The sequence below is a fragment of the Phytomonospora endophytica genome (assembly GCF_014202425.1).
Lineage (GTDB): Bacteria > Actinomycetota > Actinomycetes > Mycobacteriales > Micromonosporaceae > Phytomonospora > Phytomonospora endophytica.
Map to the genome: position 1 here is coordinate 57,672 of NZ_JACHGT010000023.1, position 57,165 is coordinate 114,836.

Below are 57,165 nucleotides of genomic sequence, written 5' to 3' on the forward strand. Positions count from 1 at the left end.
GCGCCCCCGAACACGTCCGCTCCGCCCTGGATGCCGTGTGGGCTCACCACGACGCCCTCCGCGCGATCGTGACCGACCGGACCCTTCACCTGCGCGACAACAAGGCCGCCTACGGCTTCGAGCACCACCAGGTGACCGACCCGGCCGAACTGGACCTGGCCGTCAACTCCGTCGCCGACCGTTTGCACGCTTCGATGGATCTGGCGGGCGGGCCGCTGTTCCAGGCGGGCCTCGTGGTCGGCCCGGGCGGTTCGCGGTTGTTCCTGGCCGCCCACCACCTCGTCGTCGACGCCGTCTCCTGGCAGATCATCACCGACGACGTCCTCACCGGCATCCGCGACGCCCAAGCGAACCGCCCCATCAGACTCGCGGAGAAGACCGCCTCCCTCCACGACTGGTCGGCGGCCCTGGACGAGCTGTCCGCGACGCTCGTCCCGGCCGAGCAGGCGTACTGGGACGCCGTCGACGCCGCGGCCGCCGACGCGCACCTGACCGGAGGCGGCGAAGGCGGCATGTCGGTGCGAAAGATCGTGCTCGACCCCGCATCGACCGCTGATCTCGGGCGGGCCGCCACGGCCTATCACGCCTCGATGGAGGACGTCCTGCTCGCCGGTCTTGCGATCAGCGTCCAGGGGCCCGACCGGATCGCGATCCGCCTGGAACGCCACGGCCGGACCGGGCACGACGCGCTGCCGCCGGTGGATCGCACGGTCGGCTGGTTCACCACCATGTTCCCCATCGTCCTGCACCACCACACCGACCCCGCCGAAGCCCTCATCACCACCAAGGAAACCCTGCGAACCGTCCCCCACGACGGCATCGGCTACGGCCTGCGCCCCGGCGGATACGCCAACATCACCGCCTCGGTGACCTTCAACTACCTCGCCGAGCAGGACACCCGCGAGACCGAAGGCTTCGGCGCCACGGTCTTCGCACGCACCGGGACGCCCTCCCACCCCGGCAACCGTCACCTCACCGGCCTCGCCGTCAACGCCATGGTCACAGACGGGCGGCTGGTCATCGTCTTGAGCGCCGAGGCCGCCACCCTCACCGAGGCCGAACTGTCCCGTCTCGCCGACCGCTACCGGCGCGGTCTCCAGACCTTGACCGGCGAAGCGGGCCGCCCGCGCCGCAAGACCCCCTCCGACCACCCGGTCGCCGTCGGCCTCTCCCGCGACGACCTGGCCCGCATCGAGGCCCGCCATCCGCGGCTCGACGAGATCACCGATCTGACGCCTCTCCAGGAGGGGATGCTGTTCCACGGCCTGGAAGACGCCGCGAGCGGCGCCTACGTGGTCCAGCAGGTCTTCGTCGCCGCCGACGAGAACGGACCTTTCGATGTCGACGCCGTCGAGACGGCCCTGCACGCGTTGGGGCGGCAGCATCCGATGTTGCGGACGGCCTTCGTCGCCGAGGGCCTGGACCGTCCACGCCAGGTCGTCCTTCGCGACCGGGAGATCGGCTTCACCACCGTCGACCTACGCCACGACTCCACCACCACCATCGACGACGTGCTCGCCGCAGAAGTCACCCGCGGATTCGACCTCACCCACGACCCACTCCTGCGCGTCACCGCCATCCACTCGGCCGACAACGGTCGCGACGTCCTGCGCCTGGCATGGACCTACCACCACATCATCCTCGACGGCTGGTCACTGTCCACACTCTTCGGCGACTTCCTGCGGCTCTACCGTGCTGCCACCCAAGGACGCGAAGACGCGGGAACCCCGGGCGCGCCCGCCTTCTCCGCCTACGTCGGCCATGTCGCCCGACGCGACACCGCCGCCTTCGACGCCTACTGGTCGCGCCTCCTCGACGGCTACGACACCGGCGCCGGGCTGGCCACGGCCGCACCCGTGGCCGAACGCGAAGGCCGGGGCGTGGGGCGCATAGCCGTGTCGAGCACCGGCGGACTCGCGCGCCGGCTGACCGAGGCCTACGCGCCGCGCGGCGTCACCTTGAGCCACATCACCGAGGCCGCCTGGGGCCTGATCCTGGCGCGGGCATGCGGGACCGATGACGTCGTGTTCGGCAAGGTCGTCTCCGGCCGCGACGCCCCCATCCCCGGCATCGACAAGACCGTCGGGCTGTTCATCAACACCATCCCCGTCCGCGTCCACACCCCACCCGGCACCACCGTCACCGCACTCCTCGAAGCCGTCCGCGACCAGGCACTCGCCTCCGCCGAGCACGACCACGGATCCCTCGCCCGCATCCAGCGCGCGCTACCCGTGGAAGGCCTGATCCAATCCCTCTTCGCCTTCGAGAACTACCACGTCGAAGCGGGCACCATCCATGGCGGCGGCCTCACCTTCGAACGCGGCCGGGAAGAAGAAACGAACTACCCCGTCAACCTCGTCGTCCAGCAAGACAGCGATGAGCTCGCCTTCAGCGTCCTCTACGACCGCCGCGCGCTCGCACGGTCCGATGTGGACCGGGTGCTCGCCCGGATCCTGTACTTCCTCGATGCTGTGGCCGACGGCGCCGACAGGTCGCTGGGCCAGGTCGCGTCCCTACCGCCGACCGAGGAACAGACGGTGCGCGAAGGCTTCAACCAGACCGCGCTGGACTATCGGCCGGAGATGACCGCCGTCAGCCTTTTCCTGGACGGTGTGCGCGCACATCCTGAGCGGACGGCGCTGGTGTGGGGCGAGCGGTCGATGACCTACGCGGAGTTGGCCGGCGCGGCCGCCGCCGTCGCGCGGCGGCTGGTCGCCGACGGCACACCGCGAGGAGCGGCGGTCGGGATCATCGGTGAACGCAGTACGCATGTGATCGTCGGGATCCTGGGTGCGATGCTCGCCGGCTGCCACTTCGTTCCCCTCGACGTCGGCTCTCCCCCGGCTCGCATCGCTCGGATCGTCGCCGACAGTTCGATGGCGGCGCTGCTGACCTACGGGTCACGTGCCGCCGAGACGGCTTCGGCGCTGGGCGAGGCCCTGTCCGGGACGTCCGTGCACGACCTCGCCTCCTTCGGGGCGGCGGCCTGGGATCTCGGGGAGTTCGCCGGGCGGCTCCCCTCCCCCGATGATCCGGCCTACTGCATCTACACCTCGGGTACGACCGGGACTCCCAAGGGCGTGCTGCTCGTTCACCGTGGAGTAGCCAACCTCCGGGCCCACCTCCGCGCGGCATACGGGGTGACGGCCGATGATCGGGTGTTGCAGTTTTCGAACCTGACCTTCGATGCTTCGGTGTGGGAGATCGCGCTGTCGCTGCTCAACGGCGCCGGGCTGGTCATCGTCGACCAGGACACCGTCCACGACACCACCCTCCTCGCCCGCGAATGCCACCGTGCAGGCGTGACACTCGGCCTGTTGCCGCCCCAGTACTACCTGCTCTGTGAAGGCCTGCCCCTGCGGATCGTCACCACCGGAGGAGGCGCCTCCAGCCTCGCCGTCGTCGACAAAGCCCGGCGGGAGAACGTGCCCTACGTCAACGCCTACGGCCCCACCGAAACCACCGTCCTGGCCACCGGCTGGCACGACACCGGTGAAGCCCTGGTCGACCCCGCACGCATCCCCATCGGGGTCCCGGTCGCCAACACCCAAGTGCACATCCTCCACGGCGAACGCCTCTGCGGCATCGGCGAAGCAGGCGAACTCAGCGTCGCCGGCGACGGCCTCTCCACCGGCTACATAGGACTGTCCGAACTCACCACGGAGAAATTCACCCCCAACCCCCACGGACCAGGACGCCTCTACCACACCGGAGACCGCGCCCGACGCCTCAACAACGGCACCATCGAATACCTCGGACGCATCAACGACCAACAAGTCAAGATCCGCGGGTTTCGCATCGAGGTCGGCGATGTCGAGTCGGCGCTGCGCGAGCACCCGGATGTCAGTGACGCCGCCGTCGTCGCCCATCAGGAACGCGACGGCTCGACCGCTTTGGCGGCCTATGTGACACCGAACGGTCACTCCGATGTGGACACCGCCGGGGTGCGCGTCTTTCTCACCGAGCGGCTGCCCGGGTACATGGTCCCCGCCTACCTCGCCGTGATCGCGGCGATCCCGCTGAACCGGTCGGGGAAAGTCGACGCCGCCGCCCTGCCTCCACCGGTTCCCGCCGGCACCGGGACACGCATCGCTGCCGCCGATGAGGTCGAGGCCGCGATCGCGGCGATCTGGGCCGAAGTCCTCGGCCACACCCAGTTCGGGACGGGTGAGAACTTCTTCGAACTGGGCGGGACCTCGCTGACGATCGTGCAGGTCCACGGACGCCTCGGGAAGGCCTATCCGGGAATCCTCACCGTCGGCGACCTGTTCGCGATGCCGACGGTGCGCGCCACCGCCGCCGGGATCCGCGCCCGCCTCACCGAGCGGATCGCGCTGACGCGCGTGGAGCTGCGCCGCCCGGCCGATGCCCGCCCGGGACCGTCCACGGTGGCCTTGGCACGACAGTGGCGCGATGATCAGTCGCCCGAGGCCGTTTACGCCTTCACGCTCGCCCTGGCCTCCATGTCGAAGGCGCCACCGACGACGCTGCTCGTCTGGCACGAAGGCGGCCTCACCGCCGTCGACGTGCCCGACTCCGGCGAGCACGGTGCGCGGCTCGCCCAGCTCCGCCGGGACCTGTCGGCGTCGGTTCCGCTGGCGGCCGAACGGCGGATGCGGGTGACCGGGGCCGGTGTCCTGGCTTCACTGAAGCTTCCGGGCGCCGCCGCGCGGCTGCCTCATCCGGTCCTGCGCGATGTGGACGTGACCGTGGAGCTCTCCTCCACCGAGGCCCGCCGGGTCACGGCGGGCCGCCACCTCGATGCGACGGCGGCGGCGCTGCTCGCGCGTTTCACCGTGCTCTTCGGGCAGTTGACGGCCTGAGCCGCCGGTCAGCCGCAGACCGGAACCGGCGAGCGCGCCGTGCACGGCGGGGAGTGCGGGCGCCCACGCTGTACTGGTACATCAAGAACAAGTCCGGGCTCCTCGACGCCGTCGCCGACGCGATCATGGACGACGCGATCGCCGCGGCGCCCGAGCCGTCGGGAGACGACGGGCGCGTCTGGTTGCTCGACACCCTCACGGCGCTGCGGGCCGCGCTGCTCGCACACCGCGACGGCGCCCGGATCGTCTCAGGCGCGAGGTAGTCACTGCGGCGCGCGGGCGTCTCCGAGCTGGCGATGGCCACCCTCGTCGCCTTTCGCCGCCCCGCCCACGAGGCGCGGCTGCTCGTGCGGGCCCGCTTCCCGGTGATGACGCGAGCGATCGGCGACTACTTCACCGGACCGGCCGCACGCCGGACGCCAGGTGCTGGGGATCGCCGGGACGTGAACGTCGCGGGACGGATCGGATGGACCGAGGGGGGTCGTCCATCCGGTCCGTCCCGCGACGAGGGGATGCCGGCCGGGCGCCGGGTGCCCGGCCGGCTCTCAGGGAAGGTCTTAAGCGCCGGAGAGCTCGCGGGCCTGCGCGATCAGGGCCAGCGCGGTCGCCTGGGCGGCGTCGTAGCGGTCGGGGTAGGCCGAGATCTGGACGGCCTGGGCGACGCGGCCGGCACTCCAGTCGGGGTGGGCGGCGGCGACGTTGATCGCGCGGGTGAAGAAGGAGTTGGACGCATAGGCCACGTCCAGGATCTGAGCGGGCGTGCCCCAGCCCTGCGAGGGGCGCTGCTGGAAGACACCGAGGGAGTCGCGGTCGCCGCAGTTGACGTTGTTCATGCGCGACTCGACCCACCCGGCCTCGAAACCGGCGAGCAGGACGCGGTCGTCGGCGCCCAGGCCGGTGGCGACACGCAGGACGGTGACCAGGACCTGCGGGTCGGCCTGCGGGGGCACCGAGCAGCCGCCGCCGAGCCCGTCGAGGAGGTGCTGCCAGGTCTGCGGTCCGACGGTCCCGTCGGCGGTCAGGCTCTTCGCGGTCTGGAACGCGCGCACGGCCGCGGCGGTGGCCGGGCCGAAGCCGCCGTCGACGGCGAGCCCGTAGTCGTGGGCGTTGAGCGCGGTCTGGGCCGCGGCCACGGCGTCACCACTGGCCCCCTGCCGCAGCGTGACGATCAGGCCACCCCAGGTCTGGGCGCCGACGATCCCGTCGGCGGTGAACCCGCGCGCGGTCTGGAAGGCGACCACGGCGTTCTTCGTCTGCGGCCCGAAGGCCCCGTCGGTGTCGAGGGTGTACCCGTGGGAACGCAGTAAGTACTGGGCGGCCGTCACTCCTGGGCCGCCGTCGCCGTCGGCGAGGACGGGCCAGCTCGCCGCCGCAGCGGAGCCGGGTGCGGCGATCGTGGCCGTCGCGGCCGCCACGAGCACCGCCATGCCGCCGGTCAGCCAATGTCGTCGGGTGAGTGTCACGATGCACGCCTCTCCTCGGCGGTGGCCTGAGGTCACCGGCTCGGTCCCGGCCCGAAGGCCGCCGTCGGCCTCGAACCTAGGGGCGCCGACGCGACACGGCATCGTGTGATCGACCGATGCCGCTCACAGGTCGTCGAGCCGCACCAGCCCGTCCTGGATGGCCCTGGCCACCAGCATCGCCTTCGTCGGTGCTTCACGGCCGCGCATGGCGTACTTGACGCGGATGTGCTCCAGGTGGGAGTTGACGGTGCTCTGGGAGATCCCGAGCCGCTCGGCCACCAGGTGTTTCGACTCCGACTGGAACCACTCCACGAGCACCTCGACTTCGCGTGCGGTCAAGGCGGGGCGCTGGTCGGAGCGGTCCCCGGCGAGCGCACCGGCCAGCGAGGGCGGTGTGTAGGCGCGGCCGTCGGCGGCGGCGCGGGTGGCTTGGAGGAGGTGGTCGGCGCCTTCGGCTTTGGTGAGGTAGCTCAAGGCGCCCAGTTCGAGGCATTGCAGGGCGGTGGCGTCGTCGGCGCGCATGGAGTAGACGACGACGCGGCGTCCTGCCTGGACGAGTCGGCGCAGGTCGCCCATGACGGGGACGGGCCCGCCGAGGTGCAGGTCGAGGATGACCACGTCGGCGTCGGCGCCGTCGTCGAGCCAGGCGACGCGGACGTCGTCGCCGGCCGCGGCGACCCGGATCGGCGGGTCGCCGGATCCGAGCCAGTGGGCCACACCCGCGCGGACGGCGGGATGGTCGTCGACGACCACCGCGCTCAGCTCTGTCGGCGCCACCGGGCCTCCATTCTCGTGTATTGGCCATATGTACCGGACTCGACGTTGACTTCCGGTGAGTTCGCGGGGGTCGCGTGGGCGCCGGCGTCGCTGACGACGGCGACGCGCACTTCGGTGTCGGTGCGCAGGACGCTGACGCGGGCGCGGGTCCCGGCGGTGGCCAGCGCGGCGGCGACGGGCCCGGTGAGGTCGCGGCGGATGTGGTCGGGGACGTCGACGGCGGTGCCGCTGACGGCCAGGGACACATCGACGCCGCGGCGTTCTGCCACGTCGGCGCAGGCGGTGAGTTCGTGGACGAGGGGGTCGGGCACGTCGTCGTTTTCGGCGAACAGGCGCCGCAGCTGGGTGGCGGCCAGGGCCGCGAAGCGCCGGGTGTCGGGCTTGCGGGGGTCGAGGAGCCCGTCGGCGAGGTCGGCGAGGAGGGACAGGGTCGCGCCGAGGTGCCCGGCGAAGGCGGTGCGCTGCCCGCGTTCCCACTGTTCGGCCGACAGCACGCGGGTGGCCAGCCGGTCGCGTTCGGCGGCCAGCGCCATCGCCTCACGGGAGCGGCGGCTGAGCAGGTGGGAGATCACCGCGGCGGCGAGCTGGACGGCGGTGGTGCCGATGACGACGGTCCCGGCGGTGCCGAGTTCGACGCGGTCGGGGACACCGTCGGCGAGGAAGTGCCCGACGGTGACGGCGAAGTGGACGCCCAAGGCGGCGAACAAGACGGGCGCGCGGTCGAGGAGCAGCAGCAGGAGGTGCCAGCCGATGAGGCCGAAGGCCCAGTCGGCGGGGCCGAACTGGTCGGCGGCCGGTGTCGCGGTGGTCGCCGCTACCGAGGCCGCCAAGACGATGGCGGTGCCTGCGGCGACGACCGGTTCGGGTGGGGGGCGCCGGCGCAGCACCCAGGCCGCGGTGGCGGCGGTGACGCAGGCCAGGGCGACGAACGCACCCACCGCCAGGAATCGCGGGTGGTAGTCGTGGCGCAGGAGGTTGCGCAGGCCGAGCCCGAACTGGAGGACGGCGACGACACAGACGAGTGCGACCCGCACGGTGGCGATGACCTGGTCGGCAGGCGGCCGGGGTTCACTCACCGGTCCACTCCAGCCGCACGATGGTTCCGGCCGTCGGCAGCGAGGTGACCGTCGCGGTCCCGCCGACGCCGGTCATTCGTTCCACGATGGATCCGCGGATCCCGCGACGGGAGGGAGCGACGTCGTCGGGATCGAAGCCGCGTCCTTTGTCGACGATGGTGACGGTGACCCGCCGACGGGCGTGCTCGACGCGGAGCTCGGCGGACCTGACCCCGGCGTGGCGGGCGACGTTGGCCATGGCCTCGCGCACGGCACGGACCAGGGCGAGCGCGACCGAGGCCGGCAGAGGTGGTCCTTGCGTCCAGTGGGTCTCGACGGTGATCGGGGCGCGTTCGACGACGGCGCGCAGGGCGGCGGTGATGTCGACGGGGCTGTCTTGTGTGGTGGCGGTGCCGGTGGCGCCGGTGAGGACGGCGAGGTCGCGGCGCGCGGCGTCGGCGATCTGGCCGGGTGCGGCCTGGTCGCCGTGGGTGGCCGTTAAGAGGAAGGTGGCCGAGGCGGTGTCGTGGAGCAGGGCGAGGTATTCGCGGTCTTGGCGGTGACGGGCCAGGGACAGTGCCTCGGCGCGGGCGAGGGCGGTGCGGCGTTCACGGAGGACGTCCATGCGGCGGCTGGAGCGTCGCAGCAGGACGAACGCGAGCCGCGCCAGAACGCATTCGAGAAGCAGGCGAGGGCCGACCGACCCGGCCTCGGCGATGCCGATGGCGGTGACGTCGACGGCGAACAGGGCCGCCACGACCGGGGCGGTCACCGTCGGCGGCCACTCCCATTGCAGCGTGATGGCCGTGGTGGTCAAGACGTTGAGGGCCCACAGGCTGGGCGCGCCGCCGGTGTGGTCCTGGGTGGCGCAGACGGCCGCCACGCGGGCCACGGCGAGGATCAGCGTGAGCGAAGCCGCGCGTCCGGTCAGGCCGCTCCAGACGTCGACGGCGGCTCCGGCCGCCATCAGCCCGAGCAGCCCGAGTCCGATGTGGAGAGAGCCGGCGGGGACGGCCAGCACACCGAAAACGCTGATGAGCAGAAGCGCCGCACCACGCAGGAGGCCGACGAGCTGGCGGGCGGAGGACAAAAAGCGCGCCTCGACGGCGCCGTGCGCTGCGTTCGAGGCCATCCCACTCACCCGGTCCGTGCGGCCACCGGCCACCGGCCGACCGCTGTCGGCGACAGCCTAGTGCCCGTCGGCTCGGGCGGAAAAGAACGTGGGTCGAACACACGATGCACGCCCACGGCGCGGGTCCTAGGTTCGGGCCGACCGGATCCCCGTGCGTCCTCTATGGACGCACCCGGTCCCTTTGAGGAGGTGTCTCATGACAGGACGACTTCGCCGTTGCCTTGTGCTTTTGGCCGTCGTGGCAGCGGCGGTCTCGGTCATGGTCGTCGCACCCGCGCAGTCGGCTTCGGCGGCCGGCTGGCCGGTCGTGGCGCAGGGAGCGACGGGCTCGACGGTGTCGGTCGTGCAGCGGCTGCTGCGCGCCCGCGGACACGGCGTGGACGTCGATGGCGCGTTCGGCCCGGCGACACGGGGCGCCGTGGTGAACTTCCAGTCCTCGCGCGGGTTCACCGCCGATGGGATCGTCGGTGCCCAGACCTGGGGCGGCTTGATCGTCACCGTTCGGCAGGGCGACAGCGGCGAAGCCGTCGCCGCCGCCCAGACGGCGCTCAACGCCCACGGCTACGGTCTGGCCGTCGACGGGGCCTTCGGGCCCGGCACGGCCTCGGCCGCGCGGTCGTTCCAGTCGGCGCGCGGACTCGGCGTCGACGGCATCGTCGGACCGCAGACCTGGCAGAGCCTCGTCGGCTCGGGTTCGGGCGGCGGCGGGTTCTCCCTGCCGATCCCGCGCGGTGCCCTCGGACGCGGCTACTACGACGACCCGCACCACGACTACCCCGCCCTGGACCTCCCGGTCGGCACCGGAACCCAGGTCTATGCCGTCCGCTCCGGCGTGGCCGGCACCATCAACAACTCCCGCTGCGGCCTGGGCTACGCCCTGACCGGCGACGACGGTGCCACGTACTACTACTGCCACCTGTCGCGGCACAACGTCGGCAACGGCGCACGCGTCGGCCCCGGCACACTGCTCGGCTGGTCGGGCAGCACGGGTAACTCCACCGGCCCCCACCTGCACATCGAGATCTACGCCGGCGCCGGACGCTGCCCGCAACCCTTCCTGCTGGCCATCTACGACGGCGGTTCCCCGCCGGCGGCGAGCAACCTCCCCACCAGCGGCTGCTTCTACTGAACCGAGCTCACCCCCGCCCCGGACCACAGGTCCGGGGCGGGCCACCACAACTACCCGGCCACAGTTGCCTTACGCAGCAGAAACTGCACACCCGTCGAAGCATGCCCACTCATCGTGTTCACCGCGACGTCACGCGTACCGAGCGTCTCGAAAACCCCGAGACATCGACACCGGCGAGCTCGCCGAAACCCTCACCCGCAGGACACGACCGCAGCCGCAGTATCGCGGCGTGCCGGTCGATCCCTTCAAGCCATGGACCGTACAGCGGATGCGTGAAGATCTTGGAGGCCGCCGCACCGTCCCAAAAGGCGACCTGGCACCGACCCCACAAGCCACCCACCCCCAAGCCCCCAAGACTCACCGCGCCCCGACGAGCTCGCCCACCCCGGCCGGGCGCGCCAGCCGCGCCGACCGGAACTCCACCACGTGGATCGCGACCGCGAACCCGAGGTGCCCCACGACCACCCACCCGCCGAAAGTAACCAGCCAGAAGAACAGCCACACCGGCATCACCGCAGCCACCCTGACGCCCGCGACGCCCGAGGCCGCTCTGGAGCTCGCGTCGTTACGGTGTTGCCATGACTGCCGGCCAGTCCCGAGATGACCGTTCATGAACCTCAGCACTTGCGACCGGGAATGTCACCGACCTGTGGCTGACCCAGAACCTCTTGGCGGACGCTACCTGGCCTGGAACTCCGAAAGCGGATGGATCGCACATCAGTGGCTCCAAGGCTCGCTCTAAGCGTGTGTCGGCGGTGGACCTGACCGGGGTTCAGCGGGTTGCGTGCATTGCAGGACTTCGAGCAGCGGTCAGCCGGCGGCGCGTGACCTGAACCCACTCCATGCCAGAACCTGATCCGGACAACTGTCATCCACCGTGGATCTGCGATCGCTCGAAAAACGCTCGATGGAAGCCCGGACGACCCATCAGCAGCCGTCACCACCCAGCATTACCCGCCACGACCGGCTGACGGCCCCAAGCCGTGCCTCCCGTGTGTCGGAACTGGCTTGGGACCAAGAAACGCCAGCACAATAGGATTCTAAGCAAGATATAGGCATGAAACGCTACTCGATACCAGCCCTGCCCGCCCCCAGGTATGCTCATCGGCGCACAACCGGGCCTCTAGCTCAATGGCAGAGCTGCGGACTTTTAACGGGCTCATGGACTCTTAGACCGGCGCCGGTGTGTCGCATGAGGCTGAGGCACAGATTCTGAGACATGCCCGCTGACCTGCGGAATCGTCGAGTCTGCACGGATCGCAGTTGGCATGTGCTCGGTATGAGGCTGCCCTGCTACGCGGCGGGTTGCTCGTGCATTGCTCGATGTTCGGCCAGGCACAGGTACTCAACGATCCCGTTGGGTTCGCGGTGGCGGGTCCATTCGCCGGTGGTTCGGGGCCGTGTCTCGGCACCCCGGCAATGCATCGGCCTTGACGCCGATGAGCAGGTCAAGGCACCCCTGGAACTGCTCCTCCACCCCTACGGTCGCCCTGCCGGCATCCCTTCCTCACCCGGCAGCGGATCCTCTACCGCCTCCACTGGCCGCTGGCCGAGATCGAGGCCCGGCGCGTAACCGGCCTGGAAGGATGTGCCTCATGCTCGACGAGAAGCTCGACGCGCTTTCGCAGATGATGGCCCAGCACATGGCCAGGCCATTTCCGCCCGGCCTTCGTGGCCTGGAGATCGATGATCAGGACTTGGTGATGCTCGATGCGGACGCCTACGGCTGCGTTGCCAGCGTCCGCGAGGGCCCGTTGAGTGAACGACACCGTGCTGGTCTGACGCAGTTGACATCGGTGTTCGAGAGTGTCCTCCCGGCGATCGACGACACCTACGCAACTGAGTACTACGCGCACTTGCACAACATGATCGTGCTGGCGGCCGACATCGAGCGCCTGCGCGGGAAGTAGACATCCGTCTCCGCCGCCACGCCAGTGCCCCATGCCGTCACACCGTGGACACCGGCTCCGCCCAGGACCGCCGATCGGCGCTCACCCGCGACACCTTGGCGCCCAACGCACAGCTAGCCCGGATGCGAGGAGGCTTTCAGCATGGACCTGACAGTCGAATCCCTCCCCAGCGACGAGGACCGATCGCCGGCACCGGTCGTGCTCTTCCGGCTCGGCGTCATTCACCAATTCCGCCAGCTGCTCGCCGACGCTGAGGGCATCGATCTGCCCAGCATGCTCCACCACGGCGGGACGACGACGTGGGACACAATCGCCTCATCCCTGCGGCCGCTGCTCGACTTCGGCTACGTCGACACCGGACGGATTCCGGTTGCGGCTTGCGCGCGGATGCTGCCACGCCTGGCTGAGGTCGCAGGCTTCTGGCGCGAGACCGGCCTCGCGGGATCCGAGTACGCCCAGAGCCCCGAATGGTGGCAGGCACGCCTCCACCAGACCGTCGAGGAGCTCCTGGAGGTGCTGCGCCGGGCCGTCGCCGATGACCGCGATGTAATCCTCGTCGAGTTGTCACCCTGAGATCACGACACCTTCGTCGACGCGCTCCGCCGCCGCCCAGCCGAACCGCCCCGAACGCCTGTTCGACGGCATCCATCGAGTCCAAGCAGAGCGGGACTAACGTGCCCGACGCGGAGTCGCATGCCTCGGCCCGCCGTAGGACAGCACCGACCGGGGTCGAACTTGGCACCTGTGGGCGCCAACGCGGAAGCCTCTGCATCACGAAAATGCCCGCTGCTCTGGACAGGTTGCTCATGATCTCCAGGGCGGTTGAGTCAGTACTTGCTGCTATGGTCCGCGCGTGCGGAGCGACGATGACCTCCTGAACTTCATCCGGCAGGACCGAGGTCTGACCGAACTGTTGTCGCGTGTCTGCGAGTTCGATCTGACGCGCGGGGACCATGGTGAGCCAGTCCGGTTTTCATCCGGGCTCTCCCTGGAGGGCATTGCCGGAGACTTCACCGGTGGAACGATCTTCCTGTGCGGTGATCACGGTCCGACTCGCCCTGTGCTGTACGCCGGTTCTGAGGGGCAGGCCGGTGTTGTTGGCCGGAACCTCGCCGAAGTCCTGGAGGTTCTGGTCGGGCTGCCGTCGTGGTGGGATTGCCTGAAATTCTCCGGTGGCGGGGATCTGGCGGTGATGCAGGTGGCGGCTGAGCATCTGGAGCGTGATGAGCATAGGGACGAGCCGGGCCTTCGATCCCGGCGCGCCCAAGCCGTGTCTGCGCTGTCTTTGGAGACTGCGCCCGTGCCGGAGTTGCTTGCTCGGTTGCGTGATGCGGTGCTCAGTACTGAGCCCGACTATGTGCTCATCGTGGAGACCGGTGAGGAGTACGAGTCGTTGTTCGGCCCGTGGCTGCCGAGTCGTAACCCCATGTGGCGATGAAGACGCCATGACCGTGACCAGGAGCCTGGGCACGTTCGTCACGGCTGATGCGGTCGAGCCGGGTGAGCTTGTCTTCCGCGCCGGACAGGTTGACTGTGAATCCTTCGACCTCACCGAGCCGGCCTTCGCGTTCAGCGTCGTCTATGTGGGCGAGGAGGCTGTCCCAGATCTCCTCCAGACGGGGCGTTGGGCCGGTTCCAGGTGGATGAGCGAGCAACGAACGCGAGCGAGTTCAAGTCGGTGTTGCCCGGCAGCGTCCTCATGCCGTTTCGGCTGATGGTGACCTTGCGGGTCACCGTAGACGCTGCCGGATATGGACTCTGGGGGGAAGCCGCCGGTCGTCGTGGTCAAGGTTGGGCCGGGATGGTTGAAGAAGGTCTGGGCGAACCTGTCGGGCTGGTGGCGATGCAACCGCAAATGGCTGCTGTGGACCTTGGGTCCGCTGTTGGCTCTCGGCGTGGTCGCCACGGTCGCGGTGGTGTTGTGGAGCTGGCTCAGCGACGTGGCTGGCGCCGATCCACGAGCCAGGGTTACCGCCGTGAGTACGCTCGTGTCGGTCATCTTCGGGTTCGGCGGGCTGGTCACCTTGAGCTTGCTGGTACATCGCCAGGTTCTGCAGGCCCGCGCTCAAGACCACGTCGAAGCCGTTGCCGCCGACGCCAAGTACGACGCGAGCGAGAAACGTGCCAATGAGTTGTTCTCCAAGTCCGTCGAGCAACTCGGGCACGACAAGGCCGCCGTCCGGGTCGGCGCCCTGCACGCCCTTGACGCCCTTGGCCAAGAACACGAAGGCCGCCGCCGCGCGGTCATGGACGTCTGGTGCGCCTACCTCCGTATGTCCCCAGCCGCCACGTCCACACCCAAGGTGTTCATCGTTGGCGTCGCACCGGCCGCAGCCACCGAGCCAGGCCCGACATGGCCGGCCGAGGAACTTCACGTCCGCGCCACCGTCCAGCGCCTGATCGCCCACCACCTGCGACCACCCGACAAGCAGCGCAAGAAGAAGAACCCCAAGGCGACTGGGGAATTCTGGGGCCCAATGGCCATCGACCTGACCAATGCCCAGCTCTACGACCTCGACTTTGACCACTGCCGCCTGGGCAGCGCCGATTTCACCGGGGTGGCGTTCGCCGGTGACGCCTGGTTTCGCGGGGCGACATTCGCCGGTGACGCCGAGTTCAACATGGCGGCGTTCGCAGGGGTCGCCTGGTTTCGCGAGGCGACGTTCGCAGGGGACGCCCGGTTCGGTGAGGCGACCTTCTCCGGGGACGTCCGGTTCGGTGACGCGACGTTCTCCGAGGGCGCTTGGTTTCGCGCGGCGACGTTCTCCGAGGGCGCTTGGTTCGGCGGGGCGACGTTCGCAGGGGACGCCAGATTCAACAAGGCGACGTTCTCTAGGAACGTCTGGTTCGAACAGGCGACGTTCACCGGGAACGCCGCGGCGGACTTTGCTGAGGCGCGGGTCCTGCGCCCCGATCGTGGGCACGTGTTGCCGACGGGGTGGCGGGTCGGTGCGACCGACGGCGTGACAGGCCTGCCCCTCGTATGCATCCCGGACCCGCTGGCCACCGAGGTGCAGGAGCCGGGCGGGACCTGACTTGTCCCATTACCACGGTAACGTCCTCATACCGTTTCGGCTGATGGTGACCTTGCAGGTCACAGGGGACGCTGCCGGGTATGGACTCTGGGGGGAACCAGCCTGTCAAGCGGCGATGGCCGCTGTGGGTATTGCTTCTGCTGTTGCTTGTCCCGCTGGTCGTCGGTGTCGGCTTGTGGATCTGGCTCACCGCCGTGCTGTTGAAGCCGCCCGTCGAGGTGTCAACGGAAGGTATGACCCCAGCGGAGATCGCCGCACAGGAGTCCGCCGACCGCGCTGAGGCCTTCAATCAGCAGATCAGGATCCTTCAGGTGGCCGCCGCGGCCGCCGTCGGCGCCGGCGGGCTGCTCACCCTCGGCACGGTCATGCACCGCCAGCACCTCGCCCGCGAAGAACACGTCCGCCAGCTTGCCGACCAAAAGCACCGCATGCAGGTCGCCGCCGACAACCTCACCCACGCCCGCGACACCGCAGCCGACACTAAGCACGACGCGATCCAGAAGCGCGCCCAGGAACTGTTCGTCAAGGCCGTCGACCAGCTCGGCCACGACAAGGCCGCCGTCCGCGTCGGCGCCCTGCACGCCCTCGACGATCTCGGACAGGAACACAAGAGCCGCCGCCGCGCGGTCATGGACGTCTGGTGCGCCTACCTCCGTATGTCCCCAGCCGCCACGTCCACACCCAAGGTGTTCATCGTTGGCGCCGCACCGGCCGCAGCCACCGAGCCAGGCCCGACATGGCCGGCCGAGGAACTTCACGTCCGCGCCACCGTCCAGCGCCTGATCGCCCACCACCTGCGACCACCCGACAAGCAGCGCAAGAAGAAGAACCCCAAGGCGACCGGAGAATTCTGGGGCGTCATGGACATGGACCTCACCGGCGCCCACCTCCACGACTTCCGCCTCACCGGCTGCCACCTCGGCACGGTCCGGTTCGGCGGGGCGACGTTCTCCGGGTACGCCAGGTTCGGCGGGGCGACGTTCGCCGGGGACGCCAGGTTCGGCGGGGCGACGTTCGCCGGGGGCGCCTTGTTCGGTGAGGCGACGTTCGCCGGGGACACCGGGTTCGGTGAGGCGACGTTCACCGGGTACGCCGGGTTTGTCGGGGCGACGTTCGCCGGGGACACCGGGTTTGTCGGGGCGACGTTCACCGGGGGCGCCTGGTTCGGCGGGGCGACGTTCGCCGGGGACACTGGGTTCGGCTGGGCGACGTTCACCGGGGGCGCCGAGGTCAACTTTGAAGGCGCGCGGGTGCTGCGCCCGGATCGTAACCATGCATGGCCGGCGGGGTGGCGGGTCGGTGCCGCCGACGGCGGCGATGGACGGCCCCTCGAACGCATTCCCGACCCGCCGCCGGCCACCACCGAGGCGACGGAGCCGAACGCGGGCTGAGGTGTCTCATGGTCACGGTGAGGTCCAATACCGTGACCATGAAATGTGTCGGGACCTGCGGTTTCGGTTTGCGGGTCTGGTTATCCTCGCTCAGCCGGAGCGGTGCGTCAGGTTCTCCCGCTCCTGTTCCCACAGGGGCTTAAGGACCGCGAGGTCAGCGTTGGTTACTGCGGCGAGGCGCCTGGTGGTTGCCCAGCTGGGCAACACGCCCCCCGAGAGTATGCGGAAGACGTCTAGCAGGCTGAACCCAGCGCGTCTGGCGAGTTGCTCGTTGATCATGCCGACGCTGAGTTGCTGAGTCCGAAGAGCCGCCGCGAATTGCGTGTGTGGGGCGGGTCGGCTACTACGGTGGGTGCGTGCGATGACGTCCGCCATTTGCGACAGGCGGCGGGTGTCGAGGAGGTGCTGAGCTTTGAGCCGGGTGATCTCGCGGACCGCCGCGTCGGCGATTTCGTGGCGAGCCTGCCACTCGTCGATCTCGATCTCGGTCTCGATCTGCTTCTCGGTGTAACCGAGGTTGCGGCCGCAGACCTCGACGAAGACCTTCACCGTCGGCCAGTACGGGAGCCTCTCCCCTCGGGCCGCGCGGGAGAGCGTCGCCATCGAGCACGGAGCGCCGTCGGCGAGTTGCACGAAGCTGAGACCGGTCCGCCCCTTGAGTTCGCGCAGTTGCTGTGCGAACTCGTGGAGCGGACCGGACCCGAGCGGCGTGTAGGGCCGCGCCATGATCGCTGTCCGGGACCTTAGAGGCGACGCCGGCGGCGCATGACCCAGCCAGCCCGCCGACGGCGAGTAGGACCGAGCTGATCAAGCCGCCGATGGCGACCATGTCCTTGTCGACGCTGAGGTTGTAGAACGCGACGGCGAAGCCGAACACGATCAGCACCAGTGCGATGACGGCGAGGTAGAGCCCCATTCGGGCGTAGGACGCCCAGGGTCGTTCAGGTCCACAAAGGACACTCCGTTCGGTGACGGCGGGCCGCCAGCCTTGGCCGGCGGCCCGCTCTTGGTTCGGAACCGACTTCGGCGAAGCGGCCTTCCCTTGGGCTGCAACCCATACCGGGGAGGAACACCTGCACCGCCATCAACTTTGCATGAACGCTGCGCGATCCTGCCGCCGAGCTGGCTCAGAAAAACAGGATCAACCAGGACAACAGTCCACAAAGGAGTTGTGTCAGAAATTCTGCCGAGGATCATCTAGTGTTTATGCAGGTCACGGCGCTTTTCTTGTGAGGCCTTTCGGAAGTTGCGTAACTTCTCTTGGCGATGGTCGTTGTGGAGATGCATGCTTCAGATTGAACCCGCAGACCGCAGCTATCAGGGGCCAAGCCGCAAGCGTGCACCTTGACCTGGCGATAGGTGGTCTGTGGCCTGGCATTCGAGACGCCCGTTCCCTTGGTTCGGAACAGGACTCGGCGGCCGGCCTATCCGCTGCAACGGATGGCCGGCCAACTTCCCTGATCAGCCCACAGACAAACGACCGCTGTCAGCGCCGCCGACGCAAGCGATATCGGCCATCACCACTACCAGCGCCCCGTGCTGACCTCCTCGCGCCCGGCCCTTCCCAAGCGCTCGTTCCATCGGGAAGCGATGCACCTGACCACGCTGCGCGCTGTTGGAGCGCCACCGACACCTTCCTGCCTTCAAGGTGAGCGCTACCCAGCCTGCGCGGCAGGGCCCCTGTGGTCATCTCAGCAGGACCTATCGCCGCCGCCAGGCGCGCCTGGCGGTCCGCCGCGGCATCGCACCGACAGGACTGAACCCCAGGCGCGGCAACGCCACCAGTGGCACGGCAATCGCAAACGAACGCCATTGATGGGCACTGCTGCCATCGCGTTCGACTGGCCAATCGTTGGACGCCCGAACTCCAAGATTTTCGGTGACACAACCTGGGTTCGTTACGCCCGAGCGATGTCCGATATGGAAGTCGCCTCCATGTATGTGGTTAAAGAAGGCCTGCGGTGGCGTTGTCGGTCCACCGGTCGACGGTCTCCAGGTATGCGTCGAGACTGCCGGACTTCTCCGACCAGCCGCCTTGGCGGGCGATGGCGGTGCGGTCGCGGCCGGCGCGGCGTGCCTCGGTTGCGAGCCCGCGCCGGAGGGAGTGGCCGCGGATCCCGTCGGCCGAGGCGAGGTTCGCGCGGCGGGTGACGAGGTCACCGACGGCCTCACCGGTCATCGCGACCCGGTCGAGGCGCCCCCACCGGTCGATCCGCATGAAGGCCGCCTCGCCCGGGGTGAGGCGGGCGGCGTCGCGCCACCGCCGCCACGACCGCACCGGGCACATCTCCCTGTTCGTCCCGTACGGGATCGCCACGTCGCGGATCGCGTGACTGTTCTTCTCCGACCGGATGCTCACGACCAGGCTGTCGTCGTCATCGACGACGTCCCCGACCAGCAGGTGCACCAGCTCCGAGCGGCGCGCGGCTCACGCGAACCTCAGCAGCAGCGCCCGGTCGCCGAGGTCGGCCAGGGGCACGACCGCGAGGTCGGCGTCGACGAGGGCGGCCGGCCGCCCGGCGGTGTCCTCTACGAGGGCGTCGTCGCGCCAGTTCTACATGAACGCAAAGCGAAAAGCTGGTTCAAGGCGGCACAAGCCAGGCACAACCTAGGCACATGATCATCATTCGGTGCGCTGAGGAAGGCTTCCAGGCCGTCGGTCGTTGAGGCGTGATCCGCAGCGCTGCGGCGTCTCAATGTGCGCTGGTACTTTTGCGCTGCCGGGAGCCCACCCGGCCTTCAGCCCACGGGACTAGCCACACATGAACAGACGCCTTCTGGCGGGTGCCCTCGCCTGCGCGATCACCGCCACCGGTGCCATCCTCGCCGCTCAGCCCGCAGCGGCCGATCCGCCCGAGCGTCACGTCGCCCTACCCGGCGGTGTCTACACCGACGTCATGGTCGATGAAGCCCGCGGAAAGGTCTTCCTCGCCAAGACCGGTCCGGACGCTGTCGTGGTCACCGACCTCACTGGGACGGTCCTTCAAACGATCGCCGGCATCACCAACCCGAGCGAACTGTCGCCGAGCGAGGACGGATCGACGATCTACGTCACCGAGCGGGAGACGGCATCCTTTGCCGCCATCGACGCCGAGTCCAATGCCGTGACTCATCACCCGCTGACGGCCGAACATTGTGTGATCTCAGCTGCGTACACCGGTGGAAAGCTCTGGTTCTCCTACCGCGACGGCGACTGCACGACGGGTGGATCGCTCGGTTCCTACGACCCCACGACCGGCGAGGTCGGATCCGCCCTGGCCGAAACCCATGCAAACAGTGTGCTGAGCGCCCTACCCGACCAACCTGACCGTTTGCTCCGCGCCGACACCGGTGAGACGCAAGGGGTATTGCGCGTATACGACGTCACCGGCGACACCCCCACGGTGGTCTCTTCCCGTGGCCCGATGGGTCTTACCCCCTGTTCCCGTCCCACGCTGTTCGCCGATGGCGACAAGGTCGCGATTCCCTGCGGCGCCGCCGGGACCAGGATCTTGAGCACTGCTGACCTTCAACTCATCAGGACATTGCCTGCCTCATCGCCTCCCGCGTCCATGACAGCCACGGCCGCTACCGTCAGCCCGGACGGTCGCTTCATCGCCACTGGCAGCAGGCTGTTGTTCGGGACCACCGCAACGGCATCGATCTGGGACGCTGAGACAGGCGCACGGATCCGTGACGTCACTTCTCCGGCCCTGACGATCGGAGCGGGGGGCCTCGCGCTCACCGATGGCGGCGAACTTTTCGTCGCCTCTTCGGGTGAAAAAGCAACCCTGTCAGTCTTCGAGCTGGCCACCACCTACGCGACCCGACTGAGCCTCAGGGCTCCGGTCTCGGTGCCGCGCAATGGGACCGTGAACGTCACCGGCAACCTGCAATACGGTCCCGGCGTGCCGACGGCTCTCGCGGTGACTCGCTTCGGCGCCAACGGAACCCATAACCTGGGCACCGTCATGACCGACGCTCAAGGTGCCGTGAGCTTCCAGGACACGCCGGGAATCCTAGGCCGGGTCCTGTACCGCTTCTCCTATACCGGCGACGCTGAGCACACCTCCGTCCAGGCGGACGTGCGCGTCGTCATGCGCGGCCTGCCCGGAGATGTCAACGGTGACGGTTACGCCGACACCGTGGTTGGCGCGCCGGGCGAAGACATCGGCGACGACACCGACACCGGCCAGATCCATCTCCTCTACGGTTCGTCCACTGGTGTGACCACTGCGGGAAACAAGGCGATTCACCAGGACACGACCGGCGTCATCGGCGCCAACGAGGATGGTGACCGCTTCGGGCACGCCACAGTCTTCGGTGACTTCAACGGTGACGGTTACGCCGACATCGCGGTCGCCGCGCCAGGCGAGGACATCGGTTCGGTCTCCAACGTCGGCGAGGTCTTCGTCTTCCAGGGCTCGGCTAGCGGGCTGCTCACCACGGGCGTCGCTGGAATCTATCCGTCCTACCACGAGGCGGAGTGGGGATTCGGCAGTTCTCTGGCGGCAGGTGACTTCAACGGTGACGGCCGCGACGATCTCGCCGTGGGCGGGCCGGGCGCCAACTCACTGTATGTGTACAACGGTGGCGACATGGGTCTCAGCTCGCAGTACTCGGGTCTGGGTGACATGTCGCAGAATCACCGGTTCGGGTACTCCCTCGACGCTGGGGACATCAACGGTGACGGCCTCGATGACCTGGCCGTCGGAGCCGTCGACGACTACGACGTCAAGGGCTCGCCGATCGGTTCGGTCACGTTGTTCCTCGGATCGACAAGGGCTCCGCAGAAGGTCGAGCGCCTCACCAAATCGACTGCAGGTGTCCCGGGCTCGCCCGGTTCCTTCAACACATCGAAGGGCGATTCCGCCGACCAGTTCGGCGCGCAGGTCATCCTCGCCGACTTCAACGGTGACGGCAAGGACGACCTCGCCGTCGCCGCGCCCGGAGCACCGGTGACCGGCACCGACGGCAAACGCAAGGCCGATGCCGGAACCGTCACCATCCTGTACTCCGACGGCACCGGCATCGGTACGACAGGCGCGGTCGAGCTCACTCAGAAGTCGTCCGGCCTGCCGGGCAACCCCGGCGCCGAGGACAACTGGGGCGCGACCATCACCGCCGGTGACAGCAGCCGCGACGGTCGCGACGAACTGGTCGTCTACGGCGCCGGCGAGGATTTCATCACCGTGATCCCGGGTGACTCGAACGGTCTCTCCTACGGCGGCGCCCAAGCATGGAGCCAGGACTCACCCGGTGTTCCCGGCGGCAATGAGGCCGGTGACCGGTGGGGTGCTGAGCTCCGCTTCGCCGATACCAAGGGCAATGGCCACCTGTCGCTACTGGTCGGCGCCGCGGGTGAGGATTCCGGTGCGGGCGCGCTCACGGTCCTGTACGGCAACGCCAGCGGCATCACCGGCACCGGCGCGAAGTTCTTCTCACAGGACACCACCGGCATCCCTGGCAGCGAGGAGAAGAACGACGCATTCGGGGCTCTCGCCTAGGACGAGTCGACGCCCCGGTCCGTACCTAGCCAGGCCAGGACCTGAGGTGGTCTCCCTGACCACGGTACGTCCAATACCGCCCCACGGGTCTACTTGTGGATGATCATCGTGTGGAGGAAGGCCACCGCGGCGATGAAGGCGCCACCTCCGGCTGCGACAGCTCCGCGCGGAGAGCCGCTGAGCGGCGTACCCCGTGAGGATGTCGGGTCGTGGGCCGCGCAGGCGCTGGCAGACTGTCCACTTTGGGGGTTTCCTGGCTCCGCGTATGGGGAGGATATGCGGAGCCAGCGACAGAACCGGGGTTCCGCGCGCGTCGGGCTGTTCGGCCGATGGTGATCGAGGCAGCCGGTCGCGCAGGGTCATCGCCATGGCACAAGGGGGGAAGCGCCCGCCGGGACGCGTCCGGCGGGCATGGGTGGTCTTGACGAGCAAGCCGGACGGCACCGGCCGCGACACCGCCCGGCGGGAGACGACTTCGGCGCCGGTGCCCGATCGGGTGCGGCGGCCGCTGCGGTGGAGGCGGTGGATCACCGGAACCGCCGTGCTGTTCACCGTCATCGGCGGGGCGGTGGTGTGGTGGCTGATGGACCTCGCCACAGGTGCCCCGCTCACCGACCGGCTCACTGCCGCGCGGATCGCCTTCTCCATCGTCGCCGGCCTCGGCGGGCTGATCACCCTCGCGCTGTTCACCCGCCGCCAATGGCAGCAGGAACGCGAACACGACCACCGCGTCGACGTCGCCGACGACACTCGCGACGACGCCACCCAAAAACGCATCACCGAGCTGTACATGAAAGCCGTCGACCAGCTCGGCAGCGACAAACCCGCCGTCCGCCTCGGCGGCGTCCACGCCCTCGACCGGCTCGGCCGCGAACACCCCAGACACCGCCAGGTCATCGTCAACCTCTGGTGCTCCTACCTGCGCATGACCAACCCCCAGCCCACCAACCCCGGCCCCGACGACGAACCCGAACCACCCCGCGAAACCACCATCAGCAGCGAAGAACGCCACGTCCAGACCACCATCGCCGAACTTCTTGCCGCCCGCCTACGCGACCCGCGACCACACAGAGAACGCAAGCCCCGGATCACGCCGCCCCCGGTGACGGCCACCTTCTGGGGCCCCCTCGACATCGACCTCAGCAACACCCGCCTACCAGCGATCAACCTCGACGACTGCTGGATCGCCAATGCCACTTTCACCAACACCACATTCAGAGGCCGCGCCCGGTTCGGCGGGGTGGTGTTCACCGGCAGCGCCTGGTTCGGTGAGGCGGTGTTCACTGGCGATCCCTGGTTCGTCGGGGCGGTGTTCACTGGCCGCGCCTGGTTTGACAGGGCGGTGTTCGCCAGCGGCGCCTCGTTCAGCGGGGTGGTGTTCACCAGCGACGCCTGGTTCGGCGAGGCGGTGTTCACCGGCAATGCCTGGTTTGACGGGGCGGTGTTCACCAGTGGCGCCGGGTTCGGCGGGGCGATGTTCACCAGCAGCGCCGAGTTCGGCGGGGCGGTGTTCACAGGAGGTGCCTTCCATATGGTGGTGTTCACCGGCCGCGCCTGGTTCCACCGGGCGGTGTTCACCAGCGGCGCTGGGTTCGTCGGGGCGGTGTTCGCTGGCCGCGCCGGGTTTGGCGAGGCGGTGTTCACCAGTGACGACGACTGGTCCCACGTGACGATATTCGGAAACCGTGCCGGGTTCAGTGATGCGGTGTTCGCCAGCGACGCCGGGTTCAGTGATGCGGTGTTCACTCGCGACGCCTGGTTCGGCGAGGCGGTGTTCACCCGCGACGCCATGACCGATGACCTGATGCTGCTGTGGGAAGGCCCCGAGGACGAAGCCGCCGAGGGCGTCTAAGCCCACAGCCCGGAGCCGACAGACCCGGGCAAGAACCTCGGCCGCACGCCCGAGTCCCCTGCTGCACCGCACTGCGCAGATGCGGAGCCAGCGACGGAACCGGACGCCGGCGTCCGCAAGCACAAATCAGCGATGATCGCATAGTCTGAGAGACTTGCTGATTATACGACTGTCGCAAAGTCTGTTAGAATCGCTGGCATGGTCGATACCGTGAAGCAGATCGCGCTCCTTCTCCACCCCGACCCCAAGCCCGAGCACGTCTCACCGCCCGAGGCGTACAACGAGGCCCTCGACCACGTCGAGGGTGAACGCTGGGGGTACGAACACGACCTCGCCGCCGCAGTTGACGGCGGCGACGCCGACCCGATCCTGGAAGCCCTCGCCCGGCTGGCCGCCACCATCGAAGGCGCCGAGCACCAGCGCCGCATCGTGCTGGCCTACGCCCGGCACTTCGCCGCCGGCCGCCGCCACAGCCTCGAAGCCCTCGGCCGGGCCGCCCGCTTGAGCCCGTCGGGCGTCCGCACCGCCTACCGCGACGAGGACGTCGCCTACGTCCGCGCCACCCTCGCCGGGCCCACCGTCGCCGCAGACCCCGAGCTGGCCGCCATGAACGCCCTTACCGAGGCCGCCGACGAGACCCGCGCCGACGTCCTCGCCCGCGTCGTCACCACCCTGCCCAGCGAGGCCGCCGCCCGCGTGCGCACCTGGGCGATCTCCCGCTATGGCATCGAGCAGTAGCCCTCCTCACGCCCCCGAACAGGAGAAACGCCATGCCGGTCATGACCACTTACCAGCAGCAGGGCTACGCCCTCGACGCCATTACTGTCCTGCGCAGGGAAGTCCACTCCCGCAAACTCGCGCCGCTGGTGTGGGCGATCAGCGCCACCGGGCGCACCATCGTCGGCCTCGCCGACAGCATCAGCACCGCCGCCGACTGGCGCGCCGCGCTCGACCAGGCCGGCCTCGACGTCGTCGAACCCACGCCCACCGCCCGCGTCTTTGAACTCGTCCGCGGCCAGACCATCCGCGTTGTGCTCACCGCCGACCCCGCCACGATGACCCGCACCCTGACCACCTGAGCACGCCGACGAGAAGGGGCCCGGCCAGAGGGCCGGGCCCCTTCGTGCACGTGCGACGCCCTACGGCGACGGCGTGCCCGCACCGGGATGCCGGTCGGTGTCCGACGGCTTCTCCGGGCCGATGAGCTGGTGACTCAGCAGGAGTCCCCCCACCGCGGCGCCGACGGCGTACAGCGCCGCCCGCGCGAGGTTCGGGTCGGCGACGTAGGCGATCGTGCCGCCCACGAGGCCAGCGACCGCTGCGATGACGAGCACCAGCGCCGTACGCAGCGAAAACAGCGGACCGCTCACGATACGGCCGCTCCAATACCGAATTCTTCTACCGCGACCGTTGCGCCGATCGTATTTTCTAGGTTCATACGACCACGCCATTTTTAACGTAGCGGCGTTGTTGTTCACTTTGAAACACGTAGACTTCCTTCTGCCACTATCACAGCGCACTAGAGCGTGGTGGTGGCGTGAGACCCATCCCGAGGGTGTTGGAGGGACACCAGGACCCGGGGACGAGTGGGCTGATACGTAACGCATCGAGCGGCCTCGCCGGCGGGAACCGGCGGGGCCGTCCTTTGCGTACCGTCCTCATCGGACGGCAGTGAAAATCAGCGTACGTGAACCTGAGCCGCGTATGTTCAAACCGCGCTCACATTGAACTGTTGGAAGACCACGTCTCCTGTGAACTCCCAGGTCAGGACAGTTCGACAAAGCCTGGAAAGCAGTACGTCTATGGGACCATCAACGCATCTCCTGTTCCCCTCCACCCTGAACGTTCTGCAATATGCAGCTGCAAGTTGCAGAGCGATCGACAAGGTGAAGAGGACACGGGCGGGGCCCTGACTAGCGGCTCTATCTAGCGGTCGAGGCGGACCCGGGCCAGGCGCCCGCCGCGCATCCGTCCCTGCGGGGTAAGCGCGGTGTAGGAGACCTCGACCGCCACGAGCGGGTCCAGCCACGTCGCGCCGCGCGCGTGGTCGCCCGGCACGCCGCCAGCAAACGGCGGCCGCGGCCGCGCCAGGCGCTCCAGGATGCCGGGCAGGTCGTCGACCCCGTCGCCGTGCACGGTCACCGCCCCCCGGGAGACGAGGCCCTCGTCGGCGGTTTCTTCGCCGACGAGCAGCTCGACGCGCCGCTGTCCGACGACGCGGACCCCGCCGACGACCATGTCCACGACTTCACTGAACCTCTCGTTGATCCAGTCGTGGGAGGCCCCGCCCCCGTACGCCGCCTCGAGGCGCTTGGCGACCACGCCCTCTAGGCCGTGCAGGCGCGCCACCGCCGTCATCGTCGCGGCGTCATCGGCCTGCGCCGTCACCTGCCAGTGCGCACCATCGAGCCCGAGGCCGTCGAGGAGCTTGGTCTGATCGACGACTACTCCAGCGGCGACTCCGGGAGCGGCCCACACCTGCGTGCGCGAGGCCAGATCCACGGCGACCGACACCGCCTGGAAGGCGAGTACCACTACACGTGGTGGAAATGGACGGTCAAGCGGTGACGCGGCTCAGCCCGTGGCCCGCGGACGCGGGTCGTGCCCGCCGAACGCCGCCACCCTGCGCCAGAACAAGTCCGCCAGGCTCTCCGCGATCCGCTCGTCGGCGGCCCCGGGCTGCCGGATGACGACCTCGCCGGTCATCAGCTCGACGAGGTAGGCGCCGGCGTCGTCGGTCATCAACTGGTCGTAGTACTCGTCGACCTGGACGGTTCGCCACTGCGGGTATGCGTCTGGGTCGGCCTCGATCGCGTCGTCCATCGCCTTGATCTCCTCGGCGGACATCAGGCGGAAGTCGCCTGGCAGTCCCCAGGCCGCCCCGGCCCCGGGCGCCTGCCCGGCGTGCCACATCGCGATCTCGGTGGACATGCTTCCAGCCCGCGCCGTCTCCTTGTCGACGGGCGGTTTCAGCACGGCCCGCAACTCGGCCGGCATCACCTCGTCGAGCGCGGCCAGGGCGGCGGTGAGGTCCAGGCCGAGTCGGCGGTCGCGCATCTGGGTCCACAGCCGCTCGAACAGGCCAGTGCCGTGGAGTTCGTCGAGGGTCCGCGCGTCCTCGGCGAGTGTCGCCTGTAGGTTGCGCATCATTTCGAAGGGTTGGGAGAGGGCCTTGTTGGTGGGGTCCAGCCGCAGCATCCGCAGCGCGAGTTCCTCGGCGTCGTCGAAGCGGCCTTCGTGCAGGTAGGCCCACATGAGCGGGCCGCCGATGTTCTCGTCGGACGGGTCTGCGCTCACGGCCTCCTCGGCGGCCGGGACGAACAACGCCGGCGGCGCGCAGCTCGACAGCAGGTACAGCGCCCGCCGCACCAGCGCCAGCGGCAGCGAGCCGGCGCTGGTGCGCGCGCACATCGCCACGGCGTCGTCGAGGATCCGCCAGCCTTCCTCGAAGGCCCCGTTGAGAGCGGTCATCCCGCCGAGTTCCATCCAGTCGAACCAGCGGTCCTGCTCCTCGCGCAGTACGTACTCTGCCCAGCGCAGGGCTTCTGCGATGTCGCCGTCGTGGTGTTCGAGGCTGAGCAGTTCCCGTGCCGCGTCCAGGGACCGCTCGTCGCGCAGGGCGACGACAGCCTGGAGGATCTCGCGGGCCTCGGCGACCCGGCCGCAGGCCCAGCGGTGCTTCGCCAGGAGGATCCGGATGTCGCTCCTCCGGGGGTTCGTCGCCTGGAGGCGCTGGGCGATGCGCTCGATCTGGGGATGGGTGGGGCTGGCCCGGTAGAGCTCCCAGCCCAGCAGCATGTCCCGCTCGACGGCTTCCATCTCCTGATGGCTCATGCATTCCCCGCTTCACCCGGTAGGTCCGCAGCTGCTCGAAGGTGCCGTCGTCGGCGTCGTACTCCGCACCGGCGCCACCTGATCGAACCACGACGCCGTCGACGGCGTGACCGCGCCCGCCTCCATCGACGCGCTGAGTGCCTGCTGGAGCGCGGCCTTCGCGACGTGGGCGATGTCGGCGCCGGAGAACCCCTCGGTCGCCGCGGCCGTCTTGGCTCCGCACGTGCACCGGGCGCCGCTGCCGCTCCAGCGCCCATCCCGCCGGCTACCGTTGGCAGCAGCGCGGTCCACGAATCCGTGGCGCTCGCCGCCCGCAGCGCCACAATGAAGGTTGCCGCGTTGAGCAGCGCGATGGGAACCACAACGAACCGGGCACGCACGCGGCTCGCAGGCCACGCACGTCAACAGCCACGGCCGTTCGGTGTTCTTCTCCGACAAGGTGTCGATGAAGACGTGTCGGCACCCGGCGGCCTTGAAAGCGTCGGTCTGGGCGGAGAGGTTCTGCTGGCGGGTCGACACATGGCCGTAGCCGATGAGGATCCCGCTCGGGACCGCCGGTTCTGCGACGAGGAGGTCGCCGGGAGCCTCGAAGGTGGACGACACGCCGCGCGACGCTATCAGCAATCGGCTTATCCTGCGCCGATCCTCCTCAACCCCGGAATCGGGCAGGCGATCGAGGTATGTATGCCCACGGTGGGCCCTCCCGGCTTGCCCGTCGAGGCCGCGATCGCCTCCAGCAGCGGGAACAACGAACCGAACCCTCGAAATTCGAGCAGACCCGGTCAGAATGGAGCGTTGTCGTAGCCGTTGAAGTCCTTGTACGACACGACGTTTCGGGACCGCAGGATCACCAGCGCCCTCCGGCGTGCCTTCCTCAGGATCTCTATGTCCCTCGGCGACAATGACGCGACGTTCACCACCGGGGGCTTCTCGGTGCTCCGAAGCCGTACATGGGCGATCATGACGCCGATCGCGAACGCCAGCAACAGCACGAAGGGCACGGCCAGCACTGTGTTCGAGGCGTAGTCCCATCGCCGGATGAGCGCCGCCCCGAGCGAGAGCGCCGCGATCACGATGGTCATCACCGCGATGCCGTGCAAAGTCCGGTCCCACTGCCGATACGGCGTGAGAACCCACGGCACGAAGAACCCGAGAAGCGCACCGCAGGACAGTCCGACACCCACCCACACCACCGGAAACAGCGCCTCGTTGTCGACGGCGCCAGTGAGCATGAAGATCCCCAGCCCCACCGAGGCGATCAGGCTGATGACCGTGAAGCTGTAACCGGCCACGGTCACCGACTTCCCCAGCGCCGTGCGCCGATACCAGCGGTTCGCCAGCGTCAGCTCGACAAGCGCGTAGTCGAGCACGACCCCGTTCAGCGCCCCGATGTCGAACGAGGCGAAATTCTTGTGTGTCGTCGCCCATTCATTGGGCTGGATCGCGGCGGCCCTGGGCATCGGACTCCCTCTCTCTCCACGGTAACGGGCACGGGGACCTTAACCTTTCACGTCACATCCGCGCCAGGCAACGAGGCGCCGGCCAAGCACCCCCGCTATTCGAGCTCGGTGGGGCCGTCGAGTTCGTTCCAGTACCTCAGGGGCACCTCGCCGACCCGGATCGGTCGACCAGATCACGATGGACGACGACCGGAGGTCACTCTGCTCGCGAAGGTCGTCGGGTAGCCGCGGCCTCGACGCTCCAAGTCGCCGACGGCGGCTACCTCACCCCCGAGGAGGTCAAGACCCGGGCGGGGTTCGCCGCGATCATCCCGAGCACCATCTTCGTCGGCCACAGCGATGCCGCCCAGAAGCTCCTCACGTCCTTCGCCGGCGGCCCGACCCCGCCCGACGCCCACAAGGCGGGCCAGGACAGGGGGCGCAGCGCACCTCGCGGTCCCGCACCACGGGAGTGGCGCGGGAGCGTCCCACGTCTTCGTTCCCGTGCTTTCACAGGGCCTGGCAGTCCTTCCTTCGAGCCACCGAGCGGGGTGGGCCGGATCAGACGGCGCGGACGTGGAAGATGGCCAAGCGGGCATCGTGCCCGTCGACGTCCATGTCACCTTCCAGGCGAGTCTCGCAGGTTTAGCCGATTCGTAGGGGGCAGCTGCCGGGCACCCTAGGGGACGTGGAGCTAGGTGCGGGTGCTGCCCATCGGAAGATCAGACTGAGTACAAGATGACGACTGTTACCTCCGCGCATGCCCCCACCAGCGTTCGATGGTGCCGGTGATGGGTGACGATCATCGGCTCTGGTCGTTGGTCGTGGTGTACGCAGGCCGATGAAGTGTGGACAATGGATGGCCGTGCCCCATCCTCTTCCATTCCGAACGCGTGTTCCATACAGTCGTCTTGAAGAGGAGGCGCAGTGGCCGACAAGAGCGGGATTGAGTGGACCGATGCCACCTGGAACCCGGTGACGGGGTGTGACCAGGTTTCCCCGGGCTGCGACCACTGTTATGCGCTCACGCTGGCCAAACGGTTGAAGGCCATGGGTTCGCCCAAGTATCAAAACGACGGCGACCCGCGAACGTCAGGGCCGGGCTTCGGCGTGACCGTCCATCCGGACGCCTTGGACATCCCGCGTCGATGGCGAAGCCCTCGGACGGTCTTCGTGAACTCCATGAGCGATCTCTTCCATGCGAGGGTGCCGATCTCGTTCGTCCGGGAGGTCTTCGCCGTGATAAAGGATTGCCCGCAGCACAACTTCCAGCTGCTGACCAAGCGGGCGACGCGGCTTCGCCGACTGGCGGGCGGCCTGGAATGGCCGGCCAACGTCTGGATGGGCGTGAGCGTCGAGGCACGTCGGCAGACCGACAGGTTGGACGATCTCAAGGCAGTGCCCGCCGCGGTGCGTTTCGTCTCCGCCGAGCCGCTCTTGGAGGACCTGGGCCAACTCGACCTGACGGGCGTCGACTGGCTCATCGCTGGAGGCGAGTCGGGTCCGTCCGCGCGCCCTGTCGAAGCCTCGTGGCTGCGGTCCTTGCGTGATCAGTGCCAGGCGGTGTCGGTGCCGTTCTTCTTCAAGCAGTGGGGCGGCCAAACGCCGAAAGCCAACGGCCGCACCCTCGACGAGCGGACCTGGGACGAGTTGCCTGAGCCCCTCACGCAGAGGGCCTGACCGCCGGGCCGACCATCCAGTCGCGGATCTTCGTCTTGGCGTCGCGTTGCAGTGAGATCGCGCCCTGGTTCGCCAACCGCAGCACCGCTTTGCTCAGCGTCGTCTCGGTCGCGATGCCGTGGGCACTCCCGTAAGCGGTGGTGACCACGTCCAGCAGCTTGCATCGTTTCTGCCTCCGCCCGACCAGGCCGAGGATGTTCTGTTCGATCGTGGCCTGTGCGTGCACCTGCTCTTCCTTGATGTGCTCGTTCACGGTCGACTGGAACGTGTAGATCGCCGCTTCTTCTGCGAACTCGTCGGGAGTCAGACGCGCCAGCCACTTCATGCGCGCACGGGCGACGGCGTCGGCGAAGACCCAAGTTCCGTACGGTTTGCGGGTCAAGAACACCAGGTGATAAACCGGCTGATGACTCACTCGACGCCGCACGGGAACCGTGATGTTGCGCATCGAGCAGTCCCGCGCCAGTTTGGCGGCGTAGGCGTGCAGGAGTCTCTCAGAGGCGAACTCGAAGTTGCGTGTGCGAGCGCTCAGCGCGTCCAGGCCGAGCCTCTGCCAGTCCTGGTCGCCGAAGACCGCATCGAGCGTGGGAAAGGAAGCCGGAGTACTGGTACGGCGCCGCGGCGACTCGGTCTCGAGTTCGAGACCGTGTTCGGCGAACGGCAGCTGCGGTGCCTCGTCCGACCCGTTGACGGAGTTCTTCAGCAGCACGCCGACATTGCGACGCGTCAGGTCCGCGCTGACGTTGAGCAGCACCTCCGTCGGAGGCCACCCTCTCAACCGAGGTCCGCGCAGAACCGCGGCGAGCTTGTCGTAGGGCAGCGGGTGTGATCAGCCGGAAACCTCTGAACGCGTGTCCACGCCGTCGCGGACTCCTTCCGCGAGCGCGCAAGTAGTAGCGGCACCGATGACATGGCCGTGACTGAGCGAGCGCAATTCGGGTTAGACGACTGGAGAGGCGAACGCGCCGTCGCGGTGCGCGCTGCACCCTCGGTAGCGTGTGTTGCCACCGGGCCGCCCTCTCCTCTCCGTCCCGCTCGACCTGACACCAAGGTGAGAGTCGTACGAGAGCAACTCGCGGTCATCACCGGGGCCGCCGTCGTCGCAGCAGGCCTGATCGGATGCGGTGCTGCTGCCAGGGGTGACACAGCCCCTGTTCAAGGGCTACGACCACCTGAGGGTGGTGTACGGCCTGGACACGTCGTCCAACGCTGCTTCCTGAGCGGCCCCATGCAACTCCTCACTGAACGGTGAGGACGGCTGCCGGCTAGGTCCCGGGGTATGCGTTCGCTCCTGCCAAGGCGTTTCTGACGAGGGTGTCGTATGTGTCTTCGCAGCGGGAGGCGTTGATGCCGAGGTCGCGAACCCATTGCTCAAGTCGTGTTTGGAGCTGGATGCCTTCGGTGTCCGGCTCAGCTAGTTTCTCGACCTCGAGGAACACCCCGGCATGGTCGACAACGTCGAGGCACACGGTCAGGCCACCGGCAGCTTCGGCGCTGCGACGGGTCTTAACGATGCGGACCGTTGGGCGCCAGCCCATCAGCTCCAGGGAACGGGCCATGGCGTCGCGGTCGTTGACGACCGTCTCGGCTTCAAGGCAGGCCATGGTGTTGTCGACGGGACGTTTGATGGTGAACAGGCAGGCGCCGTCGCCGTGGGTCTCGTCGGTGCGGAGCCGTGCGAAGGGAACGCCGACGCGGTCTTGTCCGTAGTCCCAGCCGATGGGGGCGAAGGCCTGGTCGTCTTGATGAGTGACTGGACCGAGTTCGAGGCCGGCTTGCTTAAGGCAAGTCGCGACGTCATGGAGGTCCCCGTGGTCGAGTTTGAACTTGACCTCGACCTCATGTGCGTGTGCCGAGCCCATGCGTCTCCATCCCCAGCGGCGAACCAGGGGAGCCTATCCGGCTGTTCTGGAGCGTTTTGGATGGGGATGAACACGGAGCATACTGTCGCGCCTTGGAGCTGCGGTGCGTATGAGCTGCTCGATTGCAGCCGGAGGAGTTACGGCTCGGACTACGGTGTCGGCAGAACAGGTCATGGACGCCTCGGCCTCGGCGAGCACCGGATCGGTGGCCGGCTCGCAGCTGGTGAATTCCTGCCTGTGGCCTCAGTCTGCGGGCGGACTTCCGCGATGGCGAGAGCCCGCCCACCGTTCCGGTCAAACGATCGTGAGCGTGTGGACCGCGCCGAGGCTGGAGACGGTGCCCTGACCGAGCGTGCAGGCGAGGATCTGCGTCGAGGGAGCCGTCATCGTCTCGACGACCGCGTGCCCGGTGAGCAGGCCGGAGGTCACCGTTCCGGTGAACGTGTTGGTGAAGACGGCTCCGGCGAGGTTGGAGACCCGCTGGGTGGTGACGGTGCTCTGTGAGCCGTTGCTCCAGTGGATCGTCCAGCTCACGGTCGCAGTTGACAGCAGTTGCAGGCAGGACCTGGCGGTGGTGTTCGAACTGTCGTGCGTGCCGCCGGTGACGGCGCTCGCGACGCCTGTGCCGACGCACGGGCCGTAGACCTGGTGGATCGTGCGGGTGGTTGTCACCGGCGTGAGGCCGATGGGTGGGTCGTAGGTGGTCGTGGAGGACGAGGCGCAGGTGAGAGTGTCGAGCAGTTGCGCTTCGACGTCCGCCTGCGCGGGTGCGGGGGCGATGAGGGCGGCGGTTAGGACGGCCGCACCGGAGAGGACGGTGCTGAGCACTCGTCGCAATGATCCAGACATCGTCGGAAGGCCTTTCCAGACGTCATCGAAAGGACTTCCACGATGCGGCTCCGGCGAACGGTTCGGGACCTATTCGGCCCGGAAACCACCCGTGTGGGTGAGGGGAGCTCCCCGGTAGGTGGCGGTTCGGGCTCGCGGGAAGGCGAGGGCCAGGGCGTGGGCACGGTTGCGTGCGCCGAGTTCGCGGTTGATGCGAACCGTGCGGGTTTTGGCGATCCCGCTCTGGGCCAGGTCGGTGCCGAGCTGGTTGTTGGTGTCAAAGATGAGTGTCAGGCCTTACCGACATCACCCGACGCGAGGTTGACTGACCGGATTGAGCCGGCCAGACGCCGGGACAACTGCATCGTGGATTCGGCCTCGGTGGACTATCGGTCGAAGTCGCCGACAGCGCACTGGTGCGTGAGGCCGCGCCAAGTCGCGGCGTCGGTGGTGAGGACCGGGTAGTCGTCGCCGGTGCAGTTCTTAGAGTCGCGGACCACACCACCTCCTGGCTCCGACGACGTTCGGCCGATGCGCGCCGACGGCCGCCGCAACCGCGCCCGCGTCCTCCAAGCCGCCGTGGAAGTCTTCGGAGCCAACGGAACCGGAGCCTCCACCATGGAGGTCGCCCGCCGGGCCGGAGTCGGCATCGCGACGGTGTTCCGCCACTTCCCGACCAAAGAGCGGCTGCTGCGCCCGGTCACGGCACTCAGCCTCGACGACGTGGCCGAACAAGCCGCCGAGGCCCTGTCGAAGCCTGACCCCGCCGCCGCATTCACGACCGTCTTCGGGCCCTGGCACGTGCGTACGGTGCTTCCCCATGGGCTCCTACGGCACGAGCCGGCAGCCGAAGTGCCGCCCGAACCACTCGCATACGCCGGGTCGGCCGCTGGAGTCGGACGGGTTGTCCAAGCCGCCTAACAGAAGTTACGTGCCAAGTACTCGTGAAGTTGCCGGGTGATCAAGGCGCTGGTCAGCCGTCCGACATGTAGGTGCGGGGGTCTGAGCACGCGATCGTCTGGACTGACTTGTCGGACATCGGGGTGTGCACGCCATCGTGAAGGCAGCTGCTGTGCGGCGCTGAACTTGTTCGGGCCTGTGGGTAATACGGTGTGATCATCGGCCAGGCTCGTCAGAATCGGGTCTAGGTTCTGTGGTGTGGATCAAATGGGTGAAGTGTTGACGCGTGTCGGTGCGAAGCTGGCGCTGCTGCCGGATCTGCACGGGCGCAGGCGGTCCCACGGTGAAGTGGGGCATCGGTTCCAGCTCTTGTCGCCGGTGCCGGAGAGCGAAGTCGCCGATTTCGAGGAACGGCACGGTGTGCGGCTGCCGGAGGGCTACCGCCGCTTCCTCATCGAGGTGGCCGGGGGTGGCACCGGACCCGGATACGGCCTGACGACACTCACGGCGAACGACCATCCCAGCACTGACTACGCCATGGATAGCATCGTCTTCGACGGAAACCCCGACCCCGCCGGCTGGCTGGAGTCCCTCAATGACGACACCGATCCGTGGGTCGGAACCATCGAGATCGCCCATCATGGTTGCTCCGACTACACCCACCTGGTACTCACCGGCAAAGAGCATGGTCGCGTCTTCATCGAGAACCTCGACGCCGCCGACTACTACTTCACGGGCAACGACTTTCTCAGCTGGTACGAGACCTGGCTCGACCAGACCTCCGGCGACACCGGCCATTCCTCCCGCACTGCACACTCCGGAGACGAAGCCGCGCTCATCACCGTGATCACCTCCGAGCGGCGACACGCCCGTCGCTTCCGAGCCGCCTGGACCCTCGCCATGCGCCCTGGGATGACCCCCACTGGGCTGACCGCTCTCATGTCAGTCGCTGACGATGCTCCCGATCCGGCTGTGAAGGCACTCGCCGTTGCCCTCGTTCGTCACTTCGGTGCCTGAAGGTCTCGACAGCGCCATCTACGGTCTCGCGCTTGCCTGCTCACGTCCCCACTCCGACAAGTTAGTCCGGACAACGACAGCGCACCCGACAAGTACATCTGGATTTCGGCATATCCCGCGACCTGACATTGCGCACCTGCAGGGCGAAACTCGCGCACGCGCTGCGCGCGAGCAAGTTGGGGCAAGGGCACACTTCGAGGGTTTCGGTCGCCTTCGTGGCGACGAGGTGGACGGTTCAGTGGGTCTGGCTCCATTCAGGCAGTTAGCTGGGGTCGGTGCTCCATGCGGTGGCCATCCGCAGAAGTGTCTCCTCGGCGAACTCGGCGCGGGTGAACGGAACCGTTTGAGCGACGGGGTCGGGAACGAGTGGGTCAGGCCGTGCGGGTTCCATTAGTGCCAGCAGCGAGCGCTGCTGCGGGCGTCCCAGGTCGAGTTCGCGGGTCTGCCGCCAGGCGCGCAGTGGACCGAGCGGGGCGAAGCGGAGTCCGTCGGGCATGTCGGTCCTCTTGTCACGGTGGCGGGGATCCGGTGATCTTGCCTGAGAGGCGATCACCGGGCCACCAGAGGCTCCGGCACTGTGGCCTCGGCGTCAGCAGTCGCTGCCGTGGACGGAGTTGTAGACGGCGTTGCCGGGCACGCAGGCCGGGGTACCGGGAGTGCTCTGGTCAATGGGGTGGGTGAACCACCAGGCCATCCCGGCGGCGGCGAGCACCGCCACGACGGTGATCGCGCCGAGGGAGCGGGGGCGTCGTGCCCGGTTGACGGTCGCGCCGGCGATGGCCAGGACACCGGCGATGGCGATGACACCGGCGGCCATCTCCAGCAGGCCGCCGATGTCGGAGGGTGGTTCGCCGATGGTGAGGGTGTTGGACACGACTTCGCCCGCGGTGTAGGTCCACTGTGCGGTCAGCAGCGCCCCGGCGGCGATGCGCCGGGTCGCCGTGCCGGGCAGTGGTGTCCACAAGACGATCAGGGCGGCGATCGCGGCCAGGATGGCCAGCAGGGTCACTGCGGCCAGCAACGGGTCGAGCCAGTCGGTGACGGGTGTGCGCCCGTCGCGTGCGCTGACGGCGGTGTAGCCGAGCCAGGCGCACACCACGGCCAGTCCCAACGCGAGCGAGTAGCCCAGGGCGGGCGGTGGGCTCTGCGCGTCGGTGGGGGTGGTGGTCACGGGAAACCTCCTCAAAATGAGGTGCGCACGCACCTCATTTTGGTGATGATAACGTAGTGCGCGCTCACCTCACTTTCCGCGCTGGAGGACACCATGGCCGGCCCCGCACGACAGCGCATCCTCGACGCCGCCATCGCCCTCCTCCGCCAACGCGGCATCTCCCGACTCACCACCCGCGACATCGCCCAGGCCGCCGACGCCGCCGAAGGCAGCATCACCAAGAACTTCGGCGGAAAAGCCGGGCTACTCACCGCCATCCTGTCCCAGGAACTCCCCGAACTACGCGCCTGGCGCGACGCGGCCACACCCCCCGGCCAACGCCCCATGCGCACCGTCCTGGTCGACCTCATCGACCGCGGCATCACCTACTACACCGCCTCCCTGCCCCTCACCGCAGGCGCCATCGCCGACCACGACCTGTTCACCACCTACCAGAAAACCAACCACGACAACACCACCGGCCCCCACCTGGCCATCAACGAGATCGCCGACTACCTCACCGCCTGCCAGACCACCGGCGAACTCGCCGCGACCGCCGACCCCTACGCCATGGCACTGGCCATCTGCGGAGCCGCGCAGACCCAGGCCTACGCCGCCTACATCGGCGGACCCGACGCGCTACGCGGAACCAGAGCCCAACGCCTGGCCGCACTCGCCGACCTCCTGCTGGCCGGACACCACTAAACGACCTCCCTCCGAATTCTTTTCGGCGAAAATGTCGAGAAGCCCTCGCGGGCCGCGACCACCGGGTGAGCGGCCGACACCCGGCCGCCGCGACCCAAGGAGCAGGTCATGAGCAAGGTCTACTGCGACATGGCGATGTCCCTCGACGGCTATGCGGCCGGACCCCACCAAAGCAAGGACAACCCCTTCGGCGAGAACATCTTCGACCGCCTCCTGCGCTGGAGGTTCGAAGAAGCCGACCAGCACACCACCGTCGTCGACAAGATCACCGACGCCGGTGCGTTCATCATGGGCCGCAACATGTTCGGCCCCGACCGCGGCGACTGGGACCTCGACTGGACCGGCTGGTGGGGCGACAACCCGCCCTACCACGCACCCGTGTTCGTCCTGGCCCACCGCACACGCCCCTCCATCACCATGGAAGGCGGGACCGTGTTCCACTTCGTCACCGACGGCATCCACGCCGCCCTCGAACAGGCCCGCGCGGTCGCCGGTGACCGTGACGTCTCCATCGCCGGAGGCGCCCACACCGCCAACCAATACCTCGCCGCCGGACTCATCGACGAACTGCGCCTGCACATCGCACCCATCGTCGTCGGCCACGGCGAACGCCTCCTCGCCGACGTCGGCTCAATAGACCTCACCCCCCTCGACGTGCACGGCACGAAACTCGTCACACACATCACCTACCGCGTGAACAGGTAACCGCACCTGAAGGCCCTCCAGCCGGGGGCCCTCAAGTGCGGCGGACACCACTAGCCGGGCTGTGTCGCTCTCCCCTGCCACACCCGCCCAGGATGCGAGGATGAGCCCTATGGATGTCCGCCAGCGACATAACGTCACGATCACCGGTCGCGCCGAGGGCCCCACCGTGGTCCTCGCCCACGGATTCGGCTGCGACCAGAACCTCTGGCGCCTGGTCACGCCCATCCTCGCCCCCGGCCACCGCGTCGTCCTCTTCGACCACATCGGCTCCGGACGCTCCGACACCACCACATGGAGCGCCGAACGCTACGCCACCCTCGACGCCTACGCCGAAGACGTCCGCGAGCTCTGCCACGACCTCGACTCAGGCCCCGTCATCCTCGTCGGCCACTCCGTCAGCGCCTCCATCGCCGTCCTGGCCGCCGTCGCCGAACCCGAACTCTTCGCCGGACTGGTGCTCCTGGCACCCTCCCCCCGCTTCATCGACGACCCCGCCACCGGCTACCGAGGCGGCTTCACCGCCGACGACATCGACGAACTCCTCGCATCCCTCGACAGCAACTACCTCGGCTGGTCGGCCACCATGGCACCGGTCATCATGGGCAACCCCGACCGCCCCGAACTCGGCGAAGAACTCACCAACAGCTTCTGCCGCACCGACCCCGCCATCGCCCAAGTCTTCGCCCGCGCCACCTTCCTCGCCGACAACCGCGACGACCTCGCCGGCGTCACCGTCCCGACCCTGGTCGCCGAATGCGCCTACGACGCCATCGCCCCACGCGACGTCGGCGCCTTCGTCCACGCCCACATCAACGGCAGCCAACTCATCACCCTCGACGCCACCGGACACTGCCCCCAACTCAGCGCACCCGAAGCCACCGCCGAAGCCATCACCGCCTTCACCACCACACTCACCGGCTGACCACATGATGGCCGACCGGCGCCCCGCCCACGACCCCGCCTTCGCCGCCCTCCTCGAAGACAGCGCCGAAGACCTCTACGACAACGCCCCCTGCGGCTACCTCTCCACACTCCTCGACGGCCGCATCGCCAAAATCAACTCGACCCTGCTGACCTGGCTCGGCGCCGACCGCCACGACCTCGTCGGCCACACATACTTCTCCGACCTGCTCACCGTCGGCGGAAAGCTCTACTACGAAACACACTTCGGGCCCCTGCTACGCATGCAAGGCGAAGTCAACGGCATCGCCCTCGAACTCAAAACCGCAACCGGCACCCGCCTACCGGTCCTGATCTCCTCAGCCCTCAAATACGGCGGCCACGGACAACCACTCCTCATCCGCACCACCATCTTCGACGCCCGCGACCGCCGCGCCTACGAAACCGAACTCCTCCGCGCCCGCCACACCGCCGAACGCGAACACGCACGCCTCCAACGCATCACCGCCACCCTGCAAAAAACACTCCTGCCACCCCAACTCCCCACAGTCCCCGGCCTCGAACTCGCCGCCAGCTACCACATCGCCTCCCCCGACGAAGTCGGCGGCGACTTCTACGACGTCTACCCACAAGGCCCCGGCCAGTGGGGACTGTTCCTCGGCGACGTGTGCGGCAAAGGCGCCGACGCCGCCGTGGTCACCTCCGTCGCCCGCTACACCATCCGCGCCGCCGCCGTCCACAACCCCGACCCACACTCGGTCCTGACCACCCTCGACACCGTCATCAACGAACACAGCAGACCCGAAGCCCCCTACCTCACCATCACCGCCGGCCTCATCCGCCCAGCAGACGACGGCACCGCCGACATCACCCTCGCCTCCGGCGGACACCCCTCAGCACTACTCCTACGCGCCAACGGCACCGCCGACTACATCCCCACCCCCGGCGGACAACTCATCGGCATCCTCCCCCGCACCCACATCACCACCGCGAACCTCCACCTCGAACACGGCGACACCCTGCTCCTCTACACCGACGGCCTCACCGACGCCCACACCGACGGCGACCGCCGCTACGGCAACAACGCACTACTCGCCCTCGCCCGCCAACTCGCCCCCGCCTCCCCACAAGCGACCGTCGCCGCCCTCGACGAAATCATCGAAGGCTTCGGCGAAGGCGTCGAAGACGACGTCGCACTACTAGCGATCGGCGTCCCCAAACGGTGACACACCCACGCGCTCGGAGGCCCCGATGACCGACCCCCTCCTCCCCCAAGCCCCGGCAGGCGAACCACTCGACGTCCTCGTACTGATCAACGCCCTCCGCACCGGCGAACAGATCATCATCCACGGCATCCTCGCCGACCGGCACCTCCACCGCGACCAGGTCCTCCACGCCATCACCACCGCCGGCCTCACCCCCGACCGCGTCCGCCGCGAATGGACAGGCTGGCTCGCCGACCGAGGCGCCGGCGCCAAACGCCAAGGCGTCCTACGGGCCGCACGCCTCCTCGACGTCACCGAATCCACCGCCACCGACGCCTGGGAACTCGGCCGCCGCAAACCCGATCAGCCCACTCCCCCGGCACCACAACCGTCCACTCTGGACACCCCAGTCCGAGAGCTGTAGCGTGCCTCCATCACGGCCCACTCGCACCGGGTGAGCCAACGACCAACGGGGACACACCATGATCGGAATCGTGCGCTCGCTCAGCGATCGCCTGCTCAACGCCCTACTGCCGGACACCACCGCCACGGCATCCGACTGGACGGTCGCCTCCTGGCAAAGCTGCGGCTGCATCGACCGCCGCTACTACCAGAAGTGGTGCACCGCGGCCGGCTGCGGCCCCTGCCAGCGCACCGGCAACCTCTGCCCGCCGGCCTAAGCACCGGCACCCCACCTCGCGCCCCACGGCGCGAGGTGGCACACGACCAACGATCCCTCCGGCACGGTCAGCCCGGCTTGACCGCCAAGGTCGCGAAGTAATGCGACATGTACGCCGCGGACGCATCGGACTGATGCCGCGCCTCAGCAAACCCGGTGACGACGAACCCCGCCTCAAGCTGCCCACCGATCTGACCGGTGAGGGTATGGCTGTACTCGACAGCAGCATCCGCCCCGAACTTCGCAGCCCGCTCCTCAGCCGAATACTGCGCAACATCGCTGTACGGCAACGTATGCACCACGACCAGCTCACCACGCTCGTCGAGAGCCTCATGGTCGAACAGGTACACGTCAGGGTTGAGGAAGCCGGCGAGCAACCTTCCTCCCGGTCGCAGCACCCGGAAACACTCACGCCACACCGGCGCCAACTCCGGCACGAACAAGTTCGACACCGGATGGAACACGACATCGAAACTCGCGTCACCAAACGCACTGAGGTCACGCATGTCCCCCTGGACAGTGCGCAGATCGAGCCCGTCACGCTCGGCCACCATCTGGTCCTGCCCCAGCTGACCAGGCGAGTTGTCGAAGACCGTCACCCGCGCCCCCGCCGCAGCCAAGATCGGCCCCTGCTGACCACCACCAGACGCCAGGCACAGGACGTCCCTACCGGCCAGGTCCGCCGGCAGCCAAGTGCGATCGACCGGCTCACGCCCGATCAGAACGATCGACCAGTCACCCGCACGAGCCCGCTCGACATCGTCGGTACCCACCGGTATCGACCACTCGTTGCCCGCATCGACGTACCGGTCCCAAGCCGCCCGATTATGAGCAACGGGATCTATCTCCTGCATGAGCAAACTCCCAGCCACGACGAAGCCGACACCACCGGTACCGGCACCGCAGTAAACACGAGTCAGGTTGCGGCGCTCAACACAATTGGCCAGCGACGAGGCGCTGACCAGGGCAAGCCGCCACCCTGGATACGTTGTCACAACATGCGAGCGAGCCCGCCGCTGAACCGCTCCGGTCCACCTCCACGCTCGTGGAGAGCACGGACGCGACCCGTATGCGGACACGCCCACCGCCGGTCCACCTCCACGCTCGTGGAGAGCACCCAGCCTCCTCAGCAATGAAGCCGAGATACTCCGGTCCACCTCCACGCTCGTGGAGAGCACGTTCACCGACCTCGGCGGCGCGAACACGCAAGCGGTCCACCTCCACGCTCGTGGAGAGCACGTCGACGTCGACGCATCCCGCACCGGCGCGCACGGTCCACCTCCACGCTCGTGGAGAGCACGGGTTGTACGGTGGCTGTTCGATTCGATGTTCCGGTCCACCTCCACGCTCGTGGAGAGCAGCATCACAGCGCGGCATCGAAATCGCCCGCGTCGGTCCACCTCCACGCTCGTGGAGAGCACCGGGTGCCGGGGTAGCCCAGGAGCTGGCGGACCGGTCCACCTCCACGCTCGTGGAGAGCACCATGTCGTTGGGGCGACTGACAAATGGCGATGAGGTCCACCTCCACGCTCGTGGAGAGCACGTGGCGAGCCACGGGCGGGTGTCGTCGACGGTCGGTCCACCTCCACGCTCGTGGAGAGCACGTGTCGCATTGGTCGCGGGAATGCCTGGGCTGCGGTCCACCTCCACGCTCGTGGAGAGCACCCGACATGGGCTACCCCGACGGCGCCTACGAACGGTCCACCTCCACGCTCGTGGAGAGCACAGCCGATCCACTGTGAACGCACCACCGAGAGGCGGTCCACCTCCACGCTCGTGGAGAGCACAGGTACCAGCGGCGCGGCTCCCGCACCGGCGGCGGTCCACCTCCACGCTCGTGGAGAGCACTTGTCAATCTCCGCAATCAGATCCTTAATGTTCGGTCCACCTCCACGCTCGTGGAGAGCACCGGGGTCAGCTGTCTAGCCGATCCCCTGAACGCGGTCCACCTCCACGCTCGTGGAGAGCACGCGCTCGCCAGGTCAGCTGAGTTGCCCGGTGCCGGTCCACCTCCACGCTCGTGGAGAGCACTCAGCGCTCCCAGCGCTGACTTTCGCCCACAGCGGTCCACCTCCACGCTCGTGGAGAGCACGTGCGCACGCCCGAGTCGGGGTTCCGCCGGTTCGGTCCACCTCCACGCTCGTGGAGAGCACGAGCAGCGTCGCAGACAGGCGCGTGGCGAAGCCGGTCCACCTCCACGCTCGTGGAGAGCACGCTACCCAGCTGATCCGGGACGCGCTGACGGCAGGTCCACCTCCACGCTCGTGGAGAGCACAGCTTTCCCACCTCGGACCAGACCTTCACGTCCGGTCCACCTCCACGCTCGTGGAGAGCACTCGGCCTCGTCGATGAGATGGCTGGGGCCGATCGGTCCACCTCCACGCTCGTGGAGAGCACCCCGACGAGCTCGTCGAGGCCTACGCCGGTGACGGTCCACCTCCACGCTCGTGGAGAGCACACACCGTTGTCATCGACGAACGACTCCAAACCCGGTCCACCTCCACGCTCGTGGAGAGCACGCGTAGCGGAGTGCCGCGTACGCCTGCCAGGTCGGTCCACCTCCACGCTCGTGGAGAGCACAACTTCGTGTCGTCGGTGCCGGCGCCGATGAGCGGTCCACCTCCACGCTCGTGGAGAGCACCGGGTCGAGAGCGAAAAGTGCATCACCCAGGTCGGTCCACCTCCACGCTCGTGGAGAGCACTGCTGCTCGATGCCGCTGCCCCAGCTCGTCGACGGTCCACCTCCACGCTCGTGGAGAGCACGTCCAAGGTCTTGTTCAGCTTCGAGTCGTCCGCGGTCCACCTCCACGCTCGTGGAGAGCACCCTTCGCGAAGTGCAGTTTTACTGAGCCTCTTGCACGTTTTGACACGTCTGGGTCGAGCGCCGAGACACCGTCCCCACTGTCGGTTGTCCTGTCACCGCTCAAGAGTAAGTTCTGGCCTTGTTGCCATGCTGCTGCACTGGAGGCTTCGATGGGTCCGTCTCCTGGGGATGTCGATCTGCGTCTGTGGGGAAAGTCGAAGGATCTTGGTGACGGAGTGCGTTACCCCGTCGTCTGCCACCTTCTCGACACCGCGGCGATGGTGCGGGAACTGTGGTCGTCGTTCGTTTCCCCGGGGAGCAGGGCGTGGCTGGCCGATCAGCTCGGGTTGGACGAGGCCGCGGCGTGTCGTTTGGTTGAGCTCATCGCGGGTCTGCACGACCTCGGAAAGATCATGCTGTTGTTCCAGGCACTCGATACGGTGCCGACGGGATATCCGGCGTACGTGTCACAACGGCGGCTAGGTCATGCGGAGGCCGGCCGGTTGTGGTTGGGGACAGCGCTGCAAGACCTTGGCGCCACCGCTGCCACCGCGCATCGTCTGGCTGAGGTCGTAGGTGGACACCATGGGATCTTCGACCGGGTCGAACCGCTCACGGACTTCTGCCGTCCGGTGCCTGACATCGGTGACGGCGAGTGGGAGGAGCAGCGGCGGCTGGTCTTGGAAAGCGTCTACGGCATTCTCAATGAACCTTCGTTCCCGCAGGACATCCCGGCTACTGCGGCGGTGTTGATCTGCGGGATCGTGGTACTTGCCGACTGGCTGGCCAGCCAGGTCGACTACATCAAGTCGCGACTCCCGGAGGTGCCTTCGACGGGGAGCCGGGCCGAGTTGGCGGCGTTCTTCGCCGGGTCGGTCAGCGCCGCAGCGGATGTGGTCGCGGGCGCCGGGTTGCGGGGGTTGCGGTTGCGGCCGGGCACGTTCGCCGAAGAGTTCGGGCGCAGCCCGCGTCCGATTCAGGCGTCCATTGAGCAGCGTCTTCCGGGGATGGCGAAAGGCCCGGGGCTTCTGGTCATCACCGATCGTCCTGGGGAAGGGAAAACCGAGATCGCGTTGCACGCGGCGAGGATTCTCGGGGAGGCGGCTGGCACCAACGGCTTGTACTTCGCGTTGCCGACCATGGCGACGGCCGATCAGATGCACGGGCGGCTGAAGGCCTATGTGGAGTCACGGGCTCTCGACGATGCTCCGTTGAGTCTGCTACACAGCATGGCCTGGCTAAGTCCGGTGTACACGACGGTCTCCGATGCTGCGGGCACGTCGGAGGTGTCGTCGCATGAGCGGGACATCATCACCATGGTCACCGACTGGATGCGTGGCGCAAAGAAGGCGATGTTCGCTCCGGTCTGCGTCGGGACGATCGACCAGGCGCTTTTGTCGGTCCTTCCGGTGCGGCACAACTGTTTGCGGCTCCTGGGTCTCGCGGGCAAGACGGTGATCATCGACGAGGTCCATGCCTATGACGCCTACACCCGTGGACTGGCCGCAGCGTTGCTGCGGTGGCTGGGGAAGCTCGGTGTCCCGGTGGTGCTGATGTCGGCGACGCTGCCAACAGCGACGATCGACGAGCTCGTGAAGGCCTATCTCGACGTGGGCCGGCGCCGGCGGAAGAAGATGGCGCCTCCGGTGGTGCACTATCCGGGCTGGATCTATGTGGACGGTCCATCGAGGATGGTCGAGCCTGTTGCCGTCGAAGTGCTTCCGACCGCTCGCGTCGACGTCGAGATCGCCACCGAGCCCGTTCAAGTCGTCGACGGGAAAGTCGACCGGATGGGCGCGCTGCGGAAGGTCTTGTCGCCGCTGTTGACCGAACCGGGCTCGGCGGCTGTCATTTGCACGACTGTGGAGCAGGCGCAGCAGACTCGGCAGGATCTCGCCGCGTGGCTGCACGGCCAAGGGGCGCAGGTCGAGTTGACGCTGCTGCATTCTCGTCTGCCGGCGCACCAGCGCGAGTCGGTGACGGCGAAGCTCGTGGCGACGTTCGGGCCGGGCGGGGATCGTTCCCAGGCCGAGATCATCGTGAGCACACAAGTGATCGAGCAGTCACTAGACGTAGATGTCGACGTCATGGTCAGTGATCTCGCGCCGTTTGAGTTGCTGATCCAGCGATCGGGGCGCTGCCGCCGCCACCGCGACAACGACGCTGGCCGGCCCTCCTGGGCGAAGTCGACGAGGCTGGTCGTGTTGACCGCCCCCGAAACCGCCGGTGTGATCACTCTGCCTGCGGCGTGGGGGTATGTGTACCCGCCGGCGATGCTCATCCGGTCTCAGCGACTCCTGAAGCGCTACAGCAACGCCGCGATCACCATCCCCGAACAGGTCCAGGATCTCGTCGACACTATCTATGACGACGAGTCCCTCATCGCCGGCTACGAGAACGCCGAGATCGAGCGCCTCGCCGACGACCTGGTCCGGCGCGCCGAGGCACGCCGCGGCGCCAACGAACTCCCCAAAACCGGCGAGGACCTCAGCTCGCTGACCCGCTCCGCAGTGGAGGAAGAGCGCATCAGCACACGCTTCGACGCAGACTCCGAACGCGTCCTGCCCGTCTTCGAGGCTCGCGACGGCGAGCGCTACCTCGACGCGGCGATGACCAAGCCCTTGCCGACACTCGGTGGCCGGAAGTGGTTCACCGCCGCTGAACAACGCGAGGTCATCAACCACACCATGCCGCTGCGGTACTCCTACATCGCCGACCACGGAGCCGAACACGAGCCGCCGGCCGACTGGTGCGACGACCGGTACCTCAAGCGACTCGTGCTTCTGGTTCAGCGGATGGGGGATGACGGCGAATTCGTGTCGGCGGCGGTAGGGGATCGGCGGATGCATCTTGATCCGATGCTCGGTCTGGTCATTGGCTAGAAGTAGCGGAATCCGAAGAGGCAGAGACGACAAAGTGCCCAGTTTCCGTCACCACTCGTGCTTCATCATGGCTGCGGCCCCAGGACCTCCGCGGCTCTGGCCGAGCGTCGCCTCAAGCGGTGCATCCCTCGGATTTCAGCGCACAGGGGATGACGGCTCGATCAGTCGGTTTCTGTCCAAGATCTGTCTTTTGGTGATGGCTGACGGCCCTGCCTGGGGGTTCCCCGAATCGAAGATCGACCAAAGGTTGCAGCGGTGCTCAGTGGGCCGACGCGCTCGCTTCAGCCCGTGTAACTTCACCTCGCCAACAGACCTCGCGAGCAAGGAGGATGACATGCGAATCAGGGCCCGACGCTGGAGAGCAGTTGCCCTTACGGCCATTGGGGCTGACATTGCACTGGCCCTGGTAGTTCTCGTAATGATCACAACCCAGCGCAGCTGAGTTCCGTCCGAAATGGGGCGTGGTGAGCCGCCTTAGACTCGGCTCACCACGCCGCCTCCACGCTCGTGGAGAACCTCACTTCATAGACGGTAGAAGCACCGCCGCTACCGGTCCACCTCCACGCCGGTGGAGAGTGCGAAAAGGTGCAGGTCATTCAAGGCAATGAGTGGTGATTCTCTGCTTCATCAGGGTGAACTCACTGTCGCCCGCGGATATCTCCAGCTAGATCACCGCACCTCCACCTGCGTGGAGAGTACAGCCGATCAACCGAACTACACGCCACCTTGCCCGAACGATCAACATCGGCCACGAAGGATGATCAAGTCCCTACTGAGGGTGGCATTCCGTCGGACTCTCGTGGCAGGATCCGTCAGTCCGCTCCAGTCCACAAGGGAGCACCGTGTCACCGCCCACGTTCAATCTCCTCACCGAACCGTTCATCCCCGTCACCTGGACCGACCCGACCCCTGGTGCCGCATCAACGATCGGCATCCGCGAGCTTTTCCTTCGCGCACAGGACATCGCCGATCTGGCCGTCCCGTCCCCGCCAGCCGCCAGCGGTCTCATGCGCATCTTGTACGTTCTCGCCGCCGAGATCAGTGGCCTCAACGACCAGGAAGCGCACGACGACTGGAACCGAGAACGCCTCCGCCTCGCGAAGCAGACGAGTTTCGACCCTCAAGCCGTCGATAGGGTCCTCGGCACAGCCGCCGAGTCCCGCTGGGATCTCTTCGACGAGCGTTTCCCTTGGCTGCAGGATCCCCGCCTGGCCACCGAATGCCCCAAGACAACTGGGATCAACAAGTTCGTGTGGGGCCGCGTCGCAGGGAACAACCAGGTGTTCGTCTCCCACGACACCGACGCCGTGCCGCGACCGATCCCCACAAGCGAAGCGATTTGGCACCTCTTGGCCTGGCTGTACTACGGCCCGTCGGGACGATGCTCGGCGCGTGTCGTCGACGGGAAGTCCGAGGCGAACGTGACCGCCGGACAACTGCGGCGGTCACTGTCGATCCACCCCTGGGCCCCGACGTTGTACCAGACCCTGATCGCGGGCCAGGTCTACGACGAGTACTTCGACCCCGACGAAGACCTCCCGGCGTGGGACGAACCGCAGTTGCACAATCCCCTCGGTGTTCCGCCGGAACTCCACGGTTCGCGGATCCTGGCCGGCCAGTTCCGCCACGCGGTGCAGCTGGTACCCAATGAAGACGGGTCGATGGTCACTGATGCGTATGTGACCTGGTCGTTGCGTAAGCCGTTCGAGCCGACGACCGACCCGTACCTGATGTACGCGGTCAACGCCAAGGGCGAACAGTTCCCGCGATATGCCGACGCCGACCGCGCGATCTGGCGCGACCTGGACGCCCTCCTGCGCCACGACCGCGCCGAGCGCAAACTGATCCGCCCGAAGGTTCTCAACGCCGCAACGGCCTTCGGCGTCGACTACCTGAAGACACTACGGATCCGTGTGTTCGCCTTCGACCAGGACGGCCAGACCCGCGACCGGCAATACTTCACCGCCGACACCCCACCGATCCTCGACGCGCTGGCCGAGGACATCGAACGCGCCCACCGTATCCAGGCCGCGGTCACCGCCGGGAACACCAGCGGACACGCACTCACCACCACCCTGTCGGTGGCATGGCGGGAGACGACCAAGGCCGACCCGAAGAAAACTCCCCCGTGGCTGGAGAAGGCCGCCGCGCGCTATTGGAGCGAGGCCGAGCAGGAATTCTGGAGCATTGTCGGCGCCGACGACCCACCTGGTGATCCGATTCCCAACGCGTTCATCCTCTTGGCCGCCAGGGTCTTCGACGACGCCACCAACGAATACGCCTTCAACCCCCGCTTCGTTCGCGCCCTCGAGGAGCAGCGCCGCTGGCTGTTCACCGGCTGGCAGAAGCTTGGAGACCACACATGAGCACCACCGCGCCCAGCGTCCTCACCTCGGCGGCGTCGGCCCTGATTCGCGACCTCGCCAAGAACCGATGGAGAAATGGCGAGGCGACGCCGCCCATCCTCGACATCCCAGGAGACCGGGCGACACTCGCTCGCTGTCTCGGTAGACCCTTCAGCGATCTCTCATGGCTGCAAGCCGAGCGGTTCGTTTCCCCACATCTGCCTGCGGGCGCTGATACCGCCACGGAGCAGGCCTTCTTCCTCGTCGCCGCGATGGTATGCGGGCAGTCCCCGCGCGGACGGGCGCTCGACACCGGGCGTGACCGAGTGTCGTCCTCCGACGATCCGTCAGCCGGGTCGCTGGGCCGGGCGATGGCCATCGCGGTCGTGCACCGCCGTCTTCTCGACGACAAGGGCGCCGAAGGCCGCCTACTTCAGCTCGCTTCGCAGGACACCGCCGGGCTGCACCGCCGACTTCCGACCTTGGTGAAGTTCCTGCGAGACGGGAGGACCCCGCTGAGCTGGGAACAGCTCATCGTCGACCTCGCGCAGTGGCGCTACGGCCGCAATGAGACCGCCCGTTCGTGGATGCGCGACTACCACCGCACCCGACTCAACCTCGAAGCCAACAAGCGGCGCAAAGACAAGATCAGCGACTCCCCCGAAAGTGAGAACCGATGAGCACCGCCCGCTACGTCGACATCCACGTCCTGCAGACGCTGCCGTTCAGTAACCCCAACCGCGACGAGCACGGTTCTCCGAAAACCGTCCAATTCGGAGGGACGGAGCGTTCGCGGATTTCCAGCCAGTCCTGGAAGCGGCAGGTCCGTCTCAAGGTGGAGCACGAGGTCGGGGACGCCGCCGTGCGCACTCGCCGGGTCGTGCACGGGGTCGCCGAGCGCCTGGTCGGGCAGGGCTGGCCGAAAGCCGAGGCCGAAGCCGCCGGCCGTCAGGTCGCCCGCTCGGCAGGTAAGGGCATCAAGCTGGAGCGCTCCAAGGACGAGCAGGATGCCGAGGTCCTCACAACCTCGGTGCTGCTGTACCTCCCGAAGAGCGGCCTGGACGAACTCACCGCCATCGCCGCAGAGTTCCGCGACGAAATCGTCGCCGAGGAAGATAAGCCCGAAGCCAAGCGCAAGGGAATCCTGCCCGCGGACCGCATCACCGAGGTCCTCGGCCGCCGCAGCGCCTCGATCAACCTCTTCGGCCGGATGCTCGCCGAACTGCCCGGCGCCAACGTCGACGGCAGCGTCCAGATGGCCCACGCCTTCACCACCCACTCCACCGTCCCGGAGTACGACTTCTTCAGCGCAGTCGACGACATCGAAGCCGAAGCAAAAATCCCCGGCAGCGGCCACATCAACACCGCCCTGTTCTCCGCCGGCACCTTCTACCGGTACGCCAACGTCAATCTCGCCGACCTGCTCGACAACCTCGGCAGCGACACCAAGACCGCACGCGAACTCACCGGAGCATTCCTCGACGCATTCCTGGTCACGGTTCCCACCGGCAAGGCCATGCCTACCGCGCCCATGTCGATCCCTGATCTCGTCTACATCTCGGTGCGCTCCGACCGGCCGGTGTCGATGGCTTCGGCCTTCGAAAGCGCCGTGAATTCGCAGACCGGGCACATCGAACCGTCCATCCAGCGCCTCGACGCCTACGCCGGACGCGTCGGAAAACTCCTCGGCACCGACCGGCGCCTGTGGCACTCCCATGTCACCAGCACCGATGCAGTGGTCACCGGCCTTGGCGAGAGCCAGGATTCCTTCGACGCACTGGTAACAGCCGCCCTGGAGCGCGCGTACAGCGAGGCGAGCTGATGCCGGGGATCCTGCTGCGGCTGACCGGGCCGCTGCAGAGCTGGGGGTCGCAGAGCCGCTTCCACCTGCGTGACACCGCCGCATACCCGACTCGCTCGGGTCTGCTGGGGATGCTCGCCGCCGCCTGCGGGATACCGCGCGGCGGCGACCTCGGCGAACTCGCTCAGCTCGACTTCACCGTCCGCGTCGACCGGCCCGGGGTGCGCACCCTCGACTTCCACACCGTCGGCGGCGGCCTGCCTCGCGACTGGACCGTGCCCACTGCAGAAGGAGGGCGTCGTCCCGAAGGCGGCGCCACCATCGTGACCCGCCGCCACTACCTCGCCGACGCCGCCTTCGTCGCCGCCGTCACCGGCGAGACCAGCGTCCTTGAACGCGTCCTCCACGCCCTTGCCAAGCCGACGTGGCAACCGTTCCTCGGGCGACGATCCTGTCCGCCCGAGCAGCCGCTGAGCCTTGGCGCGATCCACGATGACGCTCTCGCCGAGCTCCTGCGCGTTCCCATCGCACGAACAGCACCTAGGGGCGCCGACGATGTTGGCATTGACGTCGTCGGATCACGGCCATTCCCGCAAGCCGCGGTAACACCCGCACGGACGGCGATCGCCGATGACCCGGTCGCATCCACCGGCGGTGAACGCGGGTTCCGCCGGCGCGACGTATACGTCTCGACCTTGCGGCTACCCGCTCGCCTGTGCGCCGGCATCGGCGACCTCTACCTCGACCGTCTCGCCACATATCTGGACGGGCAATGATGACCACCTGGCTCACCAAGATCACGCTTGTCGCCGGAGACCGAGCCGTCCAACGGCTGCTCGACGACGCCGGCGCCTTGCACAACGCCCTCATGCGGCTCGTCCCCGACGGCCTCGGCGACCACCCGCGTGCCCAGACCGGGCTGCTCTACCGCGTCGAACAGCACACCAGGACACCGCAGATCCTCGCCCAGACGACAGTCGAGCCCGACATCTCCCGGCTCGACAAACGCCTCGCCGACCAAGTCGCCGTCCGCGACCTCACCGGATTCCTTACGGGACTGCGTAACGGCAACCGCGTCCGGTACCGCATCACCGCCAACCCCACCAAACGCCACGGCCGCTCCGCCAACGACGGCAAAGCCGGCAAGCTCTACGTCGTCTCCGGGGCTCTGGCCGAACGCTGGTGGACCGACCGCGCCGCCGAAGGCGGCCTCGACGTGCGCTCGGTCGAGTACCGCAAGCTGCCCGAGATCCGGGTGCGCGCCAAGGGATCCCACGCCGCCGCCCAGTTCGACGGCGGCGCCGTCATCACCGACGCCGACCACGTCCGCGCCATGATCACAGACGGCCTAGGCCGCGCGAAGTCCTACGGCTGCGGCCTCCTCAGCCTCGGACCCGCCTGACCGCAATGGCCACCACCGACCCGCGGCGGCGCCTCGCGGCGCCGACCGTGGCGATGCTGCCCCGCATCGCCGACAGCCTCTCCTTTCTTTACCTGGAGCACGTTCGCGTCGTCCAAGACGACACCGGGGTGTGCGCCCAAGTCGTGCAAGCCGACGGCCGACAGGACAAGGTCTACCTCCCCGTCGCCGCCCTCGCCTGCATCCTGCTGGGCACCGGCACGTCGGCCACCAGCCCGGCCATCGCCACCATCGCCCGCCACGGCGCGACCGTGCTGTGGACCGGATCCGGCGGTGTGCGCATGTACGCCGCCGGCCACACCAGCGAACAAGGCACCCACTGGCTCGAACGACAAGTCAGAGCCTGGGCCGATACCGACACCCGCCTGGAAACCGCGCGCCTCATGTACGAGATGCGCTTCGACGAAGACATCGCGCCCGGGACCGGCCTCAACCAGCTCCGTGGCCTCGAAGGCCAGCGGATGAAGCGCCTCTATCAGGCGCTGGCCGACAAGTACCGGCTCCGCGGCTTCAGGCGGCAATACGACCCGCACACCTGGGACGCCCAAAACCCCGTCAACCAGGCCCTGTCGGCGGCCAACACCGCTCTCTACGGCATTGTGCACGCCGCGATCTGCGCCCTCGGATGTTCACCCGCCCTCGGGTTCGTGCACTCGGGGAAACAACTCTCCTTCGTCTACGACATCGCTGACCTCTACAAGGCCGAGCACACCGTGCCCCTCGCCTTCGCCCTCCACCGCGCCGGAAACCCCGACAGCGAAGCCCGCCGACGCCTACGCGACGAGTTCCGCCTTTACCGGCTCATGCCACGCATCGTCAACGACATCCAGGCCCTCCTCGACCCCGACACCGACACCGACACCGACACCCCCGACGAGATACCCCAACCCCAAGTCGTGAACCTGTGGGACCCCATCCGCGGCGAACTCCCCGGCGGTGTCAACTACGCCACCAACGAAGACTGGTGAGGCAGGACCGCTGTGGCAAACATGGTCGTGATCGCGACAACCGCAGTACCTGACCACGTCCGCGGAGCACTCACCCGCTGGATGACCGAACCCGCACCGGGCCTCTACGTGGGCACCATGTCCGCGAAAGTCCGCGACGAACTCTGGTACGCCGTCGCCGCCTCAGTCGCCGACGGTGCCGCGGTATGCCTTTATCCCGCCGACAACGAACAGCGCTACGCCATCCGCACCGCCGGACAACGCCGACGCCGACCGATCGACTTCGACGGGCTCACTCTCGTGGCGTTCCAAGGCCTTGACGAGCAGAACGGTAAAACGGGTCAGTAAAAGGCCAGCTCGCGAAGGGTGCTCTCCACGGGCGTGGAGGTGGTCCGGCCTGGAAGATGCCGTACTGGCTGGCCAGGATGTGCTCTCCACGGGCGTGGAGGTGGTCCGGACTTCGGCTAGGTAGTGGGGGTGGAGCTGGTGTGCTCTCCACGGGCGTGGAGGTGGTCCGGCGTCGACAGCATTCGTGGCCTGCTGCACGAGGTGCTCTCCACGGGCGTGGAGGTGGTCCGGCCCCTACCGCTGGTTTCAGAGCTGCGGCATCGTGCTCTCCACGGGCGTGGAGGTGGTCCTGCCTCGCCATGGTTGCCCTTGAGCCGGGAGGAGTGCTCTCCACGGGCGTGGAGGTGGTCCGTCATCGTCCACATCGTCCACCTCGGAGGTTCCGTGCTCTCCACGGGCGTGGAGGTGGTCCGGAGTCAACATGAGCAACAACGACACCGGCGACGTGCTCTCCACGGGCGTGGAGGTGGTCCGCACGCGGAGATGGTGTGGCTGGGCGTCAACGTGTGCTCTCCACGGGCGTGGAGGTGGTCCAGACGCAGTCGGACAAGGACCTCGGTTTCGATGGTGCTCTCCACGGGCGTGGAGGTGGTCCGCCGGGGCGGAGTCGATTCGGCTCGGTGCCGACGTGCTCTCCACGGGCGTGGAGGTGGTCCGGGAAAACCGCAACCCCAGCACGCCGCTCAAATGTGCTCTCCACGGGCGTGGAGGTGGTCCGCCAGCGACGGCGACGTGTGGCAGGCCGTCCACGTGCTCTCCACGGGCGTGGAGGTGGTCCGCCGCCTCTGCCGATGAGCTCGACGAGGACGACGTGCTCTCCACGGGCGTGGAGGTGGTCCGGCGGCCGCCCGCGACGCGTGGGCTGAGGGCTGGTGCTCTCCACGGGCGTGGAGGTGGTCCGGCTCGTTGAGTGGTCCGAGACCCCGAACGCGCGTGCTCTCCACGGGCGTGGAGGTGGTCCGGATGTTTGTCACGTTCGCTTCGCTGTCCATACGTGCTCTCCACGGGCGTGGAGGTGGTCCGGGCCGATGCACCGCGAGAAGCGCACGCTCCTGGTGCTCTCCACGGGCGTGGAGGTGGTCCGTCGACGTCGCGGAGGAGGCTTGACGCGGTCATGTGCTCTCCACGGGCGTGGAGGTGGTCCGTAGGCCACGAGCGCGGCGAGGATCTGCGCGCCGTGCTCTCCACGGGCGTGGAGGTGGTCCGACTTCGCGGGCGCGGCGGTTCTTCGCGGCACCGTGCTCTCCACGGGCGTGGAGGTGGTCCCACAACACCCACCGCCTCATCCGGCCGGTGACCGTGCTCTCCACGGGCGTGGAGGTGGTCCGATGTCCGGCCGCTTATCGCCCGTGCCGTAGAGGTGCTCTCCACGGGCGTGGAGGTGGTCCATTGGGAACGATCTCCGGGAGAAAAAGGCCCGCGTGCTCTCCACGGGCGTGGAGGTGGTCCGCCGTCGGCGGCGGAGTGCAGCGTGGTGATGTCGTGCTCTCCACGGGCGTGGAGGTGGTCCGCCGCGTCCGGCCGAACGGCAACAGTTTCGACAGTGCTCTCCACGGGCGTGGAGGTGGTCCTGCCCTCCCCACGGGGTCACCTTGTCTCGCAGGGTGCTCTCCACGGGCGTGGAGGTGGTCCGACGGAATGGACGCCAGCACAGGCGGCGAGCGCGTGCTCTCCACGGGCGTGGAGGTGGTCCGATCATGAACGCGAACAACAGCCGGGAAGACGTGTGCTCTCCACGGGCGTGGAGGTGGTCCGCTTTCGCGAGGGCCGCCGCAGGCACCGCCAGGGTGCTCTCCACGGGCGTGGAGGTGGTCCCGATCGGCCGGACCCCCGACTGGGACAAATGGCGTGCTCTCCACGGGCGTGGAGGTGGTCCGTGGGATCGGACTTCACCGGGGAAAACACGGCAGTGCTCTCCACAGGCGTGGAGGTGGTCCTCGGCAGGCTCCCGGGGGGAGCGCGAGTTGGAGCGTGCTCTCCACGGGCGTGGAGGTGGTCCGGCCCGCACCGACATCCCGGCCCAGCTCGGCGAGTGCTCTCCACGGGCGTGGAGGTGGTCCGCGGTCGCAGTGAAAGCAGGGCACGCCGGTATGGTGCTCTCCACGGGCGTGGAGGTGGTCCGGCGCCCTGCCCCTGATCGGTGGGCGGCCCGTTGTGCTCTCCACGGGCGTGGAGGTGGTCCGGCCTCGCCGACGCGCCAGGCGAGCTCGTTGTTGTGCTCTCCACGGGCGTGGAGGTGGTCCGAGCGTCGCATCGCCGAGGCGGACCTCGTGCTCGTGCTCTCCACGGGCGTGGAGGTGGTCCGCTCCAGGTCGGTCGGGGTGTTGGCGGTCAGGCGTGCTCTCCACGGGCGTGGAGGTGGTCCGGCGTTGCCAGAACTCGTCTTCGGCGGCCGGCCGTGCTCTCCACGGGCGTGGAGGTGGTCCGCGCGGCTACCCAGGGACGGACGATTGGAGTCCGTGCTCTCCACGGGCGTGGAGGTGGTCCGGCGGAGAGGTCGGGTACAGCACCCGGTCGGGGGTGCTCTCCACGGGCGTGGAGGTGGTCCCGAGATGTCGACGGTTTCGGTGTCCTCGTCGATGTGCTCTCCACGGGCGTGGAGGTGGTCCGCGCCCGCTCCGCCTCGGTGCAGGGTTTCCGTAGTGCTCTCCACGGGCGTGGAGGTGGTCCGCGATCGTCAACGCGACCGATCGGCGCAACCAGGTGCTCTCCACGGGCGTGGAGGTGGTCCGATCCCCGCCGCGCTCGCGGAGTATCTCGCCGGTGCTCTCCACGGGCGTGGAGGTGGTCCGCCGACACCTCCGTGGGTGCTGACGTCATCCTCGTGCTCTCCACGGGCGTGGAGGTGGTCCGCGCTTTTAGTCAGTCAGCTCGTCATCGCCATCGTGCTCTTGACGAGCGTGGAGGTGGAGTGGCCACAGTTTTCCGATGGCCGCAAGTGATCCGCATGACCAAGCAGCGCACGGCAACAAAGCCCGCCGCCAAGCTAGGGACGACGGTCGTGCCGCTAGAGGATGAACTCTGGCATCCGCCTGGGGCGAGCCTCCGCGGCGGACAAAGGCCGCCCTGGCGGTCGCGCGGGAGCGCTCTGCCAGCGTTCTCCGCATGGTGTCGGCTCGCTCCTTCTCACTACCGCCATTGTGACGAACTTATCGGCCTTCGCTCGGGAGACGGCTGCTCACCTTCCGCGCGCAGGCCTCCATGACCGCTCGCGCGTCCATCCCGAGCGACTCAATGGCCACCAGCGCGGTCAACGCGACGTCGGCCAATTCGGCGGCGACATCGTCGTGGGAGTGGGTGATCCCCTTGCGAGGGTTTTGTCCAACGGCGCCGATCCATGCGCCAGCGGCTTCCCCGGCCTCCTCAGTGACCTTGAGGATCCGGCAGGTCAGTTCCATCTGACTGGATCCGTTCGCTTCGTCCAGCCAACGCCGAGCGGCCTGAATCGTCATCCACACCGAGTCACTCACCCCGCCACAGTACGACTCGATCAGTCGCATTCCTTGTCCCGCCTCATCGCGGATCGGGCGCCGCCGTTGACGAACATGTGGCGTGCCTCTGTGTCTGGCCCTAGTACTACAGCTGTGGTTTGTTATTTGTATACTGTGGACTGTGGTGGCGGTTGATCTCGATGCGTGGGTTGCGGGTTTAGACGGTTTGCT

The 57,165-nt window shown here is 67.9% G+C and carries 49 protein-coding genes and 2 CRISPR repeat arrays (1 of these 51 cut by a window edge); of the genes, 29 read left to right on the forward strand and 20 right to left on the reverse strand.

The annotated features are described in order from the left end of the window. Together HNR73_RS36465 and HNR73_RS36470 are read left to right on the forward strand one after the other, a co-directional pair. Positions 1 to 4,823: the 3' portion of a non-ribosomal peptide synthetase gene (locus HNR73_RS36465; RefSeq protein ID WP_184792632.1), read on the forward strand. Its footprint begins 3,274 nt before the window's first position; the window shows 4,823 of its 8,097 coding nt (coding positions 3,275-8,097); its start codon lies beyond the left edge, outside the window; it ends in the stop codon at positions 4,821 to 4,823. 53 nt (positions 4,824 to 4,876) lie between these two features. Further along, a complete protein-coding gene (locus tag HNR73_RS36470; RefSeq protein ID WP_184792633.1) occupies positions 4,877 to 5,086 on the forward strand; it encodes a TetR family transcriptional regulator in 210 nt (69 codons plus the stop codon). 294 nt (positions 5,087 to 5,380) lie between these two features. Here HNR73_RS36470 and HNR73_RS40455 read toward each other — a convergent pair whose 3' ends face one another. The 4 genes from HNR73_RS40455 to HNR73_RS36490 form a co-directional block, all read right to left on the reverse strand. Further along, on the reverse strand, positions 5,381 to 6,286 hold the full coding sequence (locus tag HNR73_RS40455) for a peptidoglycan-binding domain-containing protein (RefSeq protein ID WP_239122357.1): 906 nt from the start codon (positions 6,284 to 6,286) through the stop codon (positions 5,381 to 5,383). A gap of 123 nt (positions 6,287 to 6,409) precedes the next feature. Then, positions 6,410 to 7,063, reverse strand: coding sequence for a response regulator (locus HNR73_RS36480; protein WP_184792634.1), 654 nt, complete (start codon positions 7,061 to 7,063; stop codon positions 6,410 to 6,412). Continuing rightward, positions 7,045 to 8,139, reverse strand: coding sequence for a hypothetical protein (locus HNR73_RS36485; RefSeq protein ID WP_184792635.1), 1,095 nt, complete (start codon positions 8,137 to 8,139; stop codon positions 7,045 to 7,047). The genes HNR73_RS36480 and HNR73_RS36485 overlap by 19 nt, the downstream gene beginning before the upstream one ends. After that, entirely contained in the window at positions 8,132 to 9,250 is a 1,119-nt protein-coding gene (locus HNR73_RS36490; RefSeq protein WP_184792636.1) for a sensor histidine kinase, read from the reverse strand. The genes HNR73_RS36485 and HNR73_RS36490 overlap by 8 nt, the downstream gene beginning before the upstream one ends. Before the next feature lie 196 nt (positions 9,251 to 9,446). On the opposite strand from HNR73_RS36490, the gene HNR73_RS36495 reads away from it, so the two are divergent. Continuing rightward, positions 9,447 to 10,379: a peptidoglycan-binding protein gene (locus HNR73_RS36495; protein WP_184792637.1), complete on the forward strand. Its 933-nt coding sequence runs from the start codon at positions 9,447 to 9,449 to the stop codon at positions 10,377 to 10,379. A gap of 357 nt (positions 10,380 to 10,736) precedes the next feature. Here HNR73_RS36495 and HNR73_RS36500 read toward each other — a convergent pair whose 3' ends face one another. Then, on the reverse strand, positions 10,737 to 10,991 hold the full coding sequence (locus HNR73_RS36500) for a hypothetical protein (protein ID WP_184792638.1): 255 nt from the start codon (positions 10,989 to 10,991) through the stop codon (positions 10,737 to 10,739). 983 nt (positions 10,992 to 11,974) lie between these two features. Between HNR73_RS36500 and HNR73_RS36505 the strand changes: the two genes are divergently transcribed. The 5 genes from HNR73_RS36505 (at position 11,975) to HNR73_RS36525 (ending at position 16,715) form a co-directional block, all read left to right on the forward strand. Further along, a complete protein-coding gene (locus HNR73_RS36505) occupies positions 11,975 to 12,289 on the forward strand; it encodes a hypothetical protein (protein WP_184792639.1) in 315 nt (104 codons plus the stop codon). 141 nt (positions 12,290 to 12,430) lie between these two features. Then, a complete protein-coding gene (locus tag HNR73_RS36510; RefSeq protein WP_184792640.1) occupies positions 12,431 to 12,862 on the forward strand; it encodes a hypothetical protein in 432 nt (143 codons plus the stop codon). 280 nt (positions 12,863 to 13,142) lie between these two features. Further along, positions 13,143 to 13,727, forward strand: a complete 585-nt coding sequence (locus HNR73_RS36515; RefSeq protein ID WP_184792641.1) for a hypothetical protein — start codon at positions 13,143 to 13,145, stop codon at positions 13,725 to 13,727. A 367-nt stretch (positions 13,728 to 14,094) separates the two neighbouring features. Next, complete coding sequence (locus HNR73_RS36520; RefSeq protein ID WP_184792642.1) at positions 14,095 to 15,324, forward strand: pentapeptide repeat-containing protein; 1,230 nt, start codon at positions 14,095 to 14,097, stop codon at positions 15,322 to 15,324. Between the two features lie 233 nt (positions 15,325 to 15,557). Then, positions 15,558 to 16,715, forward strand: a complete 1,158-nt coding sequence (locus HNR73_RS36525; RefSeq protein WP_184792643.1) for a pentapeptide repeat-containing protein — start codon at positions 15,558 to 15,560, stop codon at positions 16,713 to 16,715. A 90-nt stretch (positions 16,716 to 16,805) separates the two neighbouring features. On the opposite strand, the gene HNR73_RS36530 is transcribed toward HNR73_RS36525, so the two are convergent. Then, a complete protein-coding gene (locus HNR73_RS36530; protein ID WP_184792644.1) occupies positions 16,806 to 17,441 on the reverse strand; it encodes a helix-turn-helix domain-containing protein in 636 nt (211 codons plus the stop codon). A 1,219-nt stretch (positions 17,442 to 18,660) separates the two neighbouring features. After that, positions 18,661 to 19,122 carry a site-specific integrase gene (locus HNR73_RS36535; protein ID WP_184792645.1) on the reverse strand — a complete coding sequence of 154 codons (462 nt, stop codon included), beginning with the start codon at positions 19,120 to 19,122 and terminating at the stop codon, positions 18,661 to 18,663. A 355-nt stretch (positions 19,123 to 19,477) separates the two neighbouring features. Here HNR73_RS36535 and HNR73_RS36540 point away from each other — a divergent pair, with 355 nt between their 5' ends. The 4 genes from HNR73_RS36540 (at position 19,478) to HNR73_RS36555 (ending at position 25,132) form a co-directional block, all read left to right on the forward strand. Continuing rightward, positions 19,478 to 22,201, forward strand: coding sequence for an FG-GAP-like repeat-containing protein (locus tag HNR73_RS36540; protein WP_184792646.1), 2,724 nt, complete (start codon positions 19,478 to 19,480; stop codon positions 22,199 to 22,201). Positions 22,202 to 22,568: 367 nt separating this feature from the next. Then, a complete protein-coding gene (locus HNR73_RS36545) occupies positions 22,569 to 24,053 on the forward strand; it encodes a pentapeptide repeat-containing protein (RefSeq protein ID WP_184792647.1) in 1,485 nt (494 codons plus the stop codon). Between the two features lie 198 nt (positions 24,054 to 24,251). Beyond that, complete coding sequence (locus HNR73_RS36550) at positions 24,252 to 24,791, forward strand: hypothetical protein (RefSeq protein WP_184792648.1); 540 nt, start codon at positions 24,252 to 24,254, stop codon at positions 24,789 to 24,791. Between the two features lie 32 nt (positions 24,792 to 24,823). Next, on the forward strand, positions 24,824 to 25,132 hold the full coding sequence (locus HNR73_RS36555) for a hypothetical protein (protein WP_184792649.1): 309 nt from the start codon (positions 24,824 to 24,826) through the stop codon (positions 25,130 to 25,132). A gap of 60 nt (positions 25,133 to 25,192) precedes the next feature. Here HNR73_RS36555 and HNR73_RS36560 read toward each other — a convergent pair whose 3' ends face one another. From HNR73_RS36560 to HNR73_RS36580, 5 genes are all read right to left on the reverse strand, one after another. After that, positions 25,193 to 25,423, reverse strand: a complete 231-nt coding sequence (locus HNR73_RS36560) for a hypothetical protein (protein ID WP_184792650.1) — start codon at positions 25,421 to 25,423, stop codon at positions 25,193 to 25,195. A gap of 556 nt (positions 25,424 to 25,979) precedes the next feature. Next, positions 25,980 to 26,588: an ATP dependent DNA ligase gene (locus tag HNR73_RS41080; protein WP_184792651.1), complete on the reverse strand. Its 609-nt coding sequence runs from the start codon at positions 26,586 to 26,588 to the stop codon at positions 25,980 to 25,982. Between the two features lie 39 nt (positions 26,589 to 26,627). Beyond that, positions 26,628 to 27,887, reverse strand: a complete 1,260-nt coding sequence (locus HNR73_RS36570; protein ID WP_184792652.1) for a tetratricopeptide repeat protein — start codon at positions 27,885 to 27,887, stop codon at positions 26,628 to 26,630. Between the two features lie 12 nt (positions 27,888 to 27,899). Then, positions 27,900 to 28,490, reverse strand: coding sequence for a hypothetical protein (locus HNR73_RS36575; protein WP_184792653.1), 591 nt, complete (start codon positions 28,488 to 28,490; stop codon positions 27,900 to 27,902). 179 nt (positions 28,491 to 28,669) lie between these two features. Beyond that, positions 28,670 to 29,347 (reverse strand): hypothetical protein, encoded by a 678-nt coding sequence (locus HNR73_RS36580; RefSeq protein WP_184792654.1) that lies wholly within the window; start codon positions 29,345 to 29,347, stop codon positions 28,670 to 28,672. Between the two features lie 906 nt (positions 29,348 to 30,253). On the opposite strand from HNR73_RS36580, the gene HNR73_RS36585 reads away from it, so the two are divergent. Next, a complete protein-coding gene (locus HNR73_RS36585) occupies positions 30,254 to 31,006 on the forward strand; it encodes a DUF5131 family protein (protein ID WP_184792655.1) in 753 nt (250 codons plus the stop codon). Here HNR73_RS36585 and HNR73_RS36590 read toward each other — a convergent pair. The 4 genes from HNR73_RS36590 to HNR73_RS36605 form a co-directional block, all read right to left on the reverse strand. Then, on the reverse strand, positions 30,990 to 31,760 hold the full coding sequence (locus HNR73_RS36590) for a class I SAM-dependent methyltransferase (protein WP_184792656.1): 771 nt from the start codon (positions 31,758 to 31,760) through the stop codon (positions 30,990 to 30,992). The two genes, HNR73_RS36585 and HNR73_RS36590, sit on opposite strands and share 17 nt — an antisense overlap. 511 nt (positions 31,761 to 32,271) lie before the next feature. After that, entirely contained in the window at positions 32,272 to 32,868 is a 597-nt protein-coding gene (locus tag HNR73_RS36595; protein ID WP_184792657.1) for a class IV adenylate cyclase, read from the reverse strand. A gap of 294 nt (positions 32,869 to 33,162) precedes the next feature. Then, positions 33,163 to 33,696: a hypothetical protein gene (locus tag HNR73_RS36600; protein WP_184792658.1), complete on the reverse strand. Its 534-nt coding sequence runs from the start codon at positions 33,694 to 33,696 to the stop codon at positions 33,163 to 33,165. 386 nt (positions 33,697 to 34,082) lie between these two features. Next, positions 34,083 to 34,196, reverse strand: a complete 114-nt coding sequence (locus tag HNR73_RS36605; protein WP_184792659.1) for a DUF397 domain-containing protein — start codon at positions 34,194 to 34,196, stop codon at positions 34,083 to 34,085. A 31-nt stretch (positions 34,197 to 34,227) separates the two neighbouring features. Here HNR73_RS36605 and HNR73_RS36610 point away from each other — a divergent pair, with 31 nt between their 5' ends. Further along, on the forward strand, positions 34,228 to 34,617 hold the full coding sequence (locus HNR73_RS36610; protein ID WP_184792660.1) for a TetR/AcrR family transcriptional regulator: 390 nt from the start codon (positions 34,228 to 34,230) through the stop codon (positions 34,615 to 34,617). 246 nt (positions 34,618 to 34,863) lie between these two features. Then, positions 34,864 to 35,613, forward strand: coding sequence for an SMI1/KNR4 family protein (locus HNR73_RS36615; protein ID WP_239122360.1), 750 nt, complete (start codon positions 34,864 to 34,866; stop codon positions 35,611 to 35,613). Between the two features lie 262 nt (positions 35,614 to 35,875). Here the strand turns inward: HNR73_RS36615 and HNR73_RS36620 are convergent, their stop codons facing one another. Together HNR73_RS36620 and HNR73_RS36625 are read right to left on the reverse strand one after the other, a co-directional pair. Beyond that, entirely contained in the window at positions 35,876 to 36,109 is a 234-nt protein-coding gene (locus HNR73_RS36620) for a hypothetical protein (protein ID WP_184792662.1), read from the reverse strand. A gap of 93 nt (positions 36,110 to 36,202) precedes the next feature. Then, positions 36,203 to 36,784 carry a hypothetical protein gene (locus HNR73_RS36625; protein ID WP_184792663.1) on the reverse strand — a complete coding sequence of 194 codons (582 nt, stop codon included), beginning with the start codon at positions 36,782 to 36,784 and terminating at the stop codon, positions 36,203 to 36,205. Positions 36,785 to 36,877: 93 nt separating this feature from the next. Here HNR73_RS36625 and HNR73_RS36630 point away from each other — a divergent pair, with 93 nt between their 5' ends. From HNR73_RS36630 to HNR73_RS36655, 6 genes are all read left to right on the forward strand, one after another. Further along, entirely contained in the window at positions 36,878 to 37,468 is a 591-nt protein-coding gene (locus HNR73_RS36630) for a TetR/AcrR family transcriptional regulator (protein ID WP_184792664.1), read from the forward strand. A gap of 108 nt (positions 37,469 to 37,576) precedes the next feature. After that, positions 37,577 to 38,173 (forward strand): dihydrofolate reductase family protein, encoded by a 597-nt coding sequence (locus HNR73_RS36635; RefSeq protein ID WP_184792665.1) that lies wholly within the window; start codon positions 37,577 to 37,579, stop codon positions 38,171 to 38,173. A 100-nt stretch (positions 38,174 to 38,273) separates the two neighbouring features. After that, positions 38,274 to 39,095 carry an alpha/beta fold hydrolase gene (locus HNR73_RS36640; RefSeq protein WP_308441968.1) on the forward strand — a complete coding sequence of 274 codons (822 nt, stop codon included), beginning with the start codon at positions 38,274 to 38,276 and terminating at the stop codon, positions 39,093 to 39,095. 4 nt (positions 39,096 to 39,099) lie between these two features. Then, entirely contained in the window at positions 39,100 to 40,299 is a 1,200-nt protein-coding gene (locus HNR73_RS36645) for a PP2C family protein-serine/threonine phosphatase (protein WP_184792666.1), read from the forward strand. Between the two features lie 25 nt (positions 40,300 to 40,324). Next, positions 40,325 to 40,702, forward strand: coding sequence for a hypothetical protein (locus tag HNR73_RS36650; RefSeq protein WP_184792667.1), 378 nt, complete (start codon positions 40,325 to 40,327; stop codon positions 40,700 to 40,702). Positions 40,703 to 40,760: 58 nt separating this feature from the next. Beyond that, positions 40,761 to 40,958, forward strand: coding sequence for a hypothetical protein (locus tag HNR73_RS36655; RefSeq protein ID WP_184792668.1), 198 nt, complete (start codon positions 40,761 to 40,763; stop codon positions 40,956 to 40,958). Between the two features lie 67 nt (positions 40,959 to 41,025). On the opposite strand, the gene HNR73_RS36660 is transcribed toward HNR73_RS36655, so the two are convergent. Then, positions 41,026 to 41,811 (reverse strand): class I SAM-dependent methyltransferase, encoded by a 786-nt coding sequence (locus HNR73_RS36660; protein ID WP_184792669.1) that lies wholly within the window; start codon positions 41,809 to 41,811, stop codon positions 41,026 to 41,028. Between the two features lie 173 nt (positions 41,812 to 41,984). Further along, positions 41,985 to 43,781: direct repeats of the CRISPR family, unit length 29 nt; unit sequence CGGTCCACCTCCACGCTCGTGGAGAGCAC. Positions 43,782 to 43,930: 149 nt separating this feature from the next. Between HNR73_RS36660 and cas3 the strand changes: the two genes are divergently transcribed. From cas3 to cas2e, 8 genes are all read left to right on the forward strand, one after another. After that, positions 43,931 to 46,642, forward strand: a complete 2,712-nt coding sequence (gene cas3, locus HNR73_RS36665) for a CRISPR-associated helicase Cas3' (RefSeq protein ID WP_260337671.1) — start codon at positions 43,931 to 43,933, stop codon at positions 46,640 to 46,642. A gap of 842 nt (positions 46,643 to 47,484) precedes the next feature. Further along, on the forward strand, positions 47,485 to 49,008 hold the full coding sequence (gene casA, locus HNR73_RS36670; RefSeq protein ID WP_184792671.1) for a type I-E CRISPR-associated protein Cse1/CasA: 1,524 nt from the start codon (positions 47,485 to 47,487) through the stop codon (positions 49,006 to 49,008). Next, positions 49,005 to 49,667 (forward strand): type I-E CRISPR-associated protein Cse2/CasB, encoded by a 663-nt coding sequence (casB, locus tag HNR73_RS36675; protein ID WP_184792672.1) that lies wholly within the window; start codon positions 49,005 to 49,007, stop codon positions 49,665 to 49,667. Before casA ends, casB begins: the two co-directional genes overlap by 4 nt. Then, on the forward strand, positions 49,664 to 50,809 hold the full coding sequence (gene cas7e / locus HNR73_RS36680) for a type I-E CRISPR-associated protein Cas7/Cse4/CasC (protein ID WP_184792673.1): 1,146 nt from the start codon (positions 49,664 to 49,666) through the stop codon (positions 50,807 to 50,809). The genes casB and cas7e overlap by 4 nt, the downstream gene beginning before the upstream one ends. Next, positions 50,809 to 51,564, forward strand: a complete 756-nt coding sequence (gene cas5e / locus HNR73_RS36685) for a type I-E CRISPR-associated protein Cas5/CasD (RefSeq protein ID WP_184792674.1) — start codon at positions 50,809 to 50,811, stop codon at positions 51,562 to 51,564. Before cas7e ends, cas5e begins: the two co-directional genes overlap by 1 nt. Then, the gene (locus HNR73_RS36690) at positions 51,561 to 52,190 is read left to right on the forward strand and encodes a type I-E CRISPR-associated protein Cas6/Cse3/CasE (protein WP_184792675.1); all 630 of its coding nucleotides are present in this window, start codon (positions 51,561 to 51,563) and stop codon (positions 52,188 to 52,190) included. The genes cas5e and HNR73_RS36690 overlap by 4 nt, the downstream gene beginning before the upstream one ends. Before the next feature lie 5 nt (positions 52,191 to 52,195). After that, positions 52,196 to 53,176 carry a type I-E CRISPR-associated endonuclease Cas1e gene (cas1e, locus tag HNR73_RS36695; protein WP_184792676.1) on the forward strand — a complete coding sequence of 327 codons (981 nt, stop codon included), beginning with the start codon at positions 52,196 to 52,198 and terminating at the stop codon, positions 53,174 to 53,176. A 21-nt stretch (positions 53,177 to 53,197) separates the two neighbouring features. Next, the gene (gene cas2e, locus HNR73_RS36700) at positions 53,198 to 53,503 is read left to right on the forward strand and encodes a type I-E CRISPR-associated endoribonuclease Cas2e (protein ID WP_221331316.1); all 306 of its coding nucleotides are present in this window, start codon (positions 53,198 to 53,200) and stop codon (positions 53,501 to 53,503) included. Between the two features lie 18 nt (positions 53,504 to 53,521). Further along, a CRISPR array of direct repeats spans positions 53,522 to 56,355; the repeat unit is 28 nt; unit sequence GTGCTCTCCACGGGCGTGGAGGTGGTCC. 297 nt (positions 56,356 to 56,652) lie between these two features. Here cas2e and HNR73_RS36705 read toward each other — a convergent pair. After that, positions 56,653 to 57,003: a MazG-like family protein gene (locus tag HNR73_RS36705; RefSeq protein ID WP_260337672.1), complete on the reverse strand. Its 351-nt coding sequence runs from the start codon at positions 57,001 to 57,003 to the stop codon at positions 56,653 to 56,655. Positions 57,004 to 57,165 lie beyond the last annotated feature (162 nt).

Bases quoted from the DNA above. Each gene is read 5' to 3' on its own strand.
- HNR73_RS36615 (WP_239122360.1), top strand. From the start codon at position 34,864: ATGGGTGAAGTGTTGACGCGTGTCGGTGCGAAGCTGGCGCTGCTGCCG.
- HNR73_RS36540 (WP_184792646.1), top strand. From the start codon at position 19,478: ATGAACAGACGCCTTCTGGCGGGTGCCCTCGCCTGCGCGATCACCGCC.
- HNR73_RS36570 (WP_184792652.1), bottom strand. From the start codon at position 27,887: ATGAGCCATCAGGAGATGGAAGCCGTCGAGCGGGACATGCTGCTGGGC.
- HNR73_RS36555 (WP_184792649.1), top strand. From the start codon at position 24,824: ATGCCGGTCATGACCACTTACCAGCAGCAGGGCTACGCCCTCGACGCC.
- HNR73_RS36510 (WP_184792640.1), top strand. From the start codon at position 12,431: ATGGACCTGACAGTCGAATCCCTCCCCAGCGACGAGGACCGATCGCCG.
- cas2e (WP_221331316.1), top strand. From the start codon at position 53,198: ATGGTCGTGATCGCGACAACCGCAGTACCTGACCACGTCCGCGGAGCA.
- HNR73_RS36545 (WP_184792647.1), top strand. From the start codon at position 22,569: ATGGCACAAGGGGGGAAGCGCCCGCCGGGACGCGTCCGGCGGGCATGG.
- HNR73_RS36630 (WP_184792664.1), top strand. From the start codon at position 36,878: ATGGCCGGCCCCGCACGACAGCGCATCCTCGACGCCGCCATCGCCCTC.
- HNR73_RS36495 (WP_184792637.1), top strand. From the start codon at position 9,447: ATGACAGGACGACTTCGCCGTTGCCTTGTGCTTTTGGCCGTCGTGGCA.
- HNR73_RS36580 (WP_184792654.1), bottom strand. From the start codon at position 29,347: ATGCCCAGGGCCGCCGCGATCCAGCCCAATGAATGGGCGACGACACAC.
- casB (WP_184792672.1), top strand. From the start codon at position 49,005: ATGAGCACCACCGCGCCCAGCGTCCTCACCTCGGCGGCGTCGGCCCTG.
- HNR73_RS36655 (WP_184792668.1), top strand. From the start codon at position 40,761: ATGATCGGAATCGTGCGCTCGCTCAGCGATCGCCTGCTCAACGCCCTA.
- HNR73_RS36705 (WP_260337672.1), bottom strand. From the start codon at position 57,003: ATGCGACTGATCGAGTCGTACTGTGGCGGGGTGAGTGACTCGGTGTGG.
- HNR73_RS36635 (WP_184792665.1), top strand. From the start codon at position 37,577: ATGAGCAAGGTCTACTGCGACATGGCGATGTCCCTCGACGGCTATGCG.
- HNR73_RS36645 (WP_184792666.1), top strand. From the start codon at position 39,100: ATGATGGCCGACCGGCGCCCCGCCCACGACCCCGCCTTCGCCGCCCTC.
- HNR73_RS36640 (WP_308441968.1), top strand. From the start codon at position 38,274: ATGAGCCCTATGGATGTCCGCCAGCGACATAACGTCACGATCACCGGT.
- cas7e (WP_184792673.1), top strand. From the start codon at position 49,664: ATGAGCACCGCCCGCTACGTCGACATCCACGTCCTGCAGACGCTGCCG.
- HNR73_RS36610 (WP_184792660.1), top strand. From the start codon at position 34,228: ATGCGCGCCGACGGCCGCCGCAACCGCGCCCGCGTCCTCCAAGCCGCC.
- HNR73_RS36550 (WP_184792648.1), top strand. From the start codon at position 24,252: ATGGTCGATACCGTGAAGCAGATCGCGCTCCTTCTCCACCCCGACCCC.
- HNR73_RS36530 (WP_184792644.1), bottom strand. From the start codon at position 17,441: ATGGCGCGGCCCTACACGCCGCTCGGGTCCGGTCCGCTCCACGAGTTC.
- HNR73_RS36525 (WP_184792643.1), top strand. From the start codon at position 15,558: ATGACCCCAGCGGAGATCGCCGCACAGGAGTCCGCCGACCGCGCTGAG.
- HNR73_RS36620 (WP_184792662.1), bottom strand. From the start codon at position 36,109: ATGCCCGACGGACTCCGCTTCGCCCCGCTCGGTCCACTGCGCGCCTGG.
- cas3 (WP_260337671.1), top strand. From the start codon at position 43,931: ATGGGTCCGTCTCCTGGGGATGTCGATCTGCGTCTGTGGGGAAAGTCG.
- HNR73_RS36595 (WP_184792657.1), bottom strand. From the start codon at position 32,868: ATGGGCTCGGCACACGCACATGAGGTCGAGGTCAAGTTCAAACTCGAC.
- HNR73_RS36650 (WP_184792667.1), top strand. From the start codon at position 40,325: ATGACCGACCCCCTCCTCCCCCAAGCCCCGGCAGGCGAACCACTCGAC.
- HNR73_RS36500 (WP_184792638.1), bottom strand. From the start codon at position 10,991: ATGAACGGTCATCTCGGGACTGGCCGGCAGTCATGGCAACACCGTAAC.
- HNR73_RS36505 (WP_184792639.1), top strand. From the start codon at position 11,975: ATGCTCGACGAGAAGCTCGACGCGCTTTCGCAGATGATGGCCCAGCAC.
- HNR73_RS36660 (WP_184792669.1), bottom strand. From the start codon at position 41,811: ATGCAGGAGATAGATCCCGTTGCTCATAATCGGGCGGCTTGGGACCGG.
- cas1e (WP_184792676.1), top strand. From the start codon at position 52,196: ATGGCCACCACCGACCCGCGGCGGCGCCTCGCGGCGCCGACCGTGGCG.
- HNR73_RS36490 (WP_184792636.1), bottom strand. From the start codon at position 9,250: ATGGCCTCGAACGCAGCGCACGGCGCCGTCGAGGCGCGCTTTTTGTCC.
- HNR73_RS36690 (WP_184792675.1), top strand. From the start codon at position 51,561: ATGATGACCACCTGGCTCACCAAGATCACGCTTGTCGCCGGAGACCGA.
- cas5e (WP_184792674.1), top strand. From the start codon at position 50,809: ATGCCGGGGATCCTGCTGCGGCTGACCGGGCCGCTGCAGAGCTGGGGG.